We start from the raw sequence: 57,065 nt of genomic DNA on the forward strand, positions 1-57,065 counted from the left end.
CCGGCGGCCCGACGGCAACTGACGTCCCCGTACCGGCACATGACGCCCCCGTACCGGCACATGGCGTCCCACGCCGGCATATGACGCGCCGCACCTCCGCATGATGCCCCGCGCCGACGCATGCCGAAGGGGCAGTACGGAACACAGTCCGTACCGCCCCTTCCGCCGCCCTGGTTCGAGGCCGCCAGGCTGCGGCTGTCCTTGCTCACACAGCCTGGCGACCGGCTCGGTGGGAACGGGAGGGCGTCCCGTCGCGGGTCACACCCGGCTGAGCGGCGCCGTCCTGGAGGTCAGGATGCGGTGGATCAGCCGGGCCCCCGCACGTGCCGTGCGGTTGTCGACGTCGAGGTCCGGGTTGAGCTCGGCGACGTCGACCACGGCCAGCTTCCCGCTCGCCGCGACCGTGGTGCACACGTGCTCGACGACCTCCATCGGCACCCCGTAGGCGGCCGGCGCGCTGACACCGGGCGCCGCGGCGGCCGGGAGCACGTCCAGGTCGATGCTGAGGTGCACGATGTCGCAGCTCGCGAGGAACTCGTCGAGGAACGCGTCCACGCGCGGCAGGTCGAGCAGACCGCACTCGGTGTCCAGCAGGTAGCGCACCCCGAGCTTGTCCGCGGTGTGGAACAGCCGCGTGGTGTTGCTCGGCTGACTCACCCCGAGCACCCAGTAGTTCAGCTCCTGCCCGCGCTGCTCCTCGCCCTGCGCCATCTGCAGGAACGGCGTACCGGAGCTGGGCCGGACGTCGTCGCGCAGGTCGAAGTGCGCGTCGAGGTTCAGCACCCCGAGACGGGCGCCCTCGCGCAGCGCGCGGGTGCCGGACAGGCCCAGGTAGCTGCCGTAGGCCACCTCGTGGCCGCCGCCCAGGACCACCACACGGTGGCCCCGGTCGACGAGCGGGGCGAGGACCTGGCCCAGGCGGTGCTGCCCGAGTTCCAGCTCGCCGTCCGCCACCTCGACGTCACCGACGTCCAGCGCGTGCACCGGCGTCGGCAGGGCCATCGAGGCGAGGGCGCCGCGCAGTGCGCGCGGGCCGCCCGCCGCCCCCTGACGGCCCTTGTTGCGCCGGACTCCCTCGTCACTGCGGAAGCCGACGAACGCGACGTCCCCCGGCTCGGCGTCCTCGGGATCGAGACCGACGACGTGGTGCCAGCGCAGGTTGTCGGCGCCGGGACCGTCGTCCCGGCCCGTCCAGGCCTCGGGCGCCACGTCCGTCGCCGTCGTGACGGTGTCGTCCGTGCTCATCGTGCTCATTCCCCGGCGTTCTCCGCCATCGGGACGCGCACGCCGCGCTGCTCCGCCACGGACGTCGCGTACTCGTACCCGGCGTCCACGTGACGGATGACACCCATGCCGGGGTCGTTGGTCAGCACGCGGGAGAGCTTCTCGGCGGCGAGCTCGGTGCCGTCGGCGATGCAGACCTGGCCGGCGTGGATCGAGCGGCCCATGCCGACACCGCCACCGTGGTGGATGGAGACCCAGGACGCGCCGGAGGAGGTGTTCACCAGGGCGTTGAGCAGCGGCCAGTCGGCGATGGCGTCCGAACCGTCGAGCATCGACTCGGTCTCACGGTACGGCGAGGCGACGGAGCCGGAGTCCAGGTGGTCACGGCCGATGGCGATCGGGGCGGACAGCTCGCCGGAGGCGACCATCTCGTTGAACTTCAGACCGGCGAGGTGACGCTCGCCGTAGCCGAGCCAGCAGATGCGGGCGGGCAGACCCTCGAAGGCCACGCGCTCGCCGGCCATCTTGATCCAGCGGTGCAGGTGCTCGTTCTCCGGGAACAGCTCCATGATGGCCTTGTCCGTGGCCTCGATGTCCTTGGGGTCGCCGGACAGGGCGGCCCAGCGGAACGGGCCGAGGCCCTCCTCGAACAGCGGGCGGATGTGCGCCGGGACGAAGCCGGGGAAGTCGAACGCGCGCTGGTAGCCGGCCTTGCGGGCCTCGTCGCGGATCGAGTTGCCGTAGTCGAAGACCTCGGCGCCCTTGTCGAGGAAGCCGACCATCGCCTCGACGTGCTTGGCCATGGACTTGCGGGAGCGCTCGGTGAAGTCGGCCGGGTCCTTGCGGGCCTGCTCGTGCCACTCCTCCACGCTCACGCCGATGGGGAGGTAGGACAGCGGGTCGTGCGCCGAGGTCTGGTCGGTCACGATGTCGATGGGCGCGTCCATCTCCAGCAGCTTCGGGAAGATCTCCGCGGCGTTGCCGGTGAGGCCGATGGACAGCGGCTTGCGGGCGTCCCGGGCCTCGATGGCGAGCTGGAGCGCGTGGTCCAGGTTGTCCGCCGCGACGTCGAGGTAGCGGTGGGCGATGCGGCGCTCGATGCGGGTGGGGTCGACGTCGACGCAGATGGCGACACCGTCGTTCATGGTCACGGCGAGCGGCTGGGCGCCGCCCATGCCGCCGACGCCGGCGGTGAGGGTGATGGTGCCGGCGAGCGTCCCGTTGAACTTCTTGCGGGCGACGGCACCGAAGGTCTCGTAGGTGCCCTGCAGGATGCCCTGGCTGCCGATGTAGATCCAGGAACCGGCGGTCATCTGGCCGTACATGGTCAGGCCCTGCGCCTCCAGGCGGCGGAACTCCTCCCAGTTGGCCCAGTCGCCGACCAGGTTGGAGTTGGCGAGGAGCACACGCGGCGCCCACTCGTGGGTGCGCATGACGCCGACCGGCTTGCCGGACTGGACGAGGAGCGTCTCGTCGTTCTTGAGCGTCTTCAGGGTGCGCACGATGGCGTCGTAGGACTCCCAGTTACGGGCGGCCTTGCCGGTACCGCCGTAGACGACCAGCTCCTCCGGGTGCTCGGCGACCTCGGCGTCGAGGTTGTTCATGAGCATGCGCAGGGCGCCTTCCTGCTGCCAGCCGAGGCAGTTCAGGTCGGTGCCGCGGGGGGCGCGGATGTTACGGGGCTCTGGGGAAACGCCGGCCATGCTGATGCCTCCTGGAGGGGGATGTCGAACCGAATGGGGGTGTCGAACCTTGTTCCGTGCACCCATGACACGCGACGGGCGCAAGGGGGGCGAGCAGGTTCCGCCGGATTTCTCGGATCCGAGAAACCGGATCCGCGAAACCGGGTGCGCGGACCCCGGGACATCGGCTCGGATCCGGCTGGGCAGACCCCGCGAAAGGCGTCTCCCCTAGAATTTTTCCGACGAGAGTCCGCTCGGCGGGCATGGGGGGAGCGAGGGTGACGAGGATGGTGAACGGCGTGGTCGTGAGGGGTGCGGACCTCGCCCGGCTGTACGAGGAGCGGACCGCGGCGTCGGCTCCCGCGTACCAGCGGGTGAAGGACCTCGTGACCGAGCAGATCACCAGCGGTCGCTGGCGCCAGGGCGACGCCCTGCCGTCGGAGAACCAGTTCGTCGAGTCGCTCGGACTGTCCCGCATGACGATCAACCGGGCGCTGCGCGAGCTGACCGCGCAGGGCCTGCTCCGGCGCGTCATGGGTGTGGGCACCTTCGTGGCCCTGAACAAGGGCAGTTCCGGCCTGGTCGAGGTGCACAACATCGCAGACGAGGTCCGCCGTCGCGGGCACCGCTATCGCGCCCGGGTGCTGGCCCTGTGCGAGGAGGAGGCGGCGCCGAAGGTGCGCGGCCAACTCGGCCTCGGCGAGCGGCAGACCGTCTTCCGGTCCCGGGTGGTGCACTTCGAGGACGACGTGGCGATCCAGCTGGAGGACCGGTACGTCAACCCGGACTTCGCCCCCGGCTACCTGGAGCAGGACTTCACCCTGCGCACGCCGTTCACGTTCCTCTCCGAGGTCGCGCCGCTGGGCAAGGGGGAACACATCGTGGAGGCGGTACTTCCGTCGGTGGAGGAGTGCGCGATCCTCGGCGTCGAGGCGTCGGAGCCGTGTCTGCTCATCCAGCGCCGCACCTGGTCGCAGGACGCGCTCGTGAGCATCGCGCGGCTGCTGCACCCCGGTTCCCGCTACCGCCTCGAGGGCACGTTCGACACGCACTGACCGCGAGCCGCACGGCTCACGTGCCGCAAGCCGCAAGCCGCAAGCCGCAAGCCGCAAGCCGTACGGCTCACGTGCCGCAAGCCGCACGGCTCACGTAGGGCAAAGAGCTGTGCCGCTACGGCAGAAGCGTCATGTCACGTGCGCGGACATCCCGTCCCCGGGGACCGGGTCCTGCGTCCCCCGGCCGCCCGCCGGACCCGAGGGGGCGCGGCCGGACACCGCGGCCGTCAGCCGGGCCGCCCCCTGCTGCAGGACCTCCCGCACATGGTCCGCCTCGTGCCTGCTGTAGTGCCGGCTCCATGTGCTGCTGAGCGCGGCCACGGGGCGCTCGTTGTGGTCGAACGCCGCGACCCCGATCGAGCGCAGCCCCTCGGAGACCAGCTCGATCTCCTCCGACCAGCCGCGCTCCCGGTCCCGCTCCAGCAGGGTGCGCAGCTCGGACAGTGAGCGCGGCCCCTTGCCGGTGCGGGTGACGAGGGCGCCGGGGCGCGGGAAGAGGGCCCGCAGCTGCGCCTCGCCGGAGTGGGCGAGGATCGAACGGCCGCTGGCCGTCAGGTGCGCCGGCAGCCGGACGCCGATGTCGGTGACGAGGGCGACGTCGACGTCGGCTCCCTGGCCTGTGGGCGGACGCTCCTTGAGCAGGTAGACCGTCTCCGCGCCGTACAGGATGCCCAGGTGGACCGGCTGGCCGAGCCGCTGGGCCACGCTGCGCAGGATCGGGCGCGCGAGCCGCTCCAGCGGTTCGTGCCGCAGGTAGGCGGAGCCGATCTCGAAGGAGGAGACGCCGAGTCCGTACGCCTGCTCCTTCGGCACATAGGTGACAAATCCCCGGTCGACCAACACCGAGAGGATGTGGTACACGGACGATCGCGGGATGCCGAGGTCCCGGGCCAGCGCGCCCGCCTGTACCGGGCCCGAACGGGTCGCGAGGTGCAGCAGGATGTCCAGCGCGCGCCCGACCGCGGGAGATGTGCTGCTCGACGTCGTCTCGTGTTCGTTCATTGGTCCACCTATTGACGGGCCTGTATATACAGGAATATACAAGGCCTTCGTTCGTTCTGTGGGCGCAGCGACGGCCGTCGCCGCTGGGGGGCGCCCCTTCCCACTTCTCACCCGTCCGGGACCTCCCGGCCCCAAGGAGGGCACTACGTTGACCAAGGACACGGCGACGACCTTGACCAGGGGACTCAAGTCCCGGCACATCCGCTTCCTGGCGCTGGGCTCAGCGATCGGGACGGGGCTTTTCTATGGGTCCTCCGAATCCATCAAGGCTGCCGGTCCCGCGGTCCTCCTGGCCTATCTGGTCGGCGGAGCGGCCGTCTTCCTGGTGCTGAGGTCCCTCGGCGAGATGGCCGTGAGCGACCCGGTCGCGGGATCGTTCGGCGAGTACGCCACCAAGTATCTCGGCCCGCTGGCCGGGTTCGCGACCGGATGGACCTACGCCTTCGAGCTGGTCATCGTCTGCCTGGCCGACGTCACCGCGTTCGGCGTGTACATGGGCTTCTGGTTCCCCGACGTACCGCGCTGGATCTGGGTGCTGGCGGTGGTGGGTGTCGTCGGCGTGATGAACCTGTTCAGCGTCAAGGTCTTCGGTGAGCTGGAGTTCTGGCTCTCCCTCGTGAAGGTCGTCGCCATCATCGCGATGATCATCGCCGGTGTGGCGATCCTCGTCCTCGGCATCCACACCGGCAGCGCCCACATCGGGGTGTCGAACCTCTGGAGCAACGGCGGCTTCTTCCCGCACGGAGCCCACGGCGTCATCATGTCCCTGGCCGTGGTGATGTTCGCCTTCGGCGGCACCGAGATCATCGGCGTCACCGCCGGAGAGGCTCAGGACCCCGAGAAGACGATCCCGAGCGCGGTCAACACGATCCCCCTGCGCATCGTGCTGTTCTACGTGCTGACCATCGCGGTGATCATGTCGCTCAACCCCTGGCAGAACGTCGACTCCGCGGGCAGCCCGTTCGTCCAGATCTTCGTCGGCCTCGGCATCAAGTCCGCCGCGACCGTGCTGAACCTGGTGGTCATCACCGCGGCCCTGTCCGCGATCAACAGCGACATCTTCGCCGCCGGACGCATCATGTACGGCATGGCCGAGCGCGGCCAGGCTCCTGCGGCCCTGCGCCGGGTCTCCCGCAACGGCGCCCCGTGGCCGCCCGTGGTCATCATGATGGGCGCGCTGCTCCTCGGCGTCCTGCTGAACTACCTGATGCCGGAGAACGTCTTCGTCGTCATCGCCTCGATCGCGACGTTCGCCACGGTCTGGGTCTGGATGATGATCCTGCTGGCGCAGGTCGCCGCCCGCCGCAAGATGTCCCGCGAGGAGCAGGCCGCACTCAAGTACCCGGCCCCGTTCTGGCCCTACGGCCAGATCGTCGCGATCGCCTTCATGGTCGGCGTGCTGGTGCTTCTCGCCTTCTCCGACAGCACCCGTGTCGCGCTGATCGTCGGCGCCGTCTGGCTGGCACTCCTGTCGGGCGTGTACGTCCTGTGGGCCCGTCCGCGCGGTGCCCGCGCGGACCTCGCCGAGGCCTCCGAGGAGGCCGCGGAGGAGCCCGTACCGGCAGCTCAGAGGTAGTTGCACAGAGGCAACCGCACACCACCCCCGAACACCGATGGGGTCCGTCCGGCCGGGCGGACCCCATCGGTGTTTTCGTACGGCCCGGACCCAAACGTCTGGGATCCCAGACAAGGAGTGCCGAAAGCACCTCGCGAACCCGCTCTGACATCGGGCTTCATCGTCTTATGACTGTTGTTGTGAATGTCGGCCCCCTTTCCGCCGACGACGTTGTTTCCGTCGCCCGTCACGGCGCGCCCGTGGTTCTCGCGGAGGAGGCCCTCAAGGAGATCGCTCGCAGTCGCGAAGTGATCGAGGGTCTGGCCGACGACGTAGTGCCGCACTACGGTGTCTCCACCGGCTTCGGCGCCCTGGCCACGCGCCACATCCCCACCGAGCTGCGCGCCCAGCTCCAGCGCAGCCTCGTGCGTTCGCACGCCGCCGGCTCCGGCCCCGAGGTCGAGCGCGAGGTCATCCGCGCGCTGATGCTGCTGCGCCTGTCCACCCTCGCCACCGGCCGCACCGGCGTCCGCGTCGAGACCGCCCAGGCCTACGCCGACCTCCTCAACGCCGGGATCACCCCGGTCGTGCACGAGTACGGCTCCCTCGGCTGCTCCGGCGACCTGGCCCCCCTCGCGCACTGCGCGCTCGCGATCATGGGCGAGGGCCGGGTCCGTGACGCCCAGGGCGAGCTCAAGCCGGCCGCCGAGGCGCTCGCCGCCGCCGGCATCACCCCGGTCGTCCTCCAGGAGAAGGAGGGCCTGGCCCTCATCAACGGCACCGACGGCATGCTCGGCATGCTCGTCCTCGCCAGCCACGACCTGCGGATGCTGCTGCGCACCGCCGACATCTCCGCGGCCATGAGCGTCGAGGGCCAGCTGGGCACCGACGCCGTCTTCGCCGCCGACCTCCAGGCCCTGCGCCCGCACCCGGGCCAGGCCGCCAGCGCCGCCAACCTGACCGCGCTGCTCGCCGGTTCGGGCATCGTCGCCAGCCACCGCGGCCCCGAGTGCACCCGCGTCCAGGACGCGTACTCGCTGCGCTGCTCCCCGCAGGTCCACGGCGCCGCCCGCGACACCCTCGCCCACGCCGAGCTGGTCGCCTCCCGCGAACTGGCCAGCGCCGTCGACAACCCGGTCGTCACGCTCGACGGCCGCGTGGAGTCCAACGGCAACTTCCACGGCGCGCCCGTGGCCTGCGTCCTGGACTTCCTGGCCATCTCGGTCGCCGACATCGCCTCCGTCGCCGAGCGTCGTACGGACCGCTTCCTGGACGTGGCCCGCAACCACGGCCTGAACGCGTTCCTCGCCGACGACCCGGGCGTCGACTCCGGCCACATGATCGCCCAGTACACCCAGGCCGCGATCGTCTCGGAGCTCAAGCGCCTGGCCGCCCCGGCCTCCGTCGACTCCATCCCCTCCAGCGCCATGCAGGAGGACCACGTGTCGATGGGCTGGTCCGCCGCCCGCAAGCTGCGCCGCGCCCTCGACGGGCTCACCCGCGTCATCGCCGTGGAGCTCTACACCGCCGCCCGCGCCCTGGACATGCGCGCCCCGCTGACGCCGTCTCCGGCCACCGCCGCGGTGCGTGACGGGCTGCGCGAGGTCGTCGAGGGCCCCGGCACGGACCGCTGGCTCGCCCCCGAGATCGAGGAGGCCGTCCAGTACGTCGCCTCCGGCCGCGCCCTGGCCGCCGCCGAGTCCAAGGCCGGCCCGCTGCAGTAAGGGCCGGCCTCTCGGAGGCCGCCCGAACGGGGAAACCGGCAACGGCCCCGGCACACCGCTCGCGGTGCGCCGGGGCCGCGGCCGTTCTCGCGCCCACAGAGCCTCTACGGCGTGCTCACGACGTCCCACGCGGTGCGTCGGCCACTCCGCCGATACGGCGGCTCAGCTCCCGTGCGGTGCGGGCCACTTCCGCGGCGATCCGCTGCTGCTGCTCCGGATCCACGTCCTCGGCCGGGAAGGTGACCGCCACGCCCGCGACGGGGTGGGCGCTGTGATCGAGAACGGAGGCGGCGACCGACGAGAAGCCCGGCGTCACCTCTCCCTCCTCCGTCGCGTACCCGCGCCGCCGTACCTCCACGAGGAGGTTGCGGAGCGCGGACAGCGAGGTGGGCCCGAGCCCGTGGCGCAGGACGAACGCCGAGGGGTCGGGGAACAGGGCGCGCACCTGCGCCTGCCCGAGACGCGCCAGCACGGCCCGGCCGCTGGCGGTGAGGTGCGCCGGCAGCCGGACGCCGACCTCGGTGACCAGCGGTGCGCGTCCCGGCGGCCGCTCCTCGATGACGTAGATCACCTCGCGGCCGTGCAGCACGGCCAGGTGCGCGTTGAACCCGGTGCGGTCCACGAGCTGCGCCAGCGGGACCCGCGCCAGCCGCTGGAACGGTGCCTGGCGGCTGTATCCGGAGCCCAGCTCGAAGGCGCTGACCCCCAGCCCGTACCGCCGTTCCTCCGGCAGGTGCACGACGAAACCGTCGCGGGCCAGGGTGTCGAGCAGGTGATAGGTCGTCGAGCGGGGCAGCCCCACGTCGCGGCTGATGGCCGCGGCCGGCACCGGACCGGCCTGGGCGGCGAGGTAGCGCAGGACGGCGAGCACTTGCGCGGCGGCGGGGACCGTGGACATGTCGCGAGCGTACGTCCGTCCCGAAAGCCTGATGCGGCCCCGCCCCGGGGCGTCTGGGATACGAGACGAATTGCGCCCCATGGGCGTAGCACCAGAGCCGTGACCTGGTGCTTCATGGAACCCATGGCAGAAACCGCCGAACCGGCCGATGCGGCCGGCGGCACCGGTCGACACCCTGCGGCACCGGTCGACGCCCCGCGGCACCGGCCGACGCGGTCGCCGTGGCGCGCCGCGCCTCCCACGTCCGCCTCACCGCTGTCCGACGGGCGGGCGGCCGCCCTCCCGGACCTGCGTGAGCAGGGGCCCGAAGGAAGCGCGGCGCCCCGTCCGGCGCCCCTCACCGTCCGTCCGAACCGTTTGCGCCAACCCCGTATGAAGGGAACAGAGATGGGTGACTCCGCCACCGAGGCGGCAACCCGGTCCACCGATTTGCTGACCGCAGGTGTGTACAACAGCGTCCGGCAGCTGCGCGCCGACGCCTGGAGCGCGCTGGCGGAACTGACGCGTCGACTGAGCCTCGACCCGAGCGCCGGCACCTGCGCCAAGGAGCTGACCGAACAGCTGGAGGACATGTTCCAGCTGCTGGCACCGATCGAGAACTGCTGGGCCTTTCCGGGCCGGGCGGGCCTCGACGAACTGCGCCGGCTCCACAGGACCGGGGACCGGCACCGGCTGGCGGAACGCGCGGACGACCTGAACCAGGCCCTCGGCACGGACACCTACCGGGACGCCGCCCAGGCGCCGGGGCACCCGGAGGACCCGGCCGCCGAGGAACTGCCCGCCGTGCACGACCCGGCGGCCAAGCCGTACTTCGAAGTGCTCGTCGTCGGAGACCTCGACGAGACGGAGGAGCAGGCGCTGCGCGACGAACTGCGCCACCTGCGCCGCGACGAGGACGAGTTCGTCTACGACCTCGTCGTCGCCCCCAGCTTCGAGGACGCGGTGATCGCGTCGCTGGTCAACTCCAGTCTGCAGGCCGTCGTCATCCGCAGCCGGTTCGCCAACCGGTCCCGGCACGACCTGCACGTGGTGCGGCGGTTCTTCGAGGGAACCGCCGCCGAGGCCGTCCCGGAGGAGGACCGGTTCGAGCACCGGGCCCAGGCCCTCGGCGCCCGGCTGCTGGAACTGCGGCCGGAGCTGGACCTCTACCTGATGGCCGAAGGGGCCGTCGAGCGGACCGCCGGCACGCTCGGCCGGGGCTTCGCACGGGTCTTCCACGCCCGGGAAGGTCTCCTGGAACTCCACCTGTCGATCCTGAACGGCATCGGCGAGCGCTACACGGCACCGTTCTTCAGCGCCATCCGGGCGCACAGCCGGCGCCCCACGGGCGTCTTCCACGCCCTGCCCATCTCCCGCGGCACCTCGGTGGTCTCCTCCCACTGGATCCCGGAGATGGCCCGCTTCTACGGGCTCAACATCTTCCTCGCCGAGACCTCCGCCACCTCCGGCGGCCTGGACTCGCTGCTGGAGCCCACGGGCCCGCTGCGGGAGGCCCAGGACCTCGCGGCCCGCGCGTTCGGCGCCCGGCAGACGTACTTCGTCACCAACGGCACGTCCACCGCCAACAAGGTCGTCGTACAGGCCCTGGTCAAGCCGGGCGACATCGTGCTGGTGGACCGCAACTGCCACAAGTCCCACCACTACGGGCTGATGCTCGCCGGCGCCCACGTCGTCTACCTCGACGCCTATCCGATGGACCAGTACGGCATGTACGGCGCCGTGCCCCTGGAGGAGATCAAGCGGAAGCTGCTCATGCTGCGCCGCGAGGGCCTGCTGGACCGCGTCAAGCTCCTCCTGCTCACCAACTGCACCTTCGACGGGATCGTCTACAACCCCTCCCGCGTGATGGAGGAGTGCCTGGCCCTCAAGCCGGACCTCGCCTTCCTCTGGGACGAGGCCTGGTTCGCGTTCGCCCGCTTCCACCCCGTCTACCGCCGCCGCACCGCCATGGCCGCGGCCCGCGAGCTGACCGGCCGCTACCGGGACGCGGACTACGCCGAGCGGTACGCCGAGCACCGGGAGAGCCTCGGCGAGGACCCGGACGACGAGACCCTGCTCGCCACCCGTCTGATGCCGGACCCGGACGGCGTCCGCGTCCGGGTGTACGCCACCCAGTCGACGCACAAGACCCTGACCTCACTGCGCCAGGGGTCGATGATCCACATCTTCGACCAGGACTTCCGGCACAAGGCGGCCGAGACGTTCCACGAGGCGTACATGACGCACACCTCGACGTCGCCGAACTACCAGATCCTCGCCTCGCTCGACCTCGGCCGAAGACAGGCCGAGCTGGAGGGCTTCGAGCTGGTGCAGAAGCAGCTGGAGCAGGCGGGCGTCCTGCGGGACGCGATCGACCAGCACCCGGTTCTCAGCCGCTACCTGCACTTCCTCACCACCCCCGAACTCATCCCCGCCCGGTTCCGCTCCTCCGGCACGGACCAGCCGCTGCGCACCGGGCTGGCGAAGATGGCGGCCGCCTGGGAGGACGACGAGTTCGTCCTCGACCCGACCCGGGCGACCCTCCACATCGGCCGTACGGGCATCGACGGCGACACCTTCAAGCACGAACATCTCATGGACCGTTACGGCGTCCAGGTCAACAAGACCACGCTCAACACGCTGCTGTTCATGACCACCATCGGCACCACGCGCAGCGCCGTCGCCTACCTCATCGAGGTCCTCGTCAAGATCGTCGAGGAACTCGAGGAGAGCATCGAGGAGATGAGCCCCCGCGAGCGGGCCCTGCACCAGCGCAGGCGCGCCGTCCTCCAGGCCGGGTCCGCCGCGCTGCCGGACTTCAGCGCGTTCCACACCGCGTTCCGGCCGGGCGCCGACACGCCGGAGGGCGACCTTCGCGAGGCGTTCTTCCTGGCGTACGACGACAGCAAGGTCGAGTACCTGACGGCCGACGAGATCGCCATGGCCATGGAGAGCGGACGCGAGGTCGTCTCGGCCACCTTCGTCACGCCGTATCCTCCGGGATTCCCGGTGCTCGTGCCGGGCCAGATCGTCAACGAGGCGGTGCTGCGGTACATGGGAGCGCTCGACACGCGTGAGATCCACGGATACCGGCCCGAGACGGGGTACCGGGTGTTCACCGAGGCTGCGCTGAAGGAGCGGACGGCATGACGACAGGAGCGGACACCGTGGCGGAAGGCGCGGGCGGCGCGACGGGCGGACGCGTGCTGCGGTCCCAGGACCGGCCGGCGACGCGCTGGAAGAACGGCGGCGGTCTGACCCGGGAGGTCGCCGCCGACGACGCCATGGCGGGCCTGGACGACTTCGTCTGGCGGGTCAGTCTCGCCGACGTCGCCCAGAGTGGCCCGTTCTCCGCCTTCGCGGGCGTGGACCGGATCATCACCGTCGTCGACGGCGCGGGCATGGAGCTGACCGTGGACGGCGCCGTGCACACCATCGCCGACCCGTACGAGCCCTTCCCCTTCCCGGGCGACGCGGCCACCGACTGCCGGCTGCTCGACGGCGCCATCGTCGACTTCAACGTGATGACCCGGCGCACCCGTGCGTGGGCCCATGTCCGCATGGAGCGCGAGAAGTTCGCCGTCGAACCGCGGACCGGGGTCGTGGTCCTCGTGGTCGTTCTGGAGGGCACCGCGACCGTCGAGGAATCCGGCGTCACCCTCGACCGGTTCGACGCCGTCCAGTTCGAGGGCTCGGACGCGGGCACCCTCCGCGTCGACGGGGTGGCGGCGGTCGTCACCGTCCTCACCACCGACCCCGACTCGTCGGAGGCCGCGCACTGACCGTGGCGTCCGTGCGGACGCCCTGACCGGGGCCGGGGGCCGGAGGCTGGAAAACCGGTACGCGCCGCCGCCGTTCGTTTCCTGCACTCACCATGCGTTCGCGCCGCCGAGGCGAGACCTCGGCGGCGCGTCGCGCGCTCACCGAACGGCGGGGTGCTCGGTGACCTGGCGGCCCGGCGCGGCCGGGTCAACGGCTCCGAGATCCGGGGCGGTTCGGCGGTCGTGACCGCCACCGTGCCGCTGGCCGAACTCTTCGGCTACGCGACCCGGCTGCGCAGCCGCACCCAGGGGCGGGGCACCTTCACCACCCGTCCCGCGGGCTACGAGCAGGCACCGGTGACGGCGCGGGCCCGCTGACCTCGGTCGCCTCGTCGGGCGATCGGGGGTGCGACGACCAGGGCTGAGGTTCCGGTCGCCGTCCCCCCGGCCGCCCCGCCGGAGGCCGGCCAAGTCACGGACTGGGCGCGGTTCTTGGATATCCCTGCACTTCCCCTTGACGAGCGAATCTCCGGAGGTTTAACTCACGTCGTAAATTAAGCCATGAGGGGCTTTCGGGAGTCGAACGCGGTGTCGGCGTCCATGAGCGGCCCTGAAGGTTCTCCACTCCCGGAAAGGGACACCAGGAGCCATGCGCAGCATCAGAGCCGCGGCCGTCGGCGCCGTCACCATGTCTCTCGCCCTCGCGGCCACGGCCTGCGGAGGGGGTTCGTCCAGCGGCGGCGGCTCCGACGCCTCGCCGAAGACGCTCACCTACTGGGCCTCCAACCAGGGCGCCAGCATCGCCGTGGACAAGAAGGTCCTCCAGCCCGAGCTGGACAAGTTCGAGCAGCAGACGGGCATCAAGGTGAAGCTGGAGGTCGTGCCCTGGTCCGACCTGCTCAACCGGATCCTCACCGCGACCACGTCCGGGCAGGGCCCCGACGTGCTGAACATAGGCAACACCTGGAGCGCCTCCCTGCAGGCGACCGGGGCGCTGGTGCCGTGGGACGCCAAGAACTTCGAGAAGATCGGCGGCAAGGACCGCTTCGTCGACTCCGCGCTCGGCTCCACCGGCGCCGAGGGCAAGGACCCGGCCGCGGTCCCCCTGTACTCGATGGCGTACGCCCTGTACTACAACAAGCAGATCCTCGCCGACGCCGGCATCAGCAAGCCCCCGGCCACCTGGGACGAGCTGATCGCCGACGGCAAGAAGATCAAGGCGAAGGGCAAGTCCGTGCTCGGCGCCGAGGGCGCCAACCTCGCCGAGAACATCCACCACGTCTTCGTCTTCGCCAAGCAGCACGACGCCGACTTCTTCACCGCCGACGGCAAGCCGGACTTCACCAACCCCAAGGTCGTCGAGGCCGTCAAGCAGTACGTCGACCTGATGGCCAAGGACAAGGTCATCCCGACCGGCGACGCCGAGTACGCGCAGAACCAGACCGTCAGCGACTTCGCCAAGGGCAAGCAGGCCATGCTGCTGTGGCAGTCCGCCGCCGCCAACCTCAAGTCGCAGGGCATGGCCGACGACGCGTACGGCATCGCCCCCGTGCCCGTGCAGTCCGGCACCCCCGGCACCGGCGCCCAGACCAACTCCATGGTCGCAGGCATCAACATCGCCGTCTTCAAGAACAGCCACAACCTCGACGGCGCCACGAAGTTCGTGAAGTTCATGACCAGCGACGGCGAGCAGAAGATCCTCAACTCGGCCTACACCTCCATCCCGCCGGTGAAGGCCGCCCAGGAGGACGCCGCGTTCAACACGCCGGCCACCGCCGTGCTGAAGAGCACCCTCGCCACCAGCGCCGCCGCGCTGCCGCAGGTGCCCGCCGAGTCGCAGTTCGAGACGGCGGTGGGTACGGCGGTCAAGGACCTGTTCGCCGACGTCGCCGCCGGACGCGCCGTGACCACCGACTCCGTCAAGGCCAAGCTGGAGAAGGCCCAGCAGCAGATGCCGGCGGCCTGAGCACGATGACGACCACCCTCACCGGGCAGGTGCGGGACACATCGGACGGTGCGGCGGCGCGCGAACCCCGCCGCCGCACCGGGCGTGTCCGCCGCGTCGCGCTGCCGTACCTGCTGCTCCTGCCCGCCCTGCTCCTCGAACTCCTCGTCCACCTGGTGCCGATGGTCATCGGCATCGTGATGAGCTTCAAGGAACTCACCCAGTTCTACATCCGCGACTGGGGCACCGCCCCCTGGTCCGGCTTCGGCAACTACAAGGTGTCGGTGGACTTCGACGCCCCCGTCGGCCAGGCCCTGCTCCACTCCTTCTTCGTCACCGTCGGCTTCACCCTGCTCTCGGTCGGCCTGTGCTGGCTGATCGGCACCGCCGCCGCGGTCTACATGCAGGACGCCTTCCGCGGCCGTGGCCTGCTGCGCGCCCTGTTCCTGGTGCCGTACGCGCTGCCGGTCTACGCGGCCGTCATCACCTGGGTGTTCATGTTCCAGCACGACAACGGCCTGGTGAACCACGTCCTGCACGACCAACTGCACCTCACCGACAAGCCCTCCTTCTGGCTGATCGGCGACAACAGCTTCTACGCGCTGCTGATCGTGCACGTGTGGAAGGGCTGGTCGTTCGCCTTCCTCATCGTGATGGCCGGCCTGCAGAACATCCCGAAGGAGCTGTACGAGGCGGCCGCGCTGGACGGCGCCGGCATGTGGCAGCAGATCCGCCGCATCACCCTGCCCTCCCTGCGCCCCGTCAACCAGGTACTGATCCTGGTCCTCTTCCTGTGGACGTTCAACGACTTCAACACCCCCTACGTCCTGTTCGGCAAGGCCGCACCCGAGGCCGCCGACCTCATCTCCGTGCACATCTACCAAGCGTCCTTCGTCACCTGGAACTTCGGCACCGGCTCCGCCATGTCCGTCCTTCTCCTGCTCTTCCTGCTGGTCGTGACCGGCGTGTACCTCGTGCTCACCTCACGCGGACGGAGGTCCGCCGATGTCTAGGACCCAGGCCCAGGCCTCCCCGATGGCACCGCCACGCTCCTTCCTGTGGTCCCGGCGGATCTTCCTCACCCTGCTCACCGGCTTCGTCCTGACCCCCGTGTACGTCATGGTCTCCAGCTCGCTGAAGCCGCTGGCCGACGTCACGGGACAGTTCCGCTGGCTGCCCAGCGGCCTGACGATCCGCCCGTACATCGACATCTGGTCGACCGTCCCGCTCGCCAAGTACTTCATGAACTCGCTGATCGTGGCGGGTGCGGCGACGATCTGCTCGGTCGTGATCGCGGTCTTCGCCGCGTACGCCGTGAGCCGCTACAGCTTCCGGGGCAAGCGCGTCTTCACGGTCACGGTCCTGTCGACGCAGATGTTCCCGGGCATCCTCTTCCTCCTCCCCCTCTTCCTCCTCTACGTCAACATCGGCAACGCCACCGGCATCGCCCTGTTCGGCTCACGAGGCGGCCTGATCCTCACCTACCTGACCTTCTCCCTCCCCTTCTCCATCTGGATGCTGATCGGGTACTTCGACTCGGTGCCGCGCGACCTGGACGAGGCGGCACTCGTGGACGGCTGCGGCCCGCTCGGCGCGCTGTTCCGGATCGTCGTGCCGGCCGCGATCCCCGGCATCGTCGCGGTCGCCGTCTACGCCTTCATGACCGCCTGGGGAGAAGTCCTCTTCGCGTCCGTCATGACCAACGACGCCACCCGCACCCTCGCCGTCGGTCTCCAGGGCTACTCCACCCTCAACGACGTCTACTGGAACCAGATCATGGCCGCCTCGCTGGTCGTCAGCGTGCCCGTGGTCGCGGGCTTCCTGCTCCTCCAGCGCTATCTCGTCGCCGGTCTGACGGCGGGCGCCGTCAAGTGATCAACACCCCCCATTCCGAAGGGACTTCCGTGTCCGAACGCATCGACCTCGCCGCACTCCCGCACGACTTCCTGTGGGGCACGGCAACAGCGGCGTACCAGATCGAAGGCGCCGTCGACGAGGACGGCCGTTCACCGTCGATCTGGGACACCTTCTCCCACACCCCCGGGAAGATCGCGAACGACGACAACGGCGACGTCGCCTGCGACCACTACCACCGCTGGCGCGAGGACATCGCCCTGATGCGGGAACTCGGCACCAACGCCTACCGGCTGTCGGTCGCCTGGCCCCGCGTGATCCCCACCGGCACGGGCCAGGTCAACGCCAAGGGCCTCGCCTTCTACGACCAGGTGGTGGACGCCCTGCTGGAAGCGGACATCACCCCTTCCGTCACCCTCTACCACTGGGACCTGCCGCAGGCACTCCAGGACCGCGGCGGCTGGCCCGAGCGCGAAACGGCGTACGCCTTCGCCGAGTACGCCTCGGCCGTCGCCGCCCGCCTCGGCGACCGCGTGAAGCTCTGGTCGACCCTCAACGAGCCCTCCTGCTCCGCCTGGATCGGCCACCTCGAGGGCAAGATGGCCCCCGGCTGGACCGACCTGACCGCCGCCGTCCGCTCCTCCTACCACCTGCTCCTCGGCCACGGCCTCGCCACCCAGGCCGTCCGCGCCGCGGCCCCCGACGCCCAGGTCGGCATCGTCAACAACCTCTCCACCGTCTTCCCCGCCACCGACCGCCCCGAGGACGTGGCGGCCGTCCGGCGACACGACGGCCACGTCAACCGCTGGTGGCTCGACCCGATCCACGGCCGGGGCTTCCCCGCCGACATGGTCGAGACCTACGGCGTCGAACTCCCCGAACAGCCCGGCGACCTGGAGACGATCGCCGCCCCCCTGGACTGGCTCGGCCTGAACTACTACTTCCCGGCCTACGTCACCGACGACCCCGACGGCCCGGCGCCGTACGTCCGCTCGATCCGCCGCGAGGGCGTCCCGCGCACCGGCATGGACTGGGAGATCGACGCCGACGGCATCGAGACCCTGCTCCTGCGCCTCACCGAGGACTACGGCGCCCGCAAGATCTACGTCACCGAGAACGGCTCCGCCTACCCCGACGTGGTCCGCCCCGACGGCACCGTCGACGACCCCGAACGCCAGGAGTACCTCCTGTCCCACCTGGCCGCCTGCGCCTCCGCGGCCCGCAAGGGCGCTCCGCTCGCCGGCTACTTCGCCTGGTCCCTGCTGGACAACTTCGAGTGGGCGTACGGCTACGAGAAGCGCTTCGGCCTCGTCCACGTGGACTACGACACCCAGGTGCGGACCATCAAGGGCACCGGCCGCCGCTACGCGGACATCGTCCGCAGGCATGGGGGTATGGGACGCCGGGCCGCCTGAGCCGGGGCCCGGAGGGCCGGCGGGCATGGGTGAGGGGGCCCGTGCCCGCCGGTGTGCAACTCGACCGACGGCGACTTCGGCGCCCCTGCCACGGGCGAGCCGCACGAGGGACGACCCGGCGCCGTGCGGGATCGACACCTACGTACATCCGGTCCTCAACCGGTCGGCACGCGCAGCTCGGCCCATACGGTTTTGCCCGGTGCGGCCGGGCGGGGAGTGACACCCCAGTCGTCCGCCAGGGCGGCGACGAGGTGGAGGCCGCGGCCGGACTCGGACAGGGAGCCGGGGGTCGGGGGAGTGGGCGACGGCTGTTTCTCGGCGCGGGTGTCGGTCACCTCGACGCGGAAGGTGTCCTCGGCAAGGGTGAGTTGGAGGTGGAAGTCCCGGCCGGGGACGTGACCGTGGCGTACGGCGTTGGCGGTGAGTTCGGCCGTGATGAGGGTGAGTTTCTCGTTGGCCGGGGCCGTGTAGGGGTGGCCCCAGTCGTTCAGGCGGTGCGAGACGAGTCGGCGGGCGAGGCGGGCACCGCGTGGGGTCGAGGTGAACCGCATGATGAACTCGCGCTCAGGTGCGGCGTGCCGCGGCATATGCCCGTTCGGGGGAGTTGCTGACTTCATGTGGTCAACGCTCGCGGACTCTGCGTAGCGTTGAACAGGAGCGATGCGCTGACGGGTGCGGGCTGTACGCGTCGGCTGTGCGCTTGTGTGCGGCGCGGGGCGTGACCGGTTCCTGAGACCGCGCGTTGGGTGAAGGCCGGTGACTGTGACGGTCGTACGGGAGGAGCCGCGGCGTGGACGACGAGGTTCAGCAGCCGGAGTACGAGTTCGGGTCGGGCGTTCTGTGCGTGTTCGGGCGGCAGTTGAAGCTGTTCCGGGAGCGGGCGGGGATGGACCGCGCCAAGCTCGGGTCGCTGACCGGGTACTCGGCCTCGACGATCGCGTCGTTCGAGCAGGGCAGACGGATTCCGCCGCCGAAGTTCATCGACCGGGCGGATGAAGTGCTCGGGGCGGGCGGGGTGTTGAGCGCGAGCAAGGAGGAGGTGGCTCGGGCTCAGTATCCGGCGTTCTTCCGGGATGCGGCGCGGTTGGAGGCCAAGGCGGCGGCCCTGCATGTGTATGCGACCAAGGCTGTACCGGGGCTCTTGCAGACGGAAGAGTACTCCCGAGCGGTGTTCTCCATGTGGCGTCCGCTGCTGGACGAGGAGACGATCAACCAGCGGGTCGCAGCTCGCCTGGCGCGCCAGGAGATCTTCTCCCGGACCCCGTTGCCCACCATCAGCTTTGTCATCGAGGAGTTCGTTCTGCGGCGACCGCTCGGTGGATGGGCCGTGATGCAGGGCCAGTTGGAGCAGATTCTGCTGTACGGGCAGCGACGTAACGTGGAAATCCAGATGATGCCGATCGAGCGGGACGAGCATGCTGGGTTGGAAGGCCCCTTCACCTTGATCGAGACGTACGAAGGGCAGAGGATCGCCTACGTGGAGGCGTACAAGGACAGCCGTCTCTACACGGAGCGGAGGCAGGTTCGGGAGATCGAGGAGCAGTACGGCATCCTCCGGGCCCAGGCGCTCACTCCGCGCGAGTCGCTGGCCCTCATCGAGAAGTTGCTTGGAGAGAGATGAACGCCCAACAACTCATAAAGCCGGTATCTGAGTCGGCCTGGTTCAAGAGCAGCTACAGCACGGGTTCAGGCGGCGAATGCGTCGAGGTCGCCGCCGGCCCCGGCACGGTTCACGTCCGGGACTCGAAAGACACAACCCGTGCTGCACTGGCCGTAGAACCCACGGCCTGGACCGCGTTCGTCCAGTTCGCGGCACTCTGACAGGGGAGGGTCCTCGGTAGGCGTGTGCTTGCCGAGGGCCATCCTGAGGCGGCCCGAACTGAGTGGACAAAGCTTGGTCAGTGGAGGGCGGAGCTACTGTAGGTTCCTGCTATGAATCAGGGCAATGTGAGCGAGAACCCCGAATCGCGCTTCTCCGCGGTGCTGGTGGGCTCAGCCAGGCTTCCGGGCGTGCGTATCCACAGGGAGGCATACCTCCGGAGGGCGCTGGCACGCTATTGCTCCGAGGACGAGATCCGCAGAGCGGTCGAAGAGACCCCCGCGGCGGCGGGTATCTCTGTCGACGTTCTGGACAGAGCGGCCAACGACTCCATCCGCTACGAAACCGCCAAGGCCAGCGCTCTCTCCGCCGCTGCCGGGCTACCCGGTTTCATAGCCCTTCCCGCCACCGTGCCCGCCGACATGGCCCAGTACTTCGGTCACATGCTGCGTATCGCGCAGAAGCTCGCCTACCTCTACAGCTGGCCAGATCTGTTCGCCGACAACGGCGATGACGTCGACGACGCGACCATGGGGGTACTCACGCTGTTCCTCGGCGTGATGTTCGGTACCCAGTCGGCGAACGCCGCTGTGGGGAAGGTCGCGGGGATGATGGCGGAGCAGGTCGCCAAGAAGCTGCCCCAGAAGGCACTCACCCAAGGCGTCATCTACCCCATAGTGAAGAAGGTCGCGGCCTACATCGGCGTCGAGATGACGAAGCAGACCTTCGCGAAGAGCGTCTCGAAGGCCATCCCCGTCGTCGGGGCCGCTGTTTCCGGCGGGCTCACCTTTGCGACCTACCGTCCCATGGCCAAGCGGCTGAAGAAGCACCTCTCCGACTCGGAACTGGCGAAGCCGACGCACCGAGTCTTCGTTGTGGAAGCCGAGGAAGTCCACGAGTCCTTCGTCGCGGAACATGCTGAGGGCCATGCCTCGGACGGAACCGACGTCAGGGCAGAGGGCCCTCGGCCCTAGCCTGCGTTCGATGATGGCTGGGCAGTACCACGTCTGCGTCGGTACAAGGGGGCGCTACCCGCACCACCAGCTACGGCACCCCCGACGTCCAGCACCATGGCGGCGATGCGGGGCGGAGCCCCCGCATGCTCTGACCTGTACACGGGCCTAAACGACCGGGTTCGGCGGGACCACCACGGGAGGTCCGGTCACGATCGTCGTATTGATCGGTCCGGTCGCTCCGGTTGCTCCGGTTGCTCCGGTTGCTCCGGTGGGGCCGAGGTCTCCGTTGGCTCCGGTTGCTCCGGTTGCTCCGGTGGGGCCGAGGTCTCCGTTGGCTCCGGTGGCTCCGGTAGCCCCGGTTGGGCCGGTGGCCCCGAGGTCTCCGTTCGCTCCGGTGGCTCCGGTAGCCCCGGTTGGGCCGGTGGCCCCGAGGTCTCCGTTCGCTCCGGTCGCTCCGGTAGCCCCAGTTGGGCCGGTTGCCCCGAGGTCTCCGGTAGCTCCGGTGGGGCCGAGGTCTCCGTTCGCTCCGGTAGCCCCGGTGGGGCCGGTGTCTCCGGTCGCTCCGGTCGGCCCAGTTGGGCCGGTGGCCCCGGTGGCCCCGGTGGCCCCGGTGGGGCCGGTATGGCCGGGGTGCGGGCAGTCCGAGTGGTGGCAGCCGCCGTCTGGTGAGGCGCCAGGCTGTTGCATCGCGCTGGCTCCCGGGCTGATGACGCCGGTGAACAGCACGGCGATCAATGCTGCTGTGCTACCGACGGCCAGGCGCACGCTGCGCCGAGGCAGAGGTCCTAGAGGATGAAGCTTCACGGTGTCTTTCTCCTGGGGATGGTGACTGGATAGGTGGACCTGGCCAAGAAGCGCCGAGCTCAGGACTTTGTCCGGCTACGCGCCTTCCTCGCCACCGCCGACCGCTACGGCCAGCGGTTGCTCGACGACCTTCGTCCAGGCCATGCGCGGGTGCTGCCAGTGATGTGGTCCCGGAACTTCAGGCACCGGCAGCGCACCGTTTCGTGGGAGACGGTCACATCGTCCTGGAGCGTCAGCTCCCCGACCTGGCGGAAGCTGAGCGGGAAACGGAGGTACGGCGACGGCAGTTGTGCGATGACATCCGCCGAGCAGCGGGTGCCCTCGTATGACGCCGACCCGGACAACGCCGTCGCTCCCCTCCCGACATGAGGATCAATCGACCGCGACCTGCGCACCGACCGGTTGGCCGGGTTGCGCCGGTAACGGCACCTCGTCATGGTGCGCAGACCGCATAGGGGGTGACATCGGTGTAGTTGTGGCTCTGGTTGTCGGCGAGGACCTGCCAGGTGTTGCCGACGGGGCGGCTGGTGGTTTCGACCGGTGGGACTGCGCCGCCGCTTTGCTGGTATCCGCCGCCGGTGACGACGTGGCCGGCGGGGCAGGTGGCGGTGGCTACGACCGGGATTCTGGCGGTGGCCACCCCGAAGGGGTTGGTACCGACGGTGACGGTGGCGGTGACGGTGCCGGTGGCGGTGTCGATCACCGACACGTTGTTGGAGTTCTCGTTGTTGACGTAGGCGCGGGTGCCGCCCGGGCTGAACGCCACTGCGATGGGGCCGGTGCCGGCGGGGATGGTGGCGGTGACGGTGTTGGTGGCGGTGTTGATCACCGATGCGTCGTTCGAGGTGAAGTTGGCCGTATAGGCGGTTTTGCCGTCCGGGCTCATCGCCACCGCTTCAGGGTTGGTGCCGACGGGGATGGTGGTGGTGACGGTGTTGGTGGCGGTGTTGATCACCGACACGTTGTCCGAGAGGTCGTTGCTGACGTAGGCGCGGGTGCCGTCGGGGGTGAACACCACGCCGTCGGGTTGGGTGCCGACGGGGATGGTGGCGGTGACGGTGTTGCTGGACAGGTTGATCACCGACACTGAGTTCGCGCCCTGGGCGGTGACGTAGGCGGTGGTGCCGTCCGGGCTGACCGCCACCGCGCTGGGGCCGAGGCCGACGGGGATGGTGGTGGCGACGGTGTTGGTGGCCGTGTTGATCACCGAAACATTGCTCGAACCCGTATTGGTGACGTAGGCGGTGGTGCCGTCCGGGGTGAACGCCACCCTTAGGGGTTCGGTGCCGACGGGGATGGTTGCGGTGACGGTGTTGGTAGTCGTGTCGATCACCGACACGGTGTTCGCGAAGGCGTTGGCGACGTAGGCGCGGGTGCCGTCCGGGGTGAACGCCACTCCTGCGGGGTGGTTGCCGACGGGGATGGTGGTGGTGACGGTGTTGGTGGACAGGTTGATCACCGACACGGTGTTCGCGCCGACGTTGGTGACGTACGCGAAGCTCCCTGACGTCGCGGCCCAGGCCGGGACGGCCGCCGTCATCGGCAGTGCCAACGCCCCCGACAGGGCCAGCCCCGCCATCAGGGCACGTCGCCAAACCCCACAGCGTGAGGGCCGACCAGTGTCTGTATCGTGCCCTGCCGGGCCGGGCAGTCGTCGTTTCCCAGGACTCAGCATCGCCGTACCTCTCGCTCGAAGAACCGGAAGGGTGGCGACGCAGGCCCCGGGCCGGAACAGCCCGTGCCATGACGACAGTTGCGACCGCCAGGCCCCGCAACCGCGGCCACCACCCGGGCCCACGGCTGCGGCTCCGGATCGGCCGCGTGCTATCACATCTCATCACCGACACGCCGACACCTCATCGGCCGCAGCGGCTGCACCCGCGCCGGCAGAACCTCGAAGACCACAGGTCACCGCTCGTCAGCGTAAGCGCCATAGTGGGAAATATGGCGATTCAACACCTTTTTGTTCACGTGCTCCCGCCCGCGGGCAAGTACGCGGGCCGCCGGTGGTCAGGCCCGCACCCGTGCCGTTCGATCTGCACCGCCGGTGACGGCGCGGGGGCGGCTGCTCGCCATCGCCGTGGCCTGGCGACAGCGCGGCGGGCGGTCGTCCTGGTCAACTCCGGCGTTATGCGGTGGAGTGGGGCGTCTCGTCGGCAGGGCCGCCGGCTCTGAGGATTCGCCGCGAGGCCGGGACCGCTGCCGGGTGGGCGCCGAGTACGCCGCGGGCCCGCAGCTCGTCCAGGTCGGGGAGACGGACTCCGGGGAGGGAGTCGAGCGGGTCGGCCTGCGCGGCACGAATGCCGTGCGCGAGCTGTGGGCCGGTACCAAGGGTGCGGCGGGCTGTCACGCGATCATCGTACGGGCGACGATTGCAGCTCTGTCCGGCACCCAGCTCAGAGGAGCTTTTGGGGAGAGACGGCTGAGGGGGAGGCGGCGAGTAGCGGGATCCGGGCCCGTCCAGATGTTCCCCGAGGCCGTACCTGTACGCGGTGAGCTTGTACGTGGTGGTGGGCGTGACCGTTTCCCGCGCTGTGAGTTGGACGGCCGAGGCGGTTGGACTTCACCTGCAGGACCGCAGGTTGGTCAACGCATTCCTCCGAAGTCGGTGCGTGGGCGGTGAGGCGTGGGCGGTCCCGCGCGTGGGCGTGTCGGTGGCTTGATCACCGGGAGTCAGGCGCACCCGTCCAAATGCCGGAGACTCTGGGCGGGGCGAGTGGCAGGATTTGCCGGTCGAAGAACTCGTGAAATCCCTCAGCGCGCTCGTAAAGCGCGTCAAATCCACTGGTGGTTTCCCGGACCAGTTCCCGTTCCGTGAAACGGTTGGCGCCCGCCGCGTTCCCGTCATCGTCGTAAACGACTTCGTACATGACGACGTCCCCGAGAATCACCACTTCGGGAACCGGGCGCTCCTTCTCGATGTCCGAGATCTTGCGGGCATCGAGCACTTTGATGTCATCGCCCAGATCTACGCGCACCCGCAGCACGAAGAACTCCCACTGCACGTACGGCGTGATCGGGAATTCCACGACGCGGAGGCGGCGGTGCGGAATGCCCAGCCGCGCCGCCTTCTGGAGTTCCTGCGCGTAGTCGTCGCGTCTCTCGTCGGCGAGGGACACTGCTCTCGTCCAGTCGCCGGCGGCGAAAGCCTCCCAGCTGGCGAATCCCCGCTCCTTGAAATGCTGCCCGCGTTCGAGCTTGTTCAGGAAGCCGATGCCGCTGTTGTAGAACCGGCCGAAGTCCGCGTGGTACGTGGGGCGATCCATGCGCTCGGAGACCCCGCTGGGGAAAGAATCAAACACTGGGGATATCCGGTTTCGCCGCGACAAGCATGTTCCTCGGGATGACCACGAGTCTTTCATCCGCCCCGATCGAGACCCCTTCGGGCAGGTTCTCGCCGAGCGACTGGGTGAGATCCCGGCCGATGACGGCGATGTCTCCGTTGGCGAGTTCCCAGATGTCGGGGCAGTCAGGCGTGCCGGTTGTGTTCCCCAGGTCTTGCGGTGATTTCCCCAGACGCCGCTTGAAAGTCGTGGTCGGATCCGCTTCCCATGGCCTGGTCACTGCCGTCGCCCCCTCGATCGGTCGGGTGGCGATACTGTAGCGCCCGCCATGCTCGCCTGACCATGCGGTAAGTCAGGCCCGGGGTCCAAATGGCGCCGAGCGATGCCTCCTTGTCTCGTCTTCCTCAAGAGTGGAACGATATTGATCGGTGGCGGCATCGCGCAAACACCTGGCCAGCGCGACTTTTCAGCCATGCTGTCGGAAAATCGAGTGAACGGAGGGGTGACTTTGGATCCGGAGATGACCTCGCTCGCTCAAGGCGCAGGAACCACCTTGGTCACGCTGATGGCAACCGATGCGTGGCATCGCACCCGTGAGGGGCTCACACAACTCTGGCGTCGGATGCAACCAGAGCGTGCCGAGACCGTAGCCGCCGATTTGGAGGCTGGCCGCGAGGATGTTCTGGCAGCCATGGTGGCGAACGACCAGGAGACGTTGAACGAACTGCGTCTGCAGTGGCAGGGGACGGTACGGCGCCTGATCGTCGCTCAACCTGCCGCCGCCGAGGAACTGCGCAGGTTGCTGGACGAACTCGATCCCGGCGGCACGGCCGCCAGGCAGGTCACGCAGCATGCCACAGCGTCCGGTCAGGCCCGGATCTACCAGGCAGGACGAGACCAGCACATCACCGAGCGATGACGGGCGGGATGGACGGTCGTGCCGAGGACCGGGGGCGTGTCTACCAGGCATCGGGCGACCAGCACATCAACGAACACCACCACTACGGCGGCGACACGACCGGACCGAGTGGCCCGGACTCAGTGCGCCGCCCGGCGGTCGGGCGGCCTCCAGCAGTCCTGCGCGACCGCGCCGAGGTGATGGCACGCCTGCGGGCAAGCGTCGAAGTGAGGTGTGGCGGCGACGCCTACGTGCTGTACGGCATGGGCGGCTGCGGCAAGACGGCGGTTGCTCATGCCTTCTTCCATGTGGCCACCGGTGAGTACGGCCGGGCGGGCCTGTGGGTCAACGCCTTTGACCGTGCGAGCCTGCGCGCCGGCATGCTGGCCGTCGCCGCAGACCGGGGTGCGGGCGACGGCGAACTGCTGGCTGCCCGCAATGGCCTCCGTCCCGCAGCGGATCTCGTCTGGCAGTATCTCGACCGCTCCGCCGAGCCTTGGCTGCTGGTACTCGACAACGCCGACGAGCCGGAGATCCTGCGGGACGGCAGCTGGCTGCGCACCAGCCCACGCGGCACTGTCGTGGTGACCACTCGGCGAGCAGCCGCTCGTTGGTGGCCAGGGGCTGAATTGCAGCACATTGGCGTACTACCGCGGGAGGACGCCGCACTTGTCCTGTGCGACCTCGCCCCGCACAGTGGTACGGCGGAGCAGGCGGCGCAGATCGCGGACCGGCTCGGGCGGCTGCCACTTGCCCTCACACTGGCCGGCGGTTTCCTCTCCCATCAAGTGCTCGATCCCTGGACGATGGATGCCTACGGTCACCATCTCGACGGAGAGGAACGAGTCCAGCTCATCGACCAGGGAGCTGACGCGTTGTCCGAGGCGGACCCGCGGCACCTGGTCGGCCTGACCTGGCAGCTGACACTCGACACGTTCGAGGAGCGCGGGCTGCCCGAAGCGGCGGCGCTGCTCAGACTGCTGGCCCGGTTCGCTCCGGAGCCGCTGCCGCTGTCCCTGCTCAACCGCGCCGACATCAGTGGCGTCCTCCCCCACGCCCGAACCGAAACAGCCCTGAGAGCCCTGCTCGACCAGTCGCTGACCGAACTGGTCGACGTCGGCGTGCGCTGCGTACAGAGCCATGGAGTACTGCTCGACAGCGTTTCGGCCGCGACACCTGCGGAACGAATGCCCGCTCTCAACACGACGGCCGTCCGGCTGCTCGACGCGGCCGTTCCCGGCGTACCCGACGCGGGTCCCTACGATCCACAGCTGCGACTGCTGGTGCCTCATGCGCTCGCTTTGTTGCGACGCATCGGCGAACCGTCGGCTCTGGCCGATGCCTTGGCCGTCGCGACGCGGCTGTCGGTCACCTTGCATCGCACCGGGGACTACCTCTCGGCCTGGGAGACCTCGCGTGCCGCGGCGGACCTCGCACAGCAGCTGCTCGGCGTGGATCACCGTCTGGTACTGGCCGCCCGTTCCCGGGCCGGCCGGGCGTTGTTCCGACTGGGCAAGTACGCCGAAGCCGAGGCGTCGCTCCGCAGCGTCCGTGAGACCCAGGAGAGACTGTTCGGGGCCGACGACCCCGACACCTTGGACAGCGGATACGGCCTTCAGCTCGTGCTGGGGAACCTCGGCAGGCGCGAGGAATCGCTCGCACTTCTCCGGGCCACCGTCACCGGCCGGCGAACGACACTGGGCCCCGCGCACCCACTGACCCTGCGCGCCCGCGCCAGTCTGCTGGAGATGCTGCCCGCCTCCGAGGTGGTCACCGAAGAAGGCGGCGCCCTGCTTTCGCTGCCGTCGGAATGCGCCAGGCTCCTCGGCCCCGATCACACGGTCACACTGGGCGCTGGGCACAACCACGCTTGGGCGCTCTACCTCCTGGGCCGTTTCGATGAGGCCGATCAGGAAATACGGCTGGTCGCCGAAGCGTATGTGCGACGCTTCGGCCCCGAGTACCCGATCGTGCTCGCTGCCCGGCAGCTTTTCTCCCGAACCCGTTCCGCGCTCGGCCACGTGGACGTGGGGATCGAGCTGATGACCGATGTCCTCGCACGACGGGAACGCAGCCTGGGCGCCGATCACCCCTTCACGGTCGCGAGCCGGCAGCTGCTGGACGAGTACCGATCGGGTCGGTGGCGTCCGTGCCAACCGCCCGGCGGATGACAACGGGATGCGCGACGCTGCGTTCTCTTCGATGGCGACCGAGCCGCTCGCGGCAATCCCGCACCAGGCCTGACCACTCTCACCTTCAGTCGTACGGAGATCCACTCGCCCATGTCCATGAACCGCATCGCCCTCCGCCGCGCCGGCACCTTCACCGCCCTCACCGCCGCAGGCCTGCTCGGCGCGGCCGGTGTCGCCTCCGCGCACGTCACCGTCCATCCGGAGAGCTACACCAAGGGAGCCACGGACGGAGTGCTCACCTTCCGTGTCCCGAACGAGGAGGACAGTGCCTCCACCACCAAGGTGCAGGTCTTCCTGCCCACCGACCATCCGGTGCTCGGTGTCCTCGTGCACCCGCAGGACGGCTGGACCGCCAAGGTGACCAGCACCAAGCTCAAGACGCCGGTGAAGACCGACGACGGCACCATCACCGACGCCGTCTCCGAGATCACGTGGACGGGTGGGAAGATCGGGGCGGGGGAGTACGAGGACTTCGACGTGGCCTTCGGGCAGTTGCCCGACGACACCGGCCAGTTGACGTTCAAGACGCTGCAGACCTACTCCGACGGCAAGGTCGCCCGCTGGATCGAGGAGCCTTCCGGTGGGGAGGAGTCGGAGAACCCGGCGCCGGTGCTCGGGCTCACGGCCGGTGGGGAGACGAAGGCTCCGGTGGCGAAGAGCGAGGCGGCCGGTACGGCCAAGGCCGCCGGTGCGAGTGACTCGACGGCCCGGGGGCTCGGAATCGCCGGGCTGGTGGTCGGCGCGCTCGGCCTCGCCGCGGCGGCGTTCGCGCTCGTGCGAGGGCGGGCGGAGCGGTCGTAGGCGCGCAGGACAAGGAGAAGGGCTCGGACCGTCGGCGGTCCGAGCCCTTTTCGTTGTCGGCTGTCTCAGCGTGCCGCCAGCTCCAACTCCAGCACCCGCGCCTCCGGCACCCGCGCCTCCGGCACCTCCTCCTGCGATGTCCCGCGTGTCTCCCCGCGCGAGTTCAGCCACAGCCACACCACGTCCCGGCCGAAGGACCACACCAGCGAGCCCAGCGCGGCCAGCACGATCGCGAGGTTCGCGAGATGCGGGAGCAGCTCCGCGCCGGCCAGGAGCAGGCAGATGCCCTGCACCGCGGCGACCGTCTTGCGGGCGAAGGACGGGGGGAGGGGGGCGTTCAGCCAGGGGGCGACGCGGGACACGGCGACGAAGACGTAGCGCATGCCGCCGATCATCAACACCCACGGGCCCAGTCGCATGGACACGTACACGCTGAGTACGAGGATCAGAAACGCGTCGACCTCCATGTCGAAGCGGGCGCCCAGCGCGGACGACGTACCCGTGCGGCGGGCCACCTTGCCGTCGACGCCGTCCAGGAGGAGGGCGACGGCGGTCAGGGCGACCAGCAGCGTCACCGGCGGCGCGCTCTCGAAGGAGTCCGCGACCAGCGCCGTCACCCCGCCGACGAGCGTCGCCCGGCCGAGGGTGACGCGGTTCGCGGGGCCGAAGGAGCGCAGCCGGGAGCGGTGCAGGGCGCGCGAGAGGACCGCCCAGGTGGCGAACGCGAAGGAGAGGCCGGTCAGCCAGCCGGCCGGGCCCAGGCCGATGACCGCGCCGAGCAGGACCAGGAGCAGGACCTGTACGCCCGCTCCCACCGCGGTCTCCTGCTGGAGCCTCGCGTCGTACGTGTTGTTCAGGGCCACCGCACATCCTCCGGCCGAGTGACAGAGTCGATCAACGCCGCGTACTGTGCGCGGCCTGTGCACTTCTCGGTACGTGAACAACTTCCCGAGCGTTCAGGAGGATGCCGATGACGCGGTCGGCCCGCGCTTTCTGGCTCCGCTCTCCCGGCCACGGTGAGCTGCGCGACGTCACCCTCCCGGAGCCCGGCGAGGGCGAGGTGCTGGTGCGTGCCCTGTACTCCGGTGTCAGCCGGGGCACGGAGACGCTCGTGTTCCGCGGGGGCGTACCCGAAAGTCAACACGCCGTGATGCGGGCGCCGTTCCAGGAGGGTGACTTCCCCGCACCGGTGAAGTACGGCTACCTCAGCGTCGGCGTGGTGGAGGAGGGGCCCGAGGGGCTGATCGGGCGTACGGTCTTCTGCCTGTACCCGCATCAGAGCCGATACGTCGTTCCGGCCGGCTCCGTGACCGTCGTGCCCGAAGGGGTACCCGCAGGGCGGGCCGTGCTCGCGGGCACGGTCGAGACCGCGGTGAACGCGCTCTGGGACGCCCGCCCCCTCCTCGGCGACCGGATCGCCGTCGTCGGCGGCGGCATGGTCGGCTGCTCGGTGGCCGCGCTGCTCGCCCGCTTCCCCGGCGTACGGCTGCAACTGGTCGACGCCGACCCGAACCGGGCGAAGACCGCCGAGGCTCTCGGTGCCGGCTTCGCCCTGCCCGGCGACGCCCTCGGCGAGTGCGACCTCGTCGTCCACGCCAGCGCCACCGAACAGGGCCTCACCCGCGCCCTGGAACTCCTCGCGCCCGAGGGCACGGTCGTCGAACTGAGCTGGTACGGCGACCGGCGCGTCAGCCTCCCGCTCGGCGAGGCCTTCCACTCCCGCCGGCTCACCGTGCGCAGCAGCCAGGTCGGCACCGTCTCCCCGGCCGCCCGTCCGGGCCGCGGCTACGCCGAGCGGATGGCCCTCGCCCTGGACCTCCTCGCCGACCCGGCGCTGGACGCGCTGATCACGGGGGAGAGCGCCTTCGAGGAACTCCCCGAGGTCATGCCGGGGCTCGCCTCCGGCGAGATCCCGGCCCTGTGCCACCGCATCAGGTACGGCGAGGTGCCCTGACCTGAGAAAAAGGGTGGGAGCGGGCTGAACGCGGGGAAGTGAGGAGCCGTACTAGATGTCATCCCCCGTCAGGAAACGGCGGGGGCGTCAGACGCACCGCACCTGGAGGGTCGTCCGTTGTTCAGCATCACCGTCCGCGATCACATCATGATCGCCCACAGCTTCCGCGGCGACGTGTTCGGGCCCGCGCAGCGCCTGCACGGCGCCACCTTCCTGGTGGACGCCACGTTCCGCCGCGAGCAGCTGGACGAGGACAACATCGTCGTCGACATCGGCCTGGCCACGCGGGAACTCGGCGCCGTCACCGCCGAGCTGAACTACCGCAACCTCGACGACGACCCCGACTTCGCGGGCGTCAACACCTCCACCGAGTACCTGGCCAAGGTCGTCGCCGACCGCCTCGCCGAACGCATCCACAAGGGCGCGCTGGGGGAGGGCGCCAAGGGCATCGCCGGGATCACGGTGACCCTGCACGAATCCCACATCGCCTGGGCGAGTTACGAGCGTGGCCTGTGACCGACCTGACCGTGCGCAGGGCACGGACCGCCCACCAGCCCGCGAAGCGCGCCGCCCTCGAGAACGGCGGGATCGTCCCCATGTCCCTGCGCACCCTGCACTTCGTCATGCCGGGCGGTGTCGACGACCCGGCCGCGCCCAGCGGCGGCAACGCCTACGACCGCAGGGTCTGCCTGGACCTGCCCGGCTTCGGCTGGCAGGTCGTCCGGCACGCCGTTCCCGGCGGCTGGCCCGCCCCGGACGCCGTCGACCGCGACGGACTCGCGCGCGTGCTGCGGGAACTGCCCGACGACACGGCGGTCCTGCTGGACGGGCTGGTCGCCTGCGGGGTGCCGGAGGTCGTCGTGCCCGAGGCCGGACGGCTGCGGCTCGCGGTCCTCGTGCACCTGCCGCTCGGCGACGAGACCGGCCTCGACGCGGCCGTGGCCGCCGGCCTCGACACGCGTGAGCGGGCCGTGCTGCGGGCCGTGCCCGCGGTGATCGCCACCAGCGACTGGGCGGTCCGCCGCCTCGTCTCCCATCACGGGCTCGCCCCCGAACGGGTGCACCGCGCCGCTCCCGGCGCCGACATCAAGCCGCTCGCCCCCGGCACCGACGGCGTCTCCCACCTGCTGTGCGTCGCCGCCGTCACCCCGCGCAAGGGCCAGCACCGGCTGGTGGAGGCCCTCGCGGCGGTACGGGACCTGCCGTGGACCTGCGACCTGGTCGGCGGTCTCGGCCACGACCCCGGGTACGTCGCCGATCTGCGCGCCCAGATCGAGCGGTACGGCCTCGCCGGCCGGCTGCGCCTGACCGGCCCGCGTTCCGGCGCCGACCTCGACGCCAGTTACGCCGCCGCCGACCTGATGGTCCTCACCTCCTACGCGGAGACCTACGGCATGGCCGTCACCGAGGCTCTCGCCCGTGGCATCCCCGTCCTCGCGACCGACGTCGGAGGCCTGCCCGAGGCGGTCGGCCGCGCCCCCGACGGCGGTGTCCCCGGCATCCTCGTCCCGCCGGAGGACCCCGCCGCGCTCGCCGCCGAACTGCGCGGCTGGTTCGGCGAGGCCGACGTACGCCGCCGGCTGAAGGCCGCCGCGCGCGCCCGCCGCGCCGCCCTCGACGGCTGGGCGAGCACCGCCCGCAGCCTGGCCGCGGTTCTCGGCGCCCTGCCCGGGACACCGAGGAGGGCGGCATGAGGAACACGAGCGGTACGGGCACACGGAGTGCGAGTGAGGCGCGTACCCAGGACGTCACCGGGAACGCCGAGGTCATTCCCGGTGCCGGACCCGTCGTCCGGCCCGTCGTCGGGCCCGGTGAGCGAGCCACCGTGCGGCTGAGGGACGGTGGCGCCGAGGAGGAACCGGCGCGGTACGCGCCCGAGTGGCTGCGGCTGCGGGAAGGCGCCGACGCGGCAGCCCGCGCCGAGGAGTTGCTGGAACCGCTGCGCAAGACGCTCACCGGCGAGCCGGGCCGGGCGGGCGGCGGTCCGGTCGTCCACGATCTGGGCTGCGGCACCGGCTCGATGGGCCGTTGGCTCGCGCCCCGGCTGGACGGCGCCCAGCACTGGGTGCTGCACGACCGGGACCCGTACCTGCTGCACTTCGCCGCCGCTGCCTCCCCGACCACTGCCGCCGACGGCAGCCGGGTCACGGTCGAGACCCGGCGCGGTGACCTCGCCCAGCTCACTCCGCAAGCGCTCACCGGGGCCTCGCTGGTGACGGCCTCGGCCCTGCTCGACGTCCTCACCCGCGAGGAGGCCGAGGCCCTCGCCGCCGCGTGCGCCGGTGCCGGCTGCCCGGTGCTGTTCACCCTGTCCGTCGCCGGACGCGTCGAACTCACCCCGTCCGACCCGCTGGACGCCGAGATCACCGAGGCGTTCAACGCCCACCAGCGCCGTGGCGGCCTGCTCGGCCCGGACGCGGTCACCGTGGCCTGCGAGGCACTCTCGGCGCGCGGAGCGACGGTACGACTGCGGCCGAGCCCCTGGCGACTGGGCCCGGCGGAGTCCGCGCTCACCGCCCAGTGGCTGCGGGGCTGGGTCGGCGCGGCCGTCGAGGAACGGCCCGAGCTGCGTGAGCGCGCCGAGCGCTACCTGCGTGAGCGCCTCGCCGCCTGCGAGGCCGGTGAGCTGCGGGTCGTGGTCCACCACAGCGACCTGCTCGCTCTGCCAGGGGCGACAGGAGGGGCGGCGTCATGAGCCCTCGTACGGCATTCGCGCCGGCCCCCGAGCTTACGAGCGCCGAGCAGGCCCCTGTGAACCCCGGCGGCCCCAACGCCCTTGAGCCTTCCGCCACTTCCCGCCCCCGTCACGCGCTCCGCACCCACCTCGGCACTCTCACCGGTGCCGCCATCCTCGCCCTGCTCCTGTGGCGGCTCGGCACCGGTGTTCTCCTCGACGGGCTCCGCAGGATCGACACGGCGACGGTGCTCGTGGCGCTGGGCGTCGGCGTCGTGACCACCGTGTTCAGCGCGTGGCGCTGGCAGTTGGTGGCCCGGGGCCTGCGGATCCGGCTGCCGTTCGGGCCGGCCGTGGCCGACTACTACCGGGCGCTGTTCCTGAACGCGGCTCTGCCGGGCGGGGTGCTCGGGGACGTGCACCGGGCGGTCCGGCACGGGCAGAGTGCCGGGGACGTGCGGCGGGGCGTGAAGGCGGTCGTGCTGGAGCGGGTCGCCGGGCAGGTGGCGCTGGCCGTGTTCGGTGCGGTGGCGCTGCTGTCGCTGCCGTCCCCGGTGCGGGACGACGTCCGCGGCTTCGCCCCGCTGGTGGCCCTGGGCGTGGTGGGTGCGCTCGCCGTCGTCCTCGCCGTCCGGCTGAACCGGGCGCCCTCCCGTCGCGGCGGCGCCCTGCAGACGGTGCTCGGCGAGGCGCGCCGGGGCCTGCTGTCCCGGGAGAGCGGGCCGGGCGTCGCGCTGTCCTCGGCGGTCGTGCTGGCCGGCCACCTCGCGATGTTCGTCGTCGCGGCAAGGGTCGCCGGATCCGGGGCCTCCGTACCGGTGCTGCTGCCGCTCGCGGTGCTCGCCCTGGTCGCCATGGGCCTGCCACTGAACGTCGGCGGTTTCGGGCCCCGCGAGGGTGTCACCGCCTGGGCGTTCGCCGCGGCGGGGCTCGGCGCGAGCAGCGGTGTCGCCGTCGCCGTCGTGTACGGCGTGCTGAGTTTCGTGGCGAGCCTGCCCGGCGCCGTCGTCCTCGTCGCCCGCTGGTACGGCGGGCTGCGCGGTCACCCCCGGGATTCCCGGAGCAGCTCGAAATACGGTCCGAACGCCTCCGCCAGGCCGGCCAGCAGTTCCTTTCCCTTTTCCGCGGACCCCAGGGAAGGACGGCCTATGACGCCCGATTCGGTATAGGCGGACATTCCCGTGGTGAGCAGATGGCGGCGGTCGTCCGCCGTGAAATCGGCGGACTCGTGACCAGGGCGGACGAATTCGGGATGAGCGTGCAGCAGAATCGAGGTCTCGATTTCCCCCGCGTGCATGTCCGTGAGCAGCGAGGTGACCACTCCCGCCCGCACCCGGGCCGCCTCCCAGTCCTCGGCGGCCGGGAACAGCGCCATCCGCTCACCGCGCGCCGAGGCCTCCTGGACGACGTTGCCGAGCACGTAGTTGCCGCCGTGCCCGTTGACGACGACGAGCGCGTCGACGCCGGAGCGGCGCAGCGAGGCCGCGATGTCCCCGACCACCGCGTGCAGGGTGACGGCGGAGATGCTGACGGTCCCCGGCCAGGCCGCGTGCTCGTGCGAGCATGAGACCGTCACCGGAGGAAGGAGGTGCACCGGATAGCCGGCGGCGATCTCCCGCGCCACGGCACAGGCGACGAGGGTGTCGGTCGCCAACGGCAGGTAGGGGCCGTGCTGTTCGAAGCTGCCGACGGGAAGGACGGCGACCTGAGGTGAAACGCCCGCCCCCCGCGCCCGTACGTCCTGCGTGGTGTCCGCCGGAATCACCCCGTGCGCGACCGTCCGCCCGCCCGAACCACTCATCTTTTCCCGGCCTTTCGTCTCTGCTTAGGAATCAGATCATGACAGAAGACATCGACGTCCTCGGCACGAAGTCAGCGAAGTCCGAGAAGTCCGCGCGGCGTTCGGGTGCGGAACGCGTCGTGAACACCCCGCTGCCCACCGTGTACGGGGAATTCCGGGCGATCGGCTTTCTGGACCACGACCGCGGTGACGAGCATGTCGCCCTGGTGTACGGCGAGATCGGCACCGAGAACGTGCTGACCCGGCTGCACTCGGAATGCCTGACCGGGGACGCGTTCGGCTCCCGGCACTGCGAGTGCGGCGACCAGCTGGCCTCCGCACTGCGCGCGGTGGCCGCCGAAGGCAGCGGCGTCGTCGTCTACCTGCGGGGCCACGAGGGCCGCGGCATCGGCCTGCTGGCCAAACTGCGCGCGATGGCGCTCCAGGCGGAGGGCCTGGACACGGTCGAGGCGAACCTGGCGCTCGGGCTGCCCGTCGACGCCCGCGACTACGGGGTGGCGGCCGGGATCCTGCGCGATCTCGGTGTGCGCTCGGTCCGGCTGATGTCCAACAACCCGCGCAAGCACGAGGCGTTGACCCGGCACGGCATCCAGGTCGCCGAGCGGGTGCCGCTGCTGATCGAGCCGTGCGAGAGCAACATCACCTATCTGCGGACCAAGCGCGAGCGGCTGGACCACATCCTGCCCCACCTGGACGCGGTCGCCCACGGCTCCTGACGCGTGCCCCGGCGCGCCGTCTGACTCAGTCCGTCAGCGCCTCGTGCACCAGGCGCCGCAGCTCCGGGAAGACCTTGAGCCTCTTCGGGCGGACCTGGGTCATGAACTGCACGGTCAGATCGCGGCGGGGGGCGACCCAGAACGCGGTGGTCGCGACGCCGGTCCACCCGTAGGTGCCGGGGCTGGAGGGAGCGAGGGTGCGGGACGGGTCGGTGACGACGGAGACGTTGAAGCCGAACCCGAGGCCGTCGTTGCCGCGTTCCTGGTGGGCGGGGGCTCCGAAGGCGCGCAGGAGGGCGCCGCCGGGGAGCTGATTGCCGGTCATCTCGGCGACGCCGGTCGGGGACAGCAGACGGGTTCCGTCCAACTCGCCGCCCCGGCGCAGCATCTCCATGAACCGGTGGAAGTCCCCGGCCGTGGAGACCAGGCCCCCGCTGCCGGACAGGAACCGGGGCCGGCCGCGCACCGGCAGCCCGGGGATCGGCTCGATGCCGCCGTCGTCCGTCTCGCCGTACAACTTGGCGAGCCGATCGGCCTGTTCGGGCGTGATGTGGAAGCCGGTGTCGGTCATGCCGAGCGGGCGCAGGATCCGCTCGGTGAAGAACGCGTCCAACGGCTGCCCGGAGACCACCTCGATCACCCGGCCCAGCACGTTGGAGGCGACCGAGTAGTTCCACTGCGTGCCCGGCTCGAACTGCAGCGGCAGACGCGCGTACACCGCGACCGTCTCGGCGAGGTCCGCGCCCGGCGGCACGGAGGACTCCAGGCCGGCCTCGCGGTACAGGGCGTCCACGGGATGCCTGAAGTAGAAGCCGAAGGTCAGGCCCGCCGTATGGGTGAGCAGGTGCCGGATCAGGATCGGGCCGGCCGCCGGGCGGGTACGGACGTCGGCGCCCGAACCTCCCTTGTACACCCGGGGGTCGGCGAACTCGGGCAGATACCGCGCCAGCGGATCGTCGAGGGACAGCCGGCCCTCCTCCGCCAGCAGCAGCACCGCGACCGCCGTGACCGGCTTGGTCATGGAGTAGATCCGCCACAGCGTGTCCGGCTCGACCGGAAGTCCGGCCGCGAGGTCGCGGTGCCCGTACGTGGTGAGGTGGGCGACACGGCCGCAACGCGCCACGGCCACCAGAAAGCCGGGCAGGCGCCCCTCGTCGACGTGATCGGCGAAGTGCCGGTCGAGGCGGTCGAGAGCCTTCGCGTCCAGACCGGCCGCACCCGGGTCGACGTCCTGCCGCAGCTGTGCCATCGCTCTCCTCCGGTCGCGTCGTACGCGTGCGGTCCGGCCCGCTCCGCCGGGACGGCCTCACACCCTCATCGTCGCGCAGGAACAGCGGCGCGGACCCGTTCATCAGGGGGTTTTGTGATCGACATGACGTCGGGCCCCCGGCACGGGAATGGGCGGCTCACCCCGACGGGTTTTCCTGGGTATGACCCAGGACCCGAAGCAGGACGCACTGCTCGAACTGCTCTCCGCCGGGCACGGCGGCGTGCTGGTCACCCTCAAGAGTGACGGCCGCCCCCAGCTGTCCAACGTCGGCCACGCCTACTACCCGGACGAGCGGATCATCCGTGTCTCGGTCACCGACGACCGTGCCAAGACCCGCAACCTGCGCCGCGACCCGCGCGCCTCGTACCACGTCACCAGCGGTGACCGGTGGGCGTACACGGTCGCCGAGGGCATGGCGGAACTGTCACCGGTCGCCGCGGACCCGCACGACGAGACCGTGGAGGAGCTGGTCAGGCTGTACCGGGACGTCGTCGGTGAGCACCCGGACTGGGACGACTACCGGGCCGCCATGGTCCGCGACCGCTGCCTGGTGGTGCGCCTGCGCGTCGACCGGGCGTACGGCGTCCCGACCCGCTGACCCGCGGTTCGCCCCGGTCGGGCCTCGACGCCGCCGTGCCGGCAGGCTCTCAGGGCGATACGTCTAGGCCGGGGCCCGGTCCGCCGTGAGGTAGGCGATCACCAGGTCGCCGAGCATGGTGCGGTAATGGTCCCGCCGGGCCGGGTGCACCAGGTCGCGGCCGAACAGGGTGCCGAAGGTGTGCCGGTTGGCGACCCGGAAGAAGCAGAACGAACTGATCACCGCGTGCAGGTCGACGGCGTCCACGTCGGCCCGGAACAGCCCGGAGTCCTGCCCGGCCGCCAGGATGCGGCGGATCGCGTCGAGCGCCGGGGAGCCGAGCCGCCCGAGCTCGCGGGAGGCGGCCAGGTGCTGGGCGCCGTGGATGTTCTCCATGCTGACCAGACGCACGAAGTCCGGGTGCCGCTCGTGATGGTCGAAGAGCAGCTCGGCCAGCCGGCGGATCGCCGCGACCGGGCCCAGATGCGCGACGTCCAGCTGCCGTTCGGCCTCGCGGAGCACGCCGTACGCCCGCTCCAGCACGGCCGTGAACAGCTGCTCCTTGCCACTGAAGTAGTAGTAGATCATCCGCTTGGTGGTGCGGGTGCGGGCCGCGATCTCGTCGACGCGGGCGCCGTCGTAGCCGGTCCGGGCGAACTCCTGGGTCGCCGCATCGAGGATCTCGGCCCGGGTGCGGGCGGCGGCCCGCGCCCGCCCGCCGGGTGGTGCCGGTTCGTCGACGCTGGCCATCGGGTTCCTTCGGGCGCGGGGCGGATGCCGGTGGTGGCGGGACATGTGCCGGTGATTCCGGGCAAGTGCCGGTGACGCGGGACAAGTGCCGGTGATTGTAGAGGCAGGCCCCCGCCCGGTGAGAGGCGGCCGAGCCACGGGTGCGGCCGACCGCACCCACCGGTCGTACGACCGCGGCCCGGGTCACACGAGGTGACCCGGGCCGCGGACACGGCGGTGGTGCCGTCACGCGTGTCTGTTCCACTCGGCGATCACGGGCCACCCGTGCTCCGTGGACAGCCGGCTCACCGTGCCGGTCGCCAGCTGGAACAGGCGGCCGTCGGCGGGCGGCAGGCCCAGCCGGCGGGCGGTGAGCACCCGCAGGAAGTGGCCGTGCGCGACCAGGACGACGTCACCGCCATCCGCGGCGAGGACCTTCTCCAGCCGGTCGAGCACCCGGTCGGCGCGTTCCCCGACCTGCTCGGGCGCCTCGCCCAGGCGCCCCCCGGGACCGGGCGGAACGCCGTCCGTCCACAGGTTCCAGTCGGGGCGGGTGCGGTGTATCTCGGCGGTGGTGACGCCCTCGTAGCCGCCGTAGTCCCACTCGTGGAGGTCGGGGTCGGTCACGGTCCCGGTCAGGCCCGCCAGTTGGGCGGTGCGTATCGCGCGGTCCAGAGGGCTGGTCAGCGCCTGGGCAAAGGTCCGTCCGGACAGGAGCGGAGCGAGGGACTTGGCCTGTTCCTCGCCGCGCGTGGTGAGCGGCAGGTCGGTGTAGCTGGTGTGCTGCCCCGACAGGCTCCACTCCGTCTCGCCGTGGCGGACCAGCAGAAGGTCGCCCACAGGAATCAGTCCTTCTTCTCCACGGCGTGCCCGCCGAACTGGTTGCGCAGCGCCGCGATCATCTTCATCTGCGGCGAGTCGTCCTGGCGGGAGGCGAACCGCGCGAACAGCGACGCGGTGATCGCCGGCAGCGGAACCGCGTTGTCGATGGCGGCCTCGACGGTCCAGCGGCCCTCGCCCGAGTCCTCGGCGTAACCGCGCAGCTTGTCCAGGTGCTCGTCCTCGTCCAGGGCGTTGACCGCGAGGTCGAGCAGCCAGGAACGGATGACGGTGCCCTCCTGCCAGGAGCGGAACACCTCGCGCACGTTCTCCACCGAGTGGACCTTCTCCAGCAGCTCCCAGCCCTCGGCGTAGGCCTGCATCATGGCGTACTCGATGCCGTTGTGGACCATCTTGGAGAAGTGCCCGGCGCCGACCCGTCCCGCGTGGACGTAGCCGTACGGGCCCTCCGGCTTGAGCGCCTCGAAGATCGGCTGCAGCCGGTCCACGTGCTCCTTGTCGCCGCCGACCATGAGCGCGTAGCCGTTCTCCAGGCCCCACACGCCGCCGGAGACGCCCGCGTCGACGAAGCCGATGCCCTTGATGGCGAGGGCGGCGGCGTGCTTCTCGTCGTCCGTCCAGCGGGAGTTGCCGCCGTCCACCACGACGTCGCCGGGGGAGAGGAGGTCGCCCAGTTCGTCGATGACCATCTGGGTGGCGGTGCCGGCCGGGACCATCACCCAGATCGTGCGCGGCGCGTCCAGCTTCTCGACCAGTTCGGCGACGCTCTTGACGTCGGAGACCTCGGGGTTGCGGTCGTAGCCGATGACGGTGTGGCCGGCGCGGCGGATCCGCTCGCGCATGTTGCCGCCCATCTTGCCGAGACCGATGAGACCGAGCTGCATTTCAGTTCACTTCCTGAGGTTGCGGTAGGTGGCGACCAGCGCCGTGGTGGACGGGTCGAGACCGGGGACGGCAGCGCCCTCGGTCAGCGCGGGCTCGATGCGCTTGGCGAGGACCTTGCCCAGCTCCACGCCCCACTGGTCGAAGGAGTCGATGTTCCAGACCGCGCCCTGCACGAACACCTTGTGCTCGTAGAGGGCGATCAGCTGACCGAGGACGGAGGGGGTCAGCTCGCGGGCGAGGATCGTGGTGGTGGGGTGGCTGCCGCGGAAGGTGCGGTGCGCCACCTGCTCCTCGGGCACGCCCTCCGCGCGGACCTCCTCGGCGGTCTTGCCGAAGGCCAGCGCCTGGGTCTGGGCGAAGAAGTTGGCCATCAACAGGTCGTGCTGGGCCTCCAGTTCTCCGCTCAGCTCGGCCACGGGCCGGGCGAAGCCGATGAAGTCGGCGGGGATGAGCTTCGTGCCCTGGTGGATCAACTGGTAGTAGGCGTGCTGCCCGTTGGTGCCGGGGGTGCCCCAGACGACGGGGCCGGTCTGCCACTCGACCGGACGGCCGTCACGCTGCACCGACTTGCCGTTGGACTCCATGTCCAGCTGCTGGAGATACGCGGTGAACTTCGACAGGTAGTGGCTGTAGGGCAGTACCGCGTGCGACTGGGCGTCGTGGAAGTTGTCGTACCAGATCCCCAGCAGGCCCAGCAGCAGGGGGGCGTTGGCCTCGGCGGGGGCGGTGCAGAAGTGGTCGTCGACCAGCCGGAAGCCGTCCAGCATCTCGCGGAAGTTGTCCGGGCCGATGGCGATCATCAGGGACAGGCCGATCGCGGAGTCGTACGAGTACCGTCCGCCGACCCAGTCCCAGAACTCGAACATGTTGGCCGTGTCGATGCCGAACTCGGCGACCTTCTCGCCGTTCGTGGACAGCGCCACGAAGTGCTTGGCCACAGCCTTCTCTCCCCCACTCTCGAATTCGCTCGAGCGGGAGGTGCCCCCATCGTCGAAGGCCTTGAGCAGCCAGGAGCGGGCCGAGGTGGCGTTGGTGATCGTCTCGATCGTGGTGAACGTCTTGGACGCGACGATGAACAGGGTCTCCGCCGGGTCCAGGTCCCGGGTCGCCTCGTGCAGGTCGGCGCCGTCCACGTTCGACACGAAACGGAACGTCAGGTCCCGTGCGGTGTAGGCGCGCAGCGCCTCGTAGGCCATCGCCGGGCCGAGGTCGGAGCCGCCGATGCCGATGTTGACGACGTTGCGGATCCGCTTGCCGGTGTGGCCGGTCCACTCGCCCGAGCGGACCCGCTCGGCGAAGCCGGCCATCTTGTCGAGGACGGCGTGCACGTGCGGGACGACGTTCTCGCCGTCGACCTCTACACCCGCGTCGCGCGGGGCGCGCAGCGCGGTGTGCAGCACGGCCCGCCGCTCGGTGACGTTGATCCTCTCGCCGCGGAACATGGCGTCGCGGAGGCCGAAGACGTCGGTGGCCGCCGCCAACTCCCGCAGCAGCCGCAATGTCTCGTCGGTGATCAGGTGCTTGCTGTAGTCGATGCGCAGGTCGCCGACCCGGACGACGTACCGCTCGGCGCGGCCGGGGTCCGTCGCGAACAGCTCGCGCAGCGACGGCACGCCCGCGGCGCGGTGGTCGGCGAGCGCCGTCCACTCGGGCCGGCGGTCGAGCTGGGTGGTGTCTGACGGTGCGTCGGACATGTCAGGCGTTCTCCTTGGTGGCCTCGCCCGTGAGGGCGATGGCGTACATCTCGTCGGCGTCGAGGCGGCGCAGCTCCTCGGCGATGAGTTCGGAGGTGGGGCGGACCTTCAGGGCCAGGGTGCGCGGCGGCTGGCCCGGCAGGGTCAGCGAGGCGAGCGGCCCCTCGGGGCGGTCGATGACGATCTCGCCGTTCGCGGTGCCCAGGCGCACGGCCGTGACGACCGGTCCCGCGCTGACCACGCGCTCCACGGAAACGTTCAGCCGGGCCTCGAGCCAGCGCGCGAGGAGTTCGGCGCTGGGGTTGTCCGCCTCGGCCTCCACAGCCGCCGACGTCACCTTCACCCGCGCCTGGTCCAGGGCGGCGGCGAGCATGGAGCGCCACAGGGTGAGCCGGGTCCAGGCGAGGTCGGTGTCGCCGGGCGCGTAGTTGCGCGCGCGGGTCTCCAGTACCTCCATGGGCTTGTCGAACGCGTACAGGTCGGTGATCCGCCGCTGGGAGAGCGCGCCGAGCGGGTCCTTGGCGGGGGCGTCGGGCGCCTCCACCGGCCACCACACGACCACCGGGGCGTCCGGCAGCAGCAGCGGCAGCACCACGGAGTCGGCGTGGTCGGACACCTCGCCGTAGGTGCGCAGCACGACCGTCTCGCCGGTGCCGGCCTCGGTGCCGACCCGTACCTCGGCGTCCAGCCGGGAGGCGGTGCGGTCGCGCAGGGTGCGCACGTGCCGCTTGATGACCACCAGGGTCCGCATCGGGTGCTCGTGCGAGGCCTCCTCGGCGGCCTTGATCGCGTCGTAGGCGTTCTCCTCGTCCGTGACGATCACCATCGTCAGGACCATGCCCACGGCCGGGGTGCCGATGGCGCGGCGGCCGTCGACCAGCGCCTTGTTGATCTTGCTTGCCGTGGTGTCGGTCAGGTCGATCTTCATGGCCTGCGCCAGCTCCGTCCGTCTCGTGCGAGCATCTCGTCGGCTTCCTCGGGGCCCCAGCTGCCCGAGGCGTACTGTGCCGGCGTGCCGTTTGCCGCCCAGTACTCCTCGATGGGGTCGAGGATCTTCCAGGACTCTTCCACTTCCTGGTGCCGGGGGAACAGGTTGGCGTCGCCGAGCAGCACGTCCAGGATGAGCCGCTCGTACGCCTCCGGGCTCGACTCCGTGAACGACTCGCCGTAGGCGAAGTCCATGGACACGTCCCGGATCTCCATCGAGGTGCCCGGCACCTTGGAGCCGAACCGGACGGTCATGCCCTCGTCGGGCTGGACGCGGATGACGATCGCGTTCTGGCCCAGTTCCTCGGTGGCGGTGGAGTCGAACGGGGAGTGCGGGGCCCGCTGGAAGACGACCGCGATCTCGGTGACCCGGCGGCCCAGCCGCTTGCCGGTGCGCAGGTAGAACGGGACGCCCGCCCAGCGGCGGTTGTCGATACCGAGCTTGATCGCGGCGAACGTGTCGGTCTTCGACTTCGGGTCGATGCCGTCCTCTTCGAGGTAGCCGACGACCTTCTCGCCGCCCTGCCAGGCGTCCGCGTACTGGCCGCGGACGGTGTGCGCGCCGAGGTCCTCCGGCAGCCGCACCGACTTGAGCACCTTCAGCTTCTCGGTGAGCAGCGCCTCCGCGTCGAACGCGATCGGCTCCTCCATGGCGGTCAGCGCCATCAGCTGGAGCAGGTGGTTCTGGATGACGTCACGGGCGGCGCCGATGCCGTCGTAGTAGCCGGCCCGGCCGCCGATGCCGATGTCCTCGGCCATGGTGATCTGCACGTGGTCGACGTAACTGCGGTTCCAGATCGGCTCGTACATCTGGTTGGCGAAGCGCAGCGCCAGGATGTTCTGGACCGTCTCCTTGCCGAGGTAGTGGTCGATCCGGAACACCTGGTCCGGCTCGAACACGTCGTGCACGATCGCGTTGAGCTCGCGGGCGCTGGCCAGGTCGTGGCCGAACGGCTTCTCGATGACCGCCCGACGCCAGGAGCCCTCCGGGCCGTCCGCCAGGCCGTGCTTCTTCAGCTGCTGGACGACCTTCGGGAAGAACTTCGGCGGCACCGAGAGGTAGAAGGCGTAGTTGCCGCCGGTGCCCCGGGAGGCGTCCAGCTCGTCGACCGCCTCCTTGAGGTGCTTGAAGGCGGTGTCGTCGTCGAAGTCACCGGGGACGAACCGCATGCCCTCGGCGAGCTGCTGCCACACCTCCTCCCGGAACGGGGTACGGGCGTGCTCCTTCACGGCGTCGTGCACGACCTGCGCGAAGTCCTGGTCCTCCCACTCCCGGCGGGCGAAGCCGACCAGGGAGAAGCCCGGCGGCAGCAGGCCGCGGTTGGCCAGGTCGTACACGGCCGGCATCAGCTTCTTGCGGGACAGGTCGCCGGTCACACCGAAGATGACAAGGCCGGAGGGACCCGCGATGCGGGGCAGTCGGCGGTCGCGGGCGTCCTGCAGAGGGTTCGCCCAGTCGGCCGCCGGGGCGACGGGGACGGGCACCTCCTCGACGGGGCGCGTCTTCGGCTCGGCGGGCTCGGTGGTCATCGCGCGTCCACTCCCTTGCTCCTCAGGGACTCGGTGACGGCGTCCAGCAGGTCCTGCCAGGCCGCCTCGAACTTGGCGACGCCTTCGTCCTCCAACTGCCGGACGACGTCGTCGTAGGAGATGCCGAGCCGCTCGACGGCGGCCAGGTCGGCGCGGGCCTGCGCGTAGCCGCCGGTGACCGTGTCGCCGGTGATCCGGCCGTGGTCGGCGGTGGCGTTCAGCGTGGCCTCCGGCATGGTGTTGACGGTGCCGGGCGCGACCAGCTCGTCCACGTACAGGGTGTCCTTGTACGCGGGGTCCTTCACACCGGTGGAGGCCCACAGTGGGCGCTGCTCGTTCGCCTTGTCACCGGCGAGGGCCGCCCAGCGGTCGGAGCCCGACGGCTGTGCCGAAGTGTCGGCAGAGCCGAAGACCTCCTCGTAGGCCTCGTAGGCGAGGCGGGCGTTGGCGAGGGCCGCGCGGCCCTTCAGCGCGAGGGCCGCCTCGGTGCCGAGGGCGGTCAGCCGCTTGTCGATCTCGGAGTCCACCCGGGAGACGAAGAACGACGCCACCGAGTGGATCTTCGACAGGTCCAGGCCGCGCTCGCGGGCCTTCTCCAGGCCGGCCAGGTAGGCGGCCATGACCTCGCGGTAGCGCTCCAGGGAGAAGATCAGGGTCACGTTGACGCTGATACCGAGGCCGATGACCTCGGTGATCGCCGGGAGGCCGGCCTTCGTCGCCGGGATCTTGATCATCACGTTGGGGCGGTCGACCAGCCAGTTCAGCTGCTTGGCCTCCGCGACGGTCGCCGCGGTCTCGTGCGCGAGGCGGGGGTCGACCTCGATGGAGACCCGGCCGTCACGGCCCTGGGAGGCGTCGTACACCGGGCGCAGGAGGTCGGCGGCGTCCCGCACGTCGGCGGTCGTCATCATCCGCACCGCCTCGTCGACCGTGACCCCCCGCACCGCGAGGTCGGTCAGCTGCTCCTCGTACCCCTCACCGGAGCCTATGGCGGCCTGGAAGATCGACGGGTTGGTGGTGACGCCGACGACGCCGCCGTTCTCCACCAGCGCCGCCAGGCTGCCCGAGGTGATCCGCTTGCGCGACAGGTCGTCCAGCCAGACCGACACGCCCTCGTCGGCGAGACGCTTCAGGGCTCCGGGGGTGGCGATTGCTTCGGTCACAGTGCTCATCTTTCTTCGTCGCGTCCTTCTTTGTCGCTCTGTCGCTCGATCCGGGGGAATCAGACCTGCGCGGCCGCGAGCGACTCGCGGGCCGCGGCGGCGACGTTCTCGGGGGTGAAGCCGTACTCGGCGAACAGGGTCTTCGCGTCGGCGGAGGCACCGAAGTGCTCCAGCGAGACGATCCGTCCCGCGTCGCCCACGAAGCGGTACCAGGTCAGACCGATACCGGCCTCGACGGCGACCCGCGCCTTCACGGCGGGCGGCAGGACGCTCTCGCGGTAGGCGCGCGGCTGCTGCTCGAACCACTCCACGGACGGCATGGACACCACGCGGGTGCCGACGCCCTCGGCCTCCAGCAGCTCCCGCGCGGCGACGGCCAGCTGCACCTCGGAGCCGGTCGCGATGAGGATCACCTCCGGGACCTCGGTCGAGGACTCGCGCAGCACGTATCCGCCCTTGGCCGCGTCCTCGTTCGGCGCGTACGTCGGCACACCCTGGCGGGTCAGCGCGAGCCCGTGCGGGGCCGGGTCGGTGGCGTGCCTCTTCAGGATCTCGGCCCAGGCGACGACGGTCTCGTTGGCGTCCGCCGGGCGGACGACGTTCAGGCCCGGAATCGCGCGCAGCGCGGCCAGGTGCTCGACCGGCTGGTGGGTGGGACCGTCCTCGCCGAGGCCGACGGAGTCGTGCGTCCACACGTACGTGACGGGCAGCTGCATCAGCGCCGACATCCGTACGGCGTTGCGCATGTAGTCGGAGAACACCAGGAAGGTGCCGCCGTAGACGCGGGTGTTGCCGTGCAGGGCGATGCCGTTCATCTCGGCGGCCATCGAGAACTCGCGGATGCCGAAGTGGACGGTACGGCCGTACGGGTCGGCCCCCGGCAGCGGGTTGCCCTTCGGCAGGAAGGAGCTGGACTTGTCGATGGTGGTGTTGTTGGAGCCCGCGAGGTCGGCGGAGCCGCCCCACAGCTCGGGGACGACCGGGCCGAGCGCCTGCAGCACCTTGCCGGAGGCGGCACGGGTCGCGACGGACTTGCCCTCCTCGAACACCGGCAGGGCGTCCTGCCAGCCCTCGGGCAGCTCGCCCTTGCTGATCCGGTCGAAGAGCGCGGCCCGCTCGGGGTTCGCGGTGCGCCACTCGGCGATCCGCTTGTCCCAGGCCGCGTGCGCCTCGGCACCCCGGTCCAGGGCGCGGCGGGCGTGGGCGAGGACCTCGCCCGCGACCTCGAAGCTCTGCTCCGGGTCGAATCCGAGGACACGCTTGGTGGCGGCGATCTCCTGCGCGCCGAGGGCCGAGCCGTGGGAGGCCTCGGTGTTCTGCGCGTTCGGGGCCGGCCAGGCGATGATCGTGCGCATGGCGATGATCGAGGGCCGCCCGGTCTCCGCCTGTGCCGCCTTCAGCGCCGCGTACAGCGCGGGCACGTCGACGTCGCCCTGCGCGGTCGGCTCCACGCGCTGGGTGTGCCAGCCGTAGGCCTCGTACCGCTTCAGCACGTCCTCGGAGAAGGCGGTGGCGGTGTCGCCCTCGATGGAGATGTGGTTGTCGTCGTACAGGAAGACCAGGTTGCCGAGCTTCTGGTGGCCGGCCATCGAGGAGGCCTCGGCGGAGACGCCCTCCTCCAGGTCGCCGTCGGAGACGATCGCCCAGACGGTGTGATCGAACGGGGAGGTGCCCTCGGGGGCCTCCGGGTCGAACAGGCCGCGCTCGTAGCGGGCCGCCATCGCCATGCCCACCGCGTTGGCCGCACCCTGGCCGAGCGGGCCGGTCGTGGTCTCGACGCCGGCGGTGTGCCCGTACTCAGGGTGACCGGGCGTCTTCGAACCGTGCGTGCGGAACGCCTTCAGGTCGTCCAGCTCCAGCTCGTACCCGGCGAGGAAGAGCTGGGTGTACAGCGTCAGAGAGGTGTGGCCGGGGGACAGGACGAAGCGGTCACGGCCGGTCCACTCCGGGTCGGCCGGGTCGTGCTTCATCACCTTCTGAAAGATCGTGTACGCGGCGGGTGCCAGGCTCATCGCGGTGCCCGGGTGGCCGTTGCCGACCTTCTGCACGGCATCGGCCGCGAGAAGCCGGGCGGTGTCCACGGCGCGCCGGTCGAGGTCGGTCCACTCGAAGCCGTCGGATGTCTGCGTGCTCATCTTCAAGGAGTCCTCGTTCGATGCGGGTCTGCTGGCCGGACGCGTTCAAACTTAAAAGTCTGACTTATTCGGCGGAAGGGCGGAGTGTGTCAGCCTGTGGTGAATCTGGGACACCACCGCGCGACGAGGACGGCACGAAAAGAACATGGCGGACAGAACCGGCCGAGCGGGCGACGCCGGCACGCAGGGGGGCGGCACGCAGGGCGACGGCGAGCAGGGCGCGGGCGCGAAGGGGGGCAGCGGCGGCGCTGGCGGTGCCGGCGAGGGCGGCGACTGGATCAGGACGTTCCCCTTCCCGACCGAACTGGCCGTCAGGGGCGTCGGCATACAGATCGGCACCATGGGCGGCGAGGCCGCGTGGCACGGCGAGGCCCCGCTGGACCGCGTCCACCGCATCGACTTCCACGTGGTCATGCTGTTCACGGACGGCCCCGTACGGCACATGATCGACTTCGCCGAGTACGAGGCCGCCGCCGGCGACCTGCTGTGGATCCGCCCCGGACAGGTCCACCGCTTCTCCCGCACCAGCGAGTACCGCGGCACCGTCCTCGCCATGCAGCCCGGCTTCCTGCCCCGCGCCACCGTCGAGGCCACCGGCCTGTACCGCTACGACCTCCCACCCCTGCTGCACCCCGACCCGGCGCAACTCGCCGCCCTCGACGCCTCCCTCGGCCAGTTGCGCCGCGAGTACGAGGACACCGCCACGCTCCCGCTCAGCCTGCACACGGCGGTCCTGCGGCACGGCCTCACCGCGTTCCTGCTGCGCCTCTCCCACCTCGCGGCCAGCTCCGCGGAGGCCGCACGGCAGCAGACCGACACCACCTTCACCCTCTTCCGGGACGCGGTCGAGCGCGACTTCGCCACCAGCCACAGCGTCAACGCCTACGCCGACGCGCTCGGTTACTCCCGACGCACCCTCGTGCGCGCCGTCCGCGCGGCCACCGGCGAGACCCCGAAGGGCTTCATCGACAAGCGGGTGATCCTGGAGGCCAAGCGGCTCCTCGCCCACACCGACCTGCCGATCGGCCGCGTCGGGGTCGCCGTGGGCTTCCCCGACGCGGCGAACTTCTCCAAGTTCTTTCATCTGCACACCGGGCAGACGCCGGTCGCCTTCCGGGCCGAACTGCGTTAGGCGCAGCGCCCCGGGGCTGTTGCGCCCGTGCGCCGCCCGGCCGGCCTCGGTCAGTGGCCGAAGTCGAACCAGTTCACGTTCACGAAGTCGGCGGGCTGGCCGCTCGTGAACGTCAGATACACATCGTGCGTGCCGGTCACCGCGCCGATGTTCGCCGGGACGGTCCGCCACGACTGCCAGCCCCCGGTATCGCCCACCGCGAAGCTGCCCACCGGGGCGTTGCCGCGACTGTCCAGGCGCACCTCGACCAGCCCGCTCACCCCGGCCCCGGCGCCGCTCGCCACCCGTCCGTATAACTGGCCGGCCGGGGTCGAGCCGAAGTCGACGCCCTTGTACAGGGCCCAGTCACCGTTCGCGAGCCAGCCGATGTTCTGTCCGCCGCCCGTGTCCGAGGTCGTCTCGGTGCCGACGCCGGACTGGTTGTCGTACGACTCGGCCTGGATGGGGCTGTAGGCGTTCCGGTTGCCGGAGGGCGGGGGAGTGGTGCCGCCCCCGCCGCCCGTGGACTGCAGCACCTGCACGTAGTCGACGGTCATGGGATGGTTCGGCTCGGTGCCGGCGTCCGGGCCGCCGCCGAACGCGCCCGGGAAGCCGCCGCCCATCGCCACGTTGAGAATGACGAAGTACCCGTGGTCGGTGGCGTTGGCCCAGGTCGTCGCGTCGACCTGATTCGCCTTGACGGTGTGGAAGTTGACGCCGTCGAGGTAGAAGCGGATCTCCTCGGGGCTGGTCGAACGGTCCCACTCCATCCCGTAGGTGTGGAAGCCCGCCTGGCAGGTCGCACCGGTGCACGGCGTCGAGCCGCCGATCCCGGATGTCTCGTTGCAGGGGCCGCCCGGGCTGGTGCCGCAGTGCATCGTGGCCCAGTCGGTGTTCAGGCCCTGCACGTTCTCCATGATGTCCAGCTCGCCGACGCCCGGCCAGTTCCAGTAGTTGCCGCGGAACGGGGAGCCCAGCATCCAGAACGCCGGCCAGTAGCCCTTGGCGGCCGCACCGGTGACATTCGGCATCTGGATCCGGGCCTGCACGCGCAGCTTGCCGCCGGCCGGTGGCCGGAAGTCGGTGCGGGTCGTCTCGATGCGGCCGGAGGTCCAGTTGCCGGATGCGTCCCGGCGCGGGGTGATGAGCAGGTTGCCGTTGCCGTCGAGCGAGACGTTGCTGGTGCTTTTGGTCATCGTCTCGATCTCGCCGGTGCCCCAGCCGGCGGCGCCACCGGGGTACGAAGTCCCGGTGTCGTACTGCCAGTTGGTGGTGTTGACCCCGGAGCCCGCCGCGCCGTCGAAGTCGTCGAGGAAGACCTGGGTCCAGCCGGAGGGGGGAGCCGGGGCCGAGGCGCCGGCGGGGAGGGTCGCGGCGGTCGCGACGGCCGTGGCGACGGCGAGCGTGCCGAGGGCGGCGACGAGGGCTCGGCGGACGGAGTGCCGTCGTCGGCCGGGTGCGCGGGAAAGGCGGCCGTCGGTATGCGATCTGCCGGAGGTTTCACTCATGGGGGGCCTCTCGGGTGCGGGATGAGACGGACGGGCACCCTGAGAGCGCTCTCAGGGTCTCGTCAATGTGCTCCCCACCTTTGCGGCCGTCAAGAGTCAAAGCGAGCAAACTCCTTCTACGTCAAGGGAGTTCAATCCGTGAAAGGTGTTGCCGGCAGCGGGGTTCTCGGTCATGTGACGTACACGCGTGTCCTCCGTATACGTCGCTGAAGGAGCGGCGGTTCAGACGGAGTGGGGAGTCCGGGTGCGGCGGTCACGATCAGTGGCACGCGAGGTGCGCAGACCTCCGTGCCACGGGGCGCCCACGACTCGTTCCCGACGGTCGTCACCCGCAACGTCAGCCACATGTCGCCGCCGCCTCGGGGCAGCGCGAAGGGCAAGGGCACGGCTGCCGTCTCGCCGGGCCGCAGACCGGGCAGCTCGGCCGGCGCGCTCAGCACGCGGCGGCCGGCCACCGACAGCTCCCAGGTCGCCGCCAGCCAGTCCAGGCCACGGCGCAGCTGCTGATTGCGGAGGACGATCCCCTCGTGCCGGAAGCACCGGATGCCGACCGGGGCCGCGGGCTCCTGGTGTGCCCTCGCCTCGCCCCCGAAGTCTCTTCCGAGGTCTCCTCCGCGGTCTCCTCCGAGGTCCCTTCCGCGGTCGCTTCCGACGCGGCCGTCGTGCGCCCGGCTGTGCCCGGACAAGGCCACGGTCACGGTCACGGTCACGGCGACAGCGTTGTCGTACAGCCCGGCGCCCGCGCGCCCGGCCGGTCCTCCGCCTTGGTCCTCGCTCACGCGCCGCAGAATTCCGTGGTCCCGGAACCCCCGGATGAAGCCGCCCTGAAGCCCCGGCGTTGACTCGATGGCCGCGCAGTGGGCGGTGCAAGCGGGACGTCCCGCCGGGCCGTCCTCTAGGGTGCGACTGTGAGGCTGACGATTCTGGGTGGCGGCGGGTTCCGGGTGCCGCTCGTCCACGGTGCACTGCTGGCGGACCGCGCCGAAGGGCGGGTCACGGAGGTCGTCCTGCACGACCTGGACGGCGGCCGGCTGCGCGCGGTGACCCGGGTCCTGGCCGAACAGGCCGCCGGTGTCCCGGACGCGCCCACGGTGATGGCCACGACCGACCTCGACGAGGCGCTGCGCGGCGCCGACTTCGTCTTCTCCGCGATCAGGGTCGGCGGTCTCCAGGGCCGCGCCGACGACGAGCGGGTCGCCCTCGCGGAGGGGGTGCTCGGACAGGAGACCGTCGGCGCGGGAGGCATCGCCTACGGTCTGCGGACCGTGCCCGTCGCCGTCGACATCGCCCGGCGCGTGGCACGGCTCGCCCCCCACGCCTGGGTCATCAACTTCACCAACCCGGCCGGACTGGTCACCGAGGCCATGTCCCGGTACCTCGGCGACCGGGTCATCGGCATCTGCGACTCACCGGTCGGGCTCGGCCGCCGTATCGCCCGCGTCCTCGGCGCCGACCCCCGTGAGGCCTTCGTCGACTACGTCGGCCTCAACCACCTCGGCTGGGTGCGCGGCCTGCGGATCGCCGGGCGCGACGAACTGCCGCGTCTGCTCGCCGACCCGGCCCTGCTGGGCTCCTTCGAGGAGGGCCGGCTCTTCGGCGCCGACTGGCTCCGCTCCCTCGGTGCCGTCCCCAACGAGTACCTGCACTACTACTACTTCAACCGGGAGACCGTCCGCGCCTACCAGGAGGCCGGGCAGACCCGCGGCGCCTTCCTGCGCGACCAGCAGGCCCGCTTCTACGAGGAGGCGGCGAACCCCGACGTCCCCGCGCTGGCATCCTGGGACCGCACCCGCGCCGAGCGCGAGGCGACGTACATGGCCGAGAACCGGGAGAGTGCCGGCGCCGGCGAACGCGAGGCGGACGACCTGTCCGGCGGCTACGAGAAGGTCGCCCTCGCCCTGATGCGGGCCGTCGCCCGGGACGAGCGCGCCACCCTCATCCTGAACGTCCGCAACCGCTCCAACCTCGCCGCTCTCGACGCCGACGCGGTCATCGAGGTCCCCTGCCTCGTCGACGCCAACGGTGCCCATCCCCTCACCGTCGACCCGCTGCCCGGCCACGCCACCGGACTGGTCTGCGCAGTGAAGGCCGTCGAGCGCGAGGTGCTCGCCGCCGCCGAGTCCGGCTCCCGCGGGGCGGCCGTGAAGGCGTTCGCGCTGCATCCGCTGGTGGACTCGGTGAACGTGGCCCACAGGCTGGTCGACGGCTACACCGCGGTCCATCCGGGCCTGGCCTACCTGAAGTAGCCGCAAGCGCCGGCTGGAACGCTCGTACGCCGCGGCCTGGCTCCACCGAGCCGGCGCTCGCCCCACGCCACCGAGCCCGACTCTCTCGCGCCGCGGCAAGAGCGGAGGGCTGCTCCGCCGAGCGGCCCTCCGCCGTCATCCGGGTACCGGCCGGTGTGCCGGTACCGTCAGCCGGTGAACCCGGCCGTGATCGAGGTGAACTGCCAGGTGCTCTGGCTGATGCCGGAGCAGTTGCTCACCACGCCGCCGCCGGGGCAGGACCGGTCCCGGTTGACGGCCCAGTAGGCGAGCCGGGCGATGTGGTGGGAGTTCGCCCAGTCACGGATCTGGGTCCAGATCGCAGGCGTCGTGTTCTCCTGCTGGTCGGACAGCCCGTTCATGCCGGAGATGCCCATGTGCGCGTACGCGGTGGCGTCGTCCCAGCCGAAGGTCGACTTCAGCTTGGCCTTCAGGCCCTCGGCCGCGTTCACGGTGTTGCCGTACATGTCCGAGCCGCCGCCGAAGTCGAACGGCATGATCGTGAACACGTCGATGCCCGCGCCGAGCGACTGGGCCTGCTCGATGAGCCGGTTGCCGTAGTAGGTCGGACCGGTGGTCGAGGTGCCGAAGGTGACGATGGTCTTCAGGCCGGGGTTGTTGGCCTTGACCGTCTTCAGCGCGGTCAGGATCTTCGCCTGCACGGCCTCGTTCTCGAACTCGTCCGTGTTCTCGATGTCCATGTCGATCGCCTTGAGGCCGTAGGCGTCGATCACCCGCTGCAGGGCTCCGGCGAGCGCGCTCGCGGAGGAGCAGTTGGCGCCGAGCTTGCTGCCCTGCCAGCCGCCGAACGACGGGACGATGTCACCGCCCGCCGAGCGGATCTGGTTGATGGCGGTCTGGTCGGCGCCGCCGGTCAGCGGCCGGCTGCCGTCCCAGGCGGGGGTGCAGCCGCCGGAGTCCAGCATGAACGCCATGGTGAACCACTTGATCCCGGTCGCGTTCATGACCGTCGTCGGGTTCGGCGGATCGCCCCAGCCCTCGTACAGGTACGGCGCCGCCTGCTTGAAGGAGGTGCCGCCGCCGGAGCCCGCGTCCGTGGTGACGCTCACGGAGTTGGAGGCCGGCGAGGTGTTCCCGGCCGCGTCCCGCGCCTTCACCGTGAAGGTGTACGACGTGCTCGGTGACAGCCCGCCGACCGTGGCGGACGTGCCGGAGACGCTCGTCATCCTGGTCGCGCCGCTGTAGACGTCGTACCCGGTCACGCCCACGTTGTCGGTGGCGGCGTTCCAGCCGAGCGACACGCTGGACGACGTCTTGCCGGTCGAGGTGAGCCCACCGGGCGCGGTCGGGGCCTGGGTGTCCCCGCCGCCTCCGCCGCCCGGGCCGTCCAGGCTGATGTCGTCGGCCCAGTAGGTGCCCTGCGCGTACCAGCCGTGCACGTAGACGGTCGCGCTGGTCTGCGAGGCGCCGGTGGTGAAGGAGACGGTGAGCTGGCTGTACGCGGACGGGGACGTCGTCCAGTTGGAGGCGCCGCCGTTCACGCCGAGGTAGACGTACGAGCCGCGGACCCAGCCGCTGAGACTGTACGTCGTGTTCGGCTGGACCGCGACGGTCTGGGTGCACTGCGCGTTGTCGCTGGCGGACGCGGCGCCCTGGAGGGCCTTGGAGCCGCCGTGCACGGGGGAGGAGACGACGGAACCGAGGTTGCCGGTGCAGCTCCAGGGGGAGAGACTGCCCGACTCGAAACCGGCGTTGGTGAGGATGTTGGCCGCCTGAGCGGTGCCCGGCAGTGCGATGGCCCCGCCGAACGCGAGAACGGCGGAGCCGAGCAGGGCGAGGAACCGGCGTCTGGGACGCCCGAGTATGTGGCGCACGCGATCTCCCTGTGGGGATGAGGGGTGTTCGGGAGTGCAGGGGAGTGCGGAAGCGGTGCGTCAACCAAGTTGGTATGGACCAATCCAACTGTCAAGAAGGCACGCAGAATTGGTCCATACCGGGAAGGGCGGCAACCCAGGGGTGCGGGGAACTGCGCGAACGACCACAACGGACCCGCACCCGGCAGCCGGCCTACAGAGGCAGCACCTCGGCCGCCTCGGCCGCCGAAGCGGACTGGGCAGGAGCCGGTGCCGACAGCAACACCTGTGCCTCCTGGACCCGTTGCTGTGGCAGGGACGCCATCCGCAGCGGCCGCGGCCCCGACACCACCGCGTAGTCCTGCCCCAGGAACGGCGGGTCGATCACCCCGGGGTCCTCGCCCAGCGCCAACCGCACCGCGGCCCAGGGCGCGTTCACGCCGCACAGCGACAGCTGGTGCAGGCCACCGGCGGGCCTCGTGTTGACGTCGAGCAACACGGGGCGGTCGCCGAACATGCGGAACTGGATGTTGGACAGGTAGTGCAGCCCGAACCCCTCCGCGATCAGCCGGGCCGGCTCCAGCCACTGGCTGTGCAGCGTGAAGCCGCGCCGGCGGCCGTTCTTGGTGCGGCCCACCGCCATCCGGACCCGGTTGTCCGCACCGGTCAGGCAGTCCACCGACACCTCCGGCTCCTCCAGCCGCGGCATCACCAGCCAGTCCACCGGCTCCTCCGCCCGCCGCAGCGCCTCGACGACCAGGTCCAGCTGGACGTGCGGCCCGGGGAAGCCGTTCAGGTGCGTGAGCGAGAAGGGGGCGCGGGTGATCACCCGGAAGCCCACCCCGCCCGCGCCGGCCGCCGGCTTGAAGCAGGCCCGGTGCCCGGCCGCCTCCAACTCCTCGACGGCGGCGACGAGTTCCTCCGCCGTCCGCACCCGCCACCACGGCGGCACCGGGACGCCCACCGAGCGAACCGCCTCGTACGCGGTCGCCTTGTCCTCGAAGACGGCCACCGCCTGCGGCGTCGGCGCCAGCAGCGCCGTACCCACCGCCTCGAAGTCGGCACGGTGCGCCACGATCGCCGCCTGGTGCAACCGGGGCACGAAGACGTCGATGCCGCGCCGCGCGCACTGGTCCAGGGCGTACTCGACGTACCCGGCCGGGGACAGGCCCTCCGGCTCCAGGTCGGCGGTGTCGGCGGCGGCCAGCACCGGGGAGTCGGGGTCACCGTGGGTGGCGTGGATCTCGACCGCACGGTCGCCGGGATTTCTCCGCAGCTGATCCATGAAGAACACGTTCTCCGCGTACGTGCGGTTGAGCCAGACGCGTACGCGAGAGATCATCCAGGCCGCCTTTCACGGTTTTCGGGCAGGGCTCAGCGGCCCGTGCCCGGGCAGGAGGGAGGAAGGGACACCGAACCGCCCCAGGGAAAAGGGAGTTGGACGGTGGTGTTGGGGCGATCATAGGGCTTCCCGGGGCCTGCGCGTGCAACGCCGGTGTTACGGAATTCCTCGGTCCCGTACGGCCGTTCGCCGGCCACGGCCCGGCCGCTCCCCGGTCATCGCCGCGCCGCCCCCGGGACACTGCCCGGCCGGTCCGTGGCCGGTCCCCCTCGCTCTTCGACCGGTCCGTGGCCAGTCCTCGGACGGTCCTCGGTCGGGACTCCCCTTGCCCCGTCCGGTGACATGTGTTGTCGTGGAGCGACGCGACGCTCGGAAGGAGGCGGGGTGGAGCCGACGGCCGGGGCCGGACAGCTGCTGGCCATCAGCGACCTGCACATCACCTACCCCGAGAACCGCGCCCTCGTCGAGCGCATGCGCCCCCGCACCGACGACGACTGGCTGATCGTGGCCGGGGACATCGCCGAGACCGTCGCCGACATCCGCTGGACCCTGGCCACCCTCGCGGACCGCTTCCACACCGTCCTGTGGGCCCCCGGCAACCACGACCTGTGGACCCACCCGCGCGACCCCGTCACGCTGCGTGGCGTCGCCCGCTACGAGCATCTCGTCGCCGTGTGCCGCGAACTCGGCGTGATCACCCCCGAGGACCCCTACCCCGTGTGGCGCGGCCCCGGCGGCCCGGTCGTCGTCGCCCCCCTGTTCCTGCTGTACGACTACTCCTTCCTGCCGGCCGGCTGCGCGACCAAGGCGGAGGGCCTGGCCTACGCGGAGAGCACCGGCATCGTCTGCAACGACGAGCACCTGCTGCACCCCGACCCCTACCCGACCCGCGAGGACTGGTGCCGCGCCCGCGTCGCCGCGACCGAGCGCAGGCTCGCCGAGCTGCCCGACGACCTGCCGACCGTGCTCGCGGGCCACTACCCGCTGGACCGGCACCCGACGGACGTGCTGTGGCACCCGGAGTTCGCCATGTGGTGCGGCACCCGGCTCACCGCCGACTGGCACCGCCGGTTCCGCGTCACCACCATGGTCTACGGCCACCTGCACATTCCGCGGACCACCTGGCTGGACGGGGTCCGCTTCGAAGAGGTCTCCGTGGGGTACCCCCGCGAGTGGCAGAAGCGCCCGGAACGCCCCGGACGACTGCGCCGCATACTGCCGAT

General features: G+C 70.7%; 49 protein-coding genes and 2 pseudogenes (2 of these 51 running past the window's edge). 27 read left to right on the plus strand and 24 right to left on the minus strand.

Annotation, left to right across the window (positions count from 1 at the left end; translation table 11 throughout):
- Positions 1–22: the end of a glucose 1-dehydrogenase gene (locus tag ACWD5D_RS29505; protein WP_451375804.1), read on the plus strand. It extends 746 nt beyond the left edge of the window; 22 of the gene's 768 nt are visible here — the last part of the coding sequence; the start codon falls outside the window, past its left edge; the stop codon is at positions 20–22.
- Positions 23–258: 236 nt separating this feature from the next.
- Here ACWD5D_RS29505 and hutG read toward each other — a convergent pair whose 3' ends face one another.
- Positions 259–1,245, minus strand: a complete 987-nt coding sequence (hutG, locus tag ACWD5D_RS29510) for a formimidoylglutamase (protein ID WP_451375805.1) — start codon at positions 1,243–1,245, stop codon at positions 259–261.
- Between the two features lie 5 nt (positions 1,246–1,250).
- Positions 1,251–2,927: a urocanate hydratase gene (gene hutU, locus ACWD5D_RS29515; protein WP_451375806.1), complete on the minus strand. Its 1,677-nt coding sequence runs from the start codon at positions 2,925–2,927 to the stop codon at positions 1,251–1,253.
- Positions 2,928–3,193: 266 nt separating this feature from the next.
- Here hutU and hutC point away from each other — a divergent pair, with 266 nt between their 5' ends.
- On the plus strand, positions 3,194–3,961 hold the full coding sequence (gene hutC / locus ACWD5D_RS29520) for a histidine utilization repressor (RefSeq protein ID WP_451375879.1): 768 nt from the start codon (positions 3,194–3,196) through the stop codon (positions 3,959–3,961).
- Positions 3,962–4,090: 129 nt separating this feature from the next.
- Here the strand turns inward: hutC and ACWD5D_RS29525 are convergent, their stop codons facing one another.
- A complete protein-coding gene (locus tag ACWD5D_RS29525; RefSeq protein ID WP_451375807.1) occupies positions 4,091–4,963 on the minus strand; it encodes an IclR family transcriptional regulator in 873 nt (290 codons plus the stop codon).
- Between the two features lie 148 nt (positions 4,964–5,111).
- On the opposite strand from ACWD5D_RS29525, the gene ACWD5D_RS29530 reads away from it, so the two are divergent.
- On the plus strand, positions 5,112–6,539 hold the full coding sequence (locus ACWD5D_RS29530; protein WP_451375808.1) for an amino acid permease: 1,428 nt from the start codon (positions 5,112–5,114) through the stop codon (positions 6,537–6,539).
- A 167-nt stretch (positions 6,540–6,706) separates the two neighbouring features.
- Positions 6,707–8,242 carry a histidine ammonia-lyase gene (gene hutH / locus ACWD5D_RS29535; protein WP_451375809.1) on the plus strand — a complete coding sequence of 512 codons (1,536 nt, stop codon included), beginning with the start codon at positions 6,707–6,709 and terminating at the stop codon, positions 8,240–8,242.
- A gap of 115 nt (positions 8,243–8,357) precedes the next feature.
- Here hutH and ACWD5D_RS29540 read toward each other — a convergent pair whose 3' ends face one another.
- The gene (locus ACWD5D_RS29540; protein ID WP_451375810.1) at positions 8,358–9,140 is read right to left on the minus strand and encodes an IclR family transcriptional regulator; all 783 of its coding nucleotides are present in this window, start codon (positions 9,138–9,140) and stop codon (positions 8,358–8,360) included.
- A 387-nt stretch (positions 9,141–9,527) separates the two neighbouring features.
- On the opposite strand from ACWD5D_RS29540, the gene ACWD5D_RS29545 reads away from it, so the two are divergent.
- From ACWD5D_RS29545 to ACWD5D_RS29575, 7 genes and pseudogenes are all read left to right on the plus strand, one after another.
- Entirely contained in the window at positions 9,528–12,269 is a 2,742-nt protein-coding gene (locus ACWD5D_RS29545; protein WP_451375811.1) for an aminotransferase class I/II-fold pyridoxal phosphate-dependent enzyme, read from the plus strand.
- Positions 12,266–12,901 carry a HutD/Ves family protein gene (locus ACWD5D_RS29550; protein WP_451375812.1) on the plus strand — a complete coding sequence of 212 codons (636 nt, stop codon included), beginning with the start codon at positions 12,266–12,268 and terminating at the stop codon, positions 12,899–12,901. Before ACWD5D_RS29545 ends, ACWD5D_RS29550 begins: the two co-directional genes overlap by 4 nt.
- A 147-nt stretch (positions 12,902–13,048) precedes the next feature.
- A pseudogene (gene fusA / locus ACWD5D_RS29555) lies at positions 13,049–13,258 on the plus strand (elongation factor G); the annotation flags it as partial.
- Between the two features lie 271 nt (positions 13,259–13,529).
- A complete protein-coding gene (locus ACWD5D_RS29560) occupies positions 13,530–14,846 on the plus strand; it encodes an ABC transporter substrate-binding protein (protein ID WP_451375813.1) in 1,317 nt (438 codons plus the stop codon).
- A 5-nt stretch (positions 14,847–14,851) separates the two neighbouring features.
- A complete protein-coding gene (locus tag ACWD5D_RS29565) occupies positions 14,852–15,838 on the plus strand; it encodes a carbohydrate ABC transporter permease (RefSeq protein ID WP_451375814.1) in 987 nt (328 codons plus the stop codon).
- Positions 15,839–15,860: 22 nt separating this feature from the next.
- Positions 15,861–16,700, plus strand: coding sequence for a carbohydrate ABC transporter permease (locus ACWD5D_RS29570; protein ID WP_451375880.1), 840 nt, complete (start codon positions 15,861–15,863; stop codon positions 16,698–16,700).
- A gap of 29 nt (positions 16,701–16,729) precedes the next feature.
- A complete protein-coding gene (locus tag ACWD5D_RS29575) occupies positions 16,730–18,094 on the plus strand; it encodes a GH1 family beta-glucosidase (RefSeq protein ID WP_451375815.1) in 1,365 nt (454 codons plus the stop codon).
- Between the two features lie 155 nt (positions 18,095–18,249).
- On the opposite strand, the gene ACWD5D_RS29580 is transcribed toward ACWD5D_RS29575, so the two are convergent.
- Positions 18,250–18,711 carry an ATP-binding protein gene (locus ACWD5D_RS29580; RefSeq protein WP_451375816.1) on the minus strand — a complete coding sequence of 154 codons (462 nt, stop codon included), beginning with the start codon at positions 18,709–18,711 and terminating at the stop codon, positions 18,250–18,252.
- A 173-nt stretch (positions 18,712–18,884) separates the two neighbouring features.
- Between ACWD5D_RS29580 and ACWD5D_RS29585 the strand changes: the two genes are divergently transcribed.
- The 3 genes from ACWD5D_RS29585 (at position 18,885) to ACWD5D_RS29595 (ending at position 20,887) form a co-directional block, all read left to right on the plus strand.
- Positions 18,885–19,715: a helix-turn-helix domain-containing protein gene (locus tag ACWD5D_RS29585; protein ID WP_451375817.1), complete on the plus strand. Its 831-nt coding sequence runs from the start codon at positions 18,885–18,887 to the stop codon at positions 19,713–19,715.
- Positions 19,712–19,915, plus strand: a complete 204-nt coding sequence (locus ACWD5D_RS29590) for a DUF397 domain-containing protein (RefSeq protein ID WP_451375818.1) — start codon at positions 19,712–19,714, stop codon at positions 19,913–19,915. The genes ACWD5D_RS29585 and ACWD5D_RS29590 overlap by 4 nt, the downstream gene beginning before the upstream one ends.
- A gap of 111 nt (positions 19,916–20,026) precedes the next feature.
- The gene (locus ACWD5D_RS29595; RefSeq protein WP_451375819.1) at positions 20,027–20,887 is read left to right on the plus strand and encodes a hypothetical protein; all 861 of its coding nucleotides are present in this window, start codon (positions 20,027–20,029) and stop codon (positions 20,885–20,887) included.
- A gap of 1,219 nt (positions 20,888–22,106) precedes the next feature.
- On the opposite strand, the gene ACWD5D_RS29600 is transcribed toward ACWD5D_RS29595, so the two are convergent.
- From ACWD5D_RS29600 to ACWD5D_RS29615, 4 genes are all read right to left on the minus strand, one after another.
- A complete protein-coding gene (locus ACWD5D_RS29600; protein WP_451375820.1) occupies positions 22,107–23,252 on the minus strand; it encodes a YVTN family beta-propeller repeat protein in 1,146 nt (381 codons plus the stop codon).
- 549 nt (positions 23,253–23,801) lie between these two features.
- A complete protein-coding gene (locus tag ACWD5D_RS29605) occupies positions 23,802–24,023 on the minus strand; it encodes a hypothetical protein (protein ID WP_451375821.1) in 222 nt (73 codons plus the stop codon).
- Between the two features lie 313 nt (positions 24,024–24,336).
- Positions 24,337–24,975 carry a DUF6879 family protein gene (locus ACWD5D_RS29610; protein WP_451375822.1) on the minus strand — a complete coding sequence of 213 codons (639 nt, stop codon included), beginning with the start codon at positions 24,973–24,975 and terminating at the stop codon, positions 24,337–24,339.
- Positions 24,968–25,237 (minus strand): hypothetical protein, encoded by a 270-nt coding sequence (locus ACWD5D_RS29615; protein WP_451375823.1) that lies wholly within the window; start codon positions 25,235–25,237, stop codon positions 24,968–24,970. Before ACWD5D_RS29615 ends, ACWD5D_RS29610 begins: the two co-directional genes overlap by 8 nt.
- A 228-nt stretch (positions 25,238–25,465) precedes the next feature.
- Here ACWD5D_RS29615 and ACWD5D_RS29620 point away from each other — a divergent pair, with 228 nt between their 5' ends.
- The 3 genes from ACWD5D_RS29620 (at position 25,466) to ACWD5D_RS29630 (ending at position 28,848) form a co-directional block, all read left to right on the plus strand.
- Entirely contained in the window at positions 25,466–25,876 is a 411-nt protein-coding gene (locus tag ACWD5D_RS29620; protein WP_451375881.1) for a hypothetical protein, read from the plus strand.
- On the plus strand, positions 25,873–28,026 hold the full coding sequence (locus tag ACWD5D_RS29625) for a tetratricopeptide repeat protein (protein WP_451375824.1): 2,154 nt from the start codon (positions 25,873–25,875) through the stop codon (positions 28,024–28,026). The genes ACWD5D_RS29620 and ACWD5D_RS29625 overlap by 4 nt, the downstream gene beginning before the upstream one ends.
- Positions 28,027–28,137: 111 nt before the next feature.
- The gene (locus ACWD5D_RS29630) at positions 28,138–28,848 is read left to right on the plus strand and encodes a YcnI family copper-binding membrane protein (RefSeq protein WP_451375825.1); all 711 of its coding nucleotides are present in this window, start codon (positions 28,138–28,140) and stop codon (positions 28,846–28,848) included.
- A 65-nt stretch (positions 28,849–28,913) separates the two neighbouring features.
- On the opposite strand, the gene ACWD5D_RS29635 is transcribed toward ACWD5D_RS29630, so the two are convergent.
- Positions 28,914–29,711 carry a CDP-alcohol phosphatidyltransferase family protein gene (locus tag ACWD5D_RS29635; protein ID WP_451375826.1) on the minus strand — a complete coding sequence of 266 codons (798 nt, stop codon included), beginning with the start codon at positions 29,709–29,711 and terminating at the stop codon, positions 28,914–28,916.
- Between the two features lie 107 nt (positions 29,712–29,818).
- On the opposite strand from ACWD5D_RS29635, the gene ACWD5D_RS29640 reads away from it, so the two are divergent.
- The 5 genes and pseudogenes from ACWD5D_RS29640 to ACWD5D_RS29660 form a co-directional block, all read left to right on the plus strand.
- Complete coding sequence (locus ACWD5D_RS29640; protein ID WP_451375827.1) at positions 29,819–30,802, plus strand: dehydrogenase; 984 nt, start codon at positions 29,819–29,821, stop codon at positions 30,800–30,802.
- A 117-nt stretch (positions 30,803–30,919) separates the two neighbouring features.
- Positions 30,920–31,318 carry a 6-pyruvoyl trahydropterin synthase family protein gene (locus tag ACWD5D_RS29645; protein ID WP_451375828.1) on the plus strand — a complete coding sequence of 133 codons (399 nt, stop codon included), beginning with the start codon at positions 30,920–30,922 and terminating at the stop codon, positions 31,316–31,318.
- The gene (locus tag ACWD5D_RS29650) at positions 31,315–32,496 is read left to right on the plus strand and encodes a glycosyltransferase family 4 protein (protein ID WP_451375829.1); all 1,182 of its coding nucleotides are present in this window, start codon (positions 31,315–31,317) and stop codon (positions 32,494–32,496) included. The genes ACWD5D_RS29645 and ACWD5D_RS29650 overlap by 4 nt, the downstream gene beginning before the upstream one ends.
- Positions 32,493–33,497 carry a methyltransferase domain-containing protein gene (locus ACWD5D_RS29655; RefSeq protein ID WP_451375830.1) on the plus strand — a complete coding sequence of 335 codons (1,005 nt, stop codon included), beginning with the start codon at positions 32,493–32,495 and terminating at the stop codon, positions 33,495–33,497. The genes ACWD5D_RS29650 and ACWD5D_RS29655 overlap by 4 nt, the downstream gene beginning before the upstream one ends.
- Positions 33,494–34,417, plus strand: a pseudogene (locus tag ACWD5D_RS29660) (lysylphosphatidylglycerol synthase transmembrane domain-containing protein); the annotation flags it as partial. The gene ACWD5D_RS29655 and the pseudogene ACWD5D_RS29660, both read left to right, overlap by 4 nt.
- Before the next feature lie 101 nt (positions 34,418–34,518).
- Here the strand turns inward: ACWD5D_RS29660 and ACWD5D_RS29665 are convergent.
- The gene (locus ACWD5D_RS29665; RefSeq protein ID WP_451375831.1) at positions 34,519–35,277 is read right to left on the minus strand and encodes a creatininase family protein; all 759 of its coding nucleotides are present in this window, start codon (positions 35,275–35,277) and stop codon (positions 34,519–34,521) included.
- 38 nt (positions 35,278–35,315) lie between these two features.
- Here ACWD5D_RS29665 and ribA point away from each other — a divergent pair, with 38 nt between their 5' ends.
- Positions 35,316–35,993 carry a GTP cyclohydrolase II gene (gene ribA, locus ACWD5D_RS29670; RefSeq protein WP_451375832.1) on the plus strand — a complete coding sequence of 226 codons (678 nt, stop codon included), beginning with the start codon at positions 35,316–35,318 and terminating at the stop codon, positions 35,991–35,993.
- A gap of 25 nt (positions 35,994–36,018) precedes the next feature.
- On the opposite strand, the gene ACWD5D_RS29675 is transcribed toward ribA, so the two are convergent.
- The gene (locus tag ACWD5D_RS29675; RefSeq protein WP_451375833.1) at positions 36,019–37,242 is read right to left on the minus strand and encodes a serine hydrolase domain-containing protein; all 1,224 of its coding nucleotides are present in this window, start codon (positions 37,240–37,242) and stop codon (positions 36,019–36,021) included.
- 181 nt (positions 37,243–37,423) lie between these two features.
- Here ACWD5D_RS29675 and ACWD5D_RS29680 point away from each other — a divergent pair, with 181 nt between their 5' ends.
- Positions 37,424–37,861: a PPOX class F420-dependent oxidoreductase gene (locus tag ACWD5D_RS29680; protein WP_451375834.1), complete on the plus strand. Its 438-nt coding sequence runs from the start codon at positions 37,424–37,426 to the stop codon at positions 37,859–37,861.
- Positions 37,862–37,924: 63 nt separating this feature from the next.
- On the opposite strand, the gene ACWD5D_RS29685 is transcribed toward ACWD5D_RS29680, so the two are convergent.
- The 8 genes from ACWD5D_RS29685 to tkt all read right to left on the minus strand — a co-directional run bounded on the left by ACWD5D_RS29685 (position 37,925) and on the right by tkt (position 47,803).
- Complete coding sequence (locus tag ACWD5D_RS29685; protein ID WP_451375835.1) at positions 37,925–38,590, minus strand: TetR/AcrR family transcriptional regulator; 666 nt, start codon at positions 38,588–38,590, stop codon at positions 37,925–37,927.
- Between the two features lie 225 nt (positions 38,591–38,815).
- Positions 38,816–39,409, minus strand: coding sequence for a histidine phosphatase family protein (locus ACWD5D_RS29690; RefSeq protein ID WP_451375836.1), 594 nt, complete (start codon positions 39,407–39,409; stop codon positions 38,816–38,818).
- Positions 39,410–39,414: 5 nt separating this feature from the next.
- Positions 39,415–40,293, minus strand: a complete 879-nt coding sequence (gnd, locus tag ACWD5D_RS29695) for a phosphogluconate dehydrogenase (NAD(+)-dependent, decarboxylating) (RefSeq protein ID WP_451375837.1) — start codon at positions 40,291–40,293, stop codon at positions 39,415–39,417.
- Positions 40,294–40,299: 6 nt separating this feature from the next.
- The gene (gene pgi, locus ACWD5D_RS29700; protein ID WP_451375838.1) at positions 40,300–41,988 is read right to left on the minus strand and encodes a glucose-6-phosphate isomerase; all 1,689 of its coding nucleotides are present in this window, start codon (positions 41,986–41,988) and stop codon (positions 40,300–40,302) included.
- Between the two features lies 1 nt (position 41,989).
- The gene (gene opcA / locus ACWD5D_RS29705) at positions 41,990–42,916 is read right to left on the minus strand and encodes a glucose-6-phosphate dehydrogenase assembly protein OpcA (protein WP_451375839.1); all 927 of its coding nucleotides are present in this window, start codon (positions 42,914–42,916) and stop codon (positions 41,990–41,992) included.
- Positions 42,913–44,505 (minus strand): glucose-6-phosphate dehydrogenase, encoded by a 1,593-nt coding sequence (gene zwf, locus ACWD5D_RS29710; RefSeq protein WP_451375840.1) that lies wholly within the window; start codon positions 44,503–44,505, stop codon positions 42,913–42,915. The genes opcA and zwf overlap by 4 nt, the downstream gene beginning before the upstream one ends.
- Positions 44,502–45,677 (minus strand): transaldolase, encoded by a 1,176-nt coding sequence (gene tal / locus ACWD5D_RS29715; RefSeq protein WP_451375841.1) that lies wholly within the window; start codon positions 45,675–45,677, stop codon positions 44,502–44,504. Before tal ends, zwf begins: the two co-directional genes overlap by 4 nt.
- Positions 45,678–45,727: 50 nt before the next feature.
- Positions 45,728–47,803, minus strand: coding sequence for a transketolase (tkt, locus tag ACWD5D_RS29720; protein ID WP_451375842.1), 2,076 nt, complete (start codon positions 47,801–47,803; stop codon positions 45,728–45,730).
- 145 nt (positions 47,804–47,948) lie between these two features.
- Here tkt and ACWD5D_RS29725 point away from each other — a divergent pair, with 145 nt between their 5' ends.
- The gene (locus ACWD5D_RS29725) at positions 47,949–48,935 is read left to right on the plus strand and encodes a helix-turn-helix domain-containing protein (protein ID WP_451375843.1); all 987 of its coding nucleotides are present in this window, start codon (positions 47,949–47,951) and stop codon (positions 48,933–48,935) included.
- A gap of 50 nt (positions 48,936–48,985) precedes the next feature.
- On the opposite strand, the gene ACWD5D_RS29730 is transcribed toward ACWD5D_RS29725, so the two are convergent.
- Positions 48,986–50,422, minus strand: a complete 1,437-nt coding sequence (locus ACWD5D_RS29730; RefSeq protein WP_451375844.1) for a glycoside hydrolase family 16 protein — start codon at positions 50,420–50,422, stop codon at positions 48,986–48,988.
- Between the two features lie 170 nt (positions 50,423–50,592).
- On the minus strand, positions 50,593–51,201 hold the full coding sequence (locus tag ACWD5D_RS29735; RefSeq protein WP_451375845.1) for a DUF4981 domain-containing protein: 609 nt from the start codon (positions 51,199–51,201) through the stop codon (positions 50,593–50,595).
- 129 nt (positions 51,202–51,330) lie between these two features.
- Here ACWD5D_RS29735 and ACWD5D_RS29740 point away from each other — a divergent pair, with 129 nt between their 5' ends.
- A complete protein-coding gene (locus tag ACWD5D_RS29740) occupies positions 51,331–52,668 on the plus strand; it encodes a 6-phospho-beta-glucosidase (protein ID WP_451375846.1) in 1,338 nt (445 codons plus the stop codon).
- A 167-nt stretch (positions 52,669–52,835) separates the two neighbouring features.
- Here the strand turns inward: ACWD5D_RS29740 and ACWD5D_RS29745 are convergent, their stop codons facing one another.
- Together ACWD5D_RS29745 and ACWD5D_RS29750 are read right to left on the minus strand one after the other, a co-directional pair.
- Positions 52,836–54,521, minus strand: coding sequence for a carbohydrate binding domain-containing protein (locus ACWD5D_RS29745; protein WP_451375847.1), 1,686 nt, complete (start codon positions 54,519–54,521; stop codon positions 52,836–52,838).
- Between the two features lie 193 nt (positions 54,522–54,714).
- Positions 54,715–55,842, minus strand: a complete 1,128-nt coding sequence (locus ACWD5D_RS29750; RefSeq protein ID WP_451375848.1) for an ATP-grasp domain-containing protein — start codon at positions 55,840–55,842, stop codon at positions 54,715–54,717.
- 384 nt (positions 55,843–56,226) lie between these two features.
- Here ACWD5D_RS29750 and ACWD5D_RS29755 point away from each other — a divergent pair, with 384 nt between their 5' ends.
- On the plus strand, positions 56,227–57,065 hold the 5' portion of the coding sequence (locus ACWD5D_RS29755; RefSeq protein WP_451375849.1) for a metallophosphoesterase family protein. The gene runs 67 nt beyond the window's last position; the window shows 839 of its 906 coding nt (coding positions 1–839); its start codon is at positions 56,227–56,229; its stop codon lies beyond the right edge, outside the window.

The sequence above is a fragment of the Streptomyces sp. NPDC002520 genome (genome assembly GCF_053595235.1).

Coding starts and splice junctions, on each gene's coding strand:
- ACWD5D_RS29570 (WP_451375880.1), top strand. CDS start 15,861: ATGGCACCGCCACGCTCCTTCCTGTGGTCCCGGCGGATCTTCCTCACC.
- ACWD5D_RS29625 (WP_451375824.1), top strand. CDS start 25,873: ATGACGGGCGGGATGGACGGTCGTGCCGAGGACCGGGGGCGTGTCTAC.
- ACWD5D_RS29725 (WP_451375843.1), top strand. CDS start 47,949: ATGGCGGACAGAACCGGCCGAGCGGGCGACGCCGGCACGCAGGGGGGC.
- ACWD5D_RS29540 (WP_451375810.1), bottom strand. CDS start 9,140: ATGTCCACGGTCCCCGCCGCCGCGCAAGTGCTCGCCGTCCTGCGCTAC.
- gnd (WP_451375837.1), bottom strand. CDS start 40,293: ATGCAGCTCGGTCTCATCGGTCTCGGCAAGATGGGCGGCAACATGCGC.
- ACWD5D_RS29580 (WP_451375816.1), bottom strand. CDS start 18,711: ATGAAGTCAGCAACTCCCCCGAACGGGCATATGCCGCGGCACGCCGCA.
- hutU (WP_451375806.1), bottom strand. CDS start 2,927: ATGGCCGGCGTTTCCCCAGAGCCCCGTAACATCCGCGCCCCCCGCGGC.
- ACWD5D_RS29750 (WP_451375848.1), bottom strand. CDS start 55,842: ATGATCTCTCGCGTACGCGTCTGGCTCAACCGCACGTACGCGGAGAAC.
- hutH (WP_451375809.1), top strand. CDS start 6,707: ATGACTGTTGTTGTGAATGTCGGCCCCCTTTCCGCCGACGACGTTGTT.
- ACWD5D_RS29525 (WP_451375807.1), bottom strand. CDS start 4,963: ATGAACGAACACGAGACGACGTCGAGCAGCACATCTCCCGCGGTCGGG.
- ACWD5D_RS29560 (WP_451375813.1), top strand. CDS start 13,530: ATGCGCAGCATCAGAGCCGCGGCCGTCGGCGCCGTCACCATGTCTCTC.
- ribA (WP_451375832.1), top strand. CDS start 35,316: ATGACAGAAGACATCGACGTCCTCGGCACGAAGTCAGCGAAGTCCGAG.
- ACWD5D_RS29680 (WP_451375834.1), top strand. CDS start 37,424: ATGACCCAGGACCCGAAGCAGGACGCACTGCTCGAACTGCTCTCCGCC.
- tal (WP_451375841.1), bottom strand. CDS start 45,677: ATGAGCACTGTGACCGAAGCAATCGCCACCCCCGGAGCCCTGAAGCGT.
- pgi (WP_451375838.1), bottom strand. CDS start 41,988: ATGTCCGACGCACCGTCAGACACCACCCAGCTCGACCGCCGGCCCGAG.
- ACWD5D_RS29545 (WP_451375811.1), top strand. CDS start 9,528: ATGGGTGACTCCGCCACCGAGGCGGCAACCCGGTCCACCGATTTGCTG.
- ACWD5D_RS29675 (WP_451375833.1), bottom strand. CDS start 37,242: ATGGCACAGCTGCGGCAGGACGTCGACCCGGGTGCGGCCGGTCTGGAC.
- hutC (WP_451375879.1), top strand. CDS start 3,194: ATGGTGAACGGCGTGGTCGTGAGGGGTGCGGACCTCGCCCGGCTGTAC.
- opcA (WP_451375839.1), bottom strand. CDS start 42,916: ATGAAGATCGACCTGACCGACACCACGGCAAGCAAGATCAACAAGGCG.
- ACWD5D_RS29685 (WP_451375835.1), bottom strand. CDS start 38,590: ATGGCCAGCGTCGACGAACCGGCACCACCCGGCGGGCGGGCGCGGGCC.
- ACWD5D_RS29550 (WP_451375812.1), top strand. CDS start 12,266: ATGACGACAGGAGCGGACACCGTGGCGGAAGGCGCGGGCGGCGCGACG.
- ACWD5D_RS29730 (WP_451375844.1), bottom strand. CDS start 50,422: ATGAGTGAAACCTCCGGCAGATCGCATACCGACGGCCGCCTTTCCCGC.
- ACWD5D_RS29590 (WP_451375818.1), top strand. CDS start 19,712: ATGAACGCCCAACAACTCATAAAGCCGGTATCTGAGTCGGCCTGGTTC.
- ACWD5D_RS29630 (WP_451375825.1), top strand. CDS start 28,138: ATGTCCATGAACCGCATCGCCCTCCGCCGCGCCGGCACCTTCACCGCC.
- zwf (WP_451375840.1), bottom strand. CDS start 44,505: ATGACCACCGAGCCCGCCGAGCCGAAGACGCGCCCCGTCGAGGAGGTG.
- ACWD5D_RS29640 (WP_451375827.1), top strand. CDS start 29,819: ATGACGCGGTCGGCCCGCGCTTTCTGGCTCCGCTCTCCCGGCCACGGT.
- ACWD5D_RS29655 (WP_451375830.1), top strand. CDS start 32,493: ATGAGGAACACGAGCGGTACGGGCACACGGAGTGCGAGTGAGGCGCGT.
- ACWD5D_RS29600 (WP_451375820.1), bottom strand. CDS start 23,252: ATGGCGGGGCTGGCCCTGTCGGGGGCGTTGGCACTGCCGATGACGGCG.
- hutG (WP_451375805.1), bottom strand. CDS start 1,245: ATGAGCACGGACGACACCGTCACGACGGCGACGGACGTGGCGCCCGAG.
- tkt (WP_451375842.1), bottom strand. CDS start 47,803: ATGAGCACGCAGACATCCGACGGCTTCGAGTGGACCGACCTCGACCGG.
- ACWD5D_RS29665 (WP_451375831.1), bottom strand. CDS start 35,277: ATGAGTGGTTCGGGCGGGCGGACGGTCGCGCACGGGGTGATTCCGGCG.
- ACWD5D_RS29565 (WP_451375814.1), top strand. CDS start 14,852: ATGACGACCACCCTCACCGGGCAGGTGCGGGACACATCGGACGGTGCG.
- ACWD5D_RS29595 (WP_451375819.1), top strand. CDS start 20,027: ATGAATCAGGGCAATGTGAGCGAGAACCCCGAATCGCGCTTCTCCGCG.